52 protein-coding genes, 1 tRNA gene and 2 pseudogenes (2 of these 55 only partly in view) are annotated in these 56,080 nt (G+C 64.1%); 28 read left to right on the top strand and 27 right to left on the bottom strand.

All coding sequences use genetic code 11. The features are described from left to right. Together F6X40_RS05755 and F6X40_RS05750 are read right to left on the bottom strand one after the other, a co-directional pair. Window positions 1–180: the beginning of a hypothetical protein gene (locus F6X40_RS05755; protein WP_187627089.1), read on the bottom strand. The gene continues 1,776 nt to the left of window position 1, outside the view; 180 of the gene's 1,956 nt are visible here — the first part of the coding sequence; the start codon lies at window positions 178–180; its stop codon lies off the left edge, out of view. Window positions 181–360: 180 nt separating this feature from the next. Beyond that, window positions 361–627: pseudogene (locus F6X40_RS05750) on the bottom strand (peptidogalycan biosysnthesis protein); the annotation flags it as partial. A gap of 150 nt (window positions 628–777) precedes the next feature. Between F6X40_RS05750 and F6X40_RS05745 the strand changes: the two are divergent. Both F6X40_RS05745 and glnK read left to right on the top strand, forming a co-directional pair. Next, a complete protein-coding gene (locus F6X40_RS05745; RefSeq protein WP_187627087.1) occupies window positions 778–2,490 on the top strand; it encodes an NAD+ synthase in 1,713 nt (570 codons plus the stop codon). A gap of 102 nt (window positions 2,491–2,592) precedes the next feature. After that, window positions 2,593–2,931, top strand: a complete 339-nt coding sequence (glnK, locus tag F6X40_RS05740; RefSeq protein WP_013088783.1) for a P-II family nitrogen regulator — start codon at window positions 2,593–2,595, stop codon at window positions 2,929–2,931. 183 nt (window positions 2,932–3,114) lie between these two features. Here the strand turns inward: glnK and F6X40_RS05735 are convergent, their stop codons facing one another. From F6X40_RS05735 to F6X40_RS05715, 5 genes are all read right to left on the bottom strand, one after another. Further along, complete coding sequence (locus tag F6X40_RS05735; RefSeq protein ID WP_187627086.1) at window positions 3,115–4,272, bottom strand: porin; 1,158 nt, start codon at window positions 4,270–4,272, stop codon at window positions 3,115–3,117. Window positions 4,273–4,888: 616 nt separating this feature from the next. Continuing rightward, window positions 4,889–5,668, bottom strand: coding sequence for an ABC transporter ATP-binding protein (locus F6X40_RS05730; protein WP_184021339.1), 780 nt, complete (start codon window positions 5,666–5,668; stop codon window positions 4,889–4,891). Window positions 5,669–5,707: 39 nt separating this feature from the next. Beyond that, the gene (locus F6X40_RS05725) at window positions 5,708–6,421 is read right to left on the bottom strand and encodes an ABC transporter permease (RefSeq protein ID WP_018419774.1); all 714 of its coding nucleotides are present in this window, start codon (window positions 6,419–6,421) and stop codon (window positions 5,708–5,710) included. Further along, complete coding sequence (locus F6X40_RS05720) at window positions 6,418–7,107, bottom strand: ABC transporter permease (RefSeq protein ID WP_187627085.1); 690 nt, start codon at window positions 7,105–7,107, stop codon at window positions 6,418–6,420. The genes F6X40_RS05725 and F6X40_RS05720 overlap by 4 nt, the downstream gene beginning before the upstream one ends. A gap of 288 nt (window positions 7,108–7,395) precedes the next feature. Then, window positions 7,396–8,172 (bottom strand): ABC transporter substrate-binding protein, encoded by a 777-nt coding sequence (locus F6X40_RS05715; protein WP_187627084.1) that lies wholly within the window; start codon window positions 8,170–8,172, stop codon window positions 7,396–7,398. A gap of 579 nt (window positions 8,173–8,751) precedes the next feature. Here F6X40_RS05715 and F6X40_RS05710 point away from each other — a divergent pair. After that, a pseudogene (locus F6X40_RS05710) lies at window positions 8,752–9,460 on the top strand (pirin family protein). A 134-nt stretch (window positions 9,461–9,594) separates the two neighbouring features. On the opposite strand, the gene F6X40_RS05705 reads toward F6X40_RS05710, so the two are convergent. Next, the gene (locus F6X40_RS05705; protein WP_184045708.1) at window positions 9,595–10,128 is read right to left on the bottom strand and encodes a periplasmic heavy metal sensor; all 534 of its coding nucleotides are present in this window, start codon (window positions 10,126–10,128) and stop codon (window positions 9,595–9,597) included. Between the two features lie 218 nt (window positions 10,129–10,346). Between F6X40_RS05705 and F6X40_RS05700 the strand changes: the two genes are divergently transcribed. Then, window positions 10,347–11,072, top strand: coding sequence for a response regulator (locus tag F6X40_RS05700; RefSeq protein WP_184065514.1), 726 nt, complete (start codon window positions 10,347–10,349; stop codon window positions 11,070–11,072). Next, window positions 11,056–12,372, top strand: coding sequence for an ATP-binding protein (locus tag F6X40_RS05695; RefSeq protein WP_187627083.1), 1,317 nt, complete (start codon window positions 11,056–11,058; stop codon window positions 12,370–12,372). The genes F6X40_RS05700 and F6X40_RS05695 overlap by 17 nt, the downstream gene beginning before the upstream one ends. Before the next feature lie 61 nt (window positions 12,373–12,433). Here the strand turns inward: F6X40_RS05695 and F6X40_RS05690 are convergent, their stop codons facing one another. Beyond that, window positions 12,434–12,700, bottom strand: a complete 267-nt coding sequence (locus F6X40_RS05690) for a hypothetical protein (protein WP_018419782.1) — start codon at window positions 12,698–12,700, stop codon at window positions 12,434–12,436. Between the two features lie 172 nt (window positions 12,701–12,872). Next, window positions 12,873–14,564: a sensor domain-containing diguanylate cyclase gene (locus tag F6X40_RS05685; RefSeq protein ID WP_187627082.1), complete on the bottom strand. Its 1,692-nt coding sequence runs from the start codon at window positions 14,562–14,564 to the stop codon at window positions 12,873–12,875. Window positions 14,565–15,346: 782 nt separating this feature from the next. Here F6X40_RS05685 and F6X40_RS05680 point away from each other — a divergent pair. Next, entirely contained in the window at window positions 15,347–17,098 is a 1,752-nt protein-coding gene (locus F6X40_RS05680; protein WP_184065520.1) for an ABC transporter permease, read from the top strand. A gap of 19 nt (window positions 17,099–17,117) precedes the next feature. Further along, window positions 17,118–18,464 carry an AAA-associated domain-containing protein gene (locus F6X40_RS05675; protein WP_026225663.1) on the top strand — a complete coding sequence of 449 codons (1,347 nt, stop codon included), beginning with the start codon at window positions 17,118–17,120 and terminating at the stop codon, window positions 18,462–18,464. 67 nt (window positions 18,465–18,531) lie between these two features. Here the strand turns inward: F6X40_RS05675 and F6X40_RS05670 are convergent, their stop codons facing one another. The 3 genes from F6X40_RS05670 to F6X40_RS05660 form a co-directional block, all read right to left on the bottom strand. Then, complete coding sequence (locus F6X40_RS05670) at window positions 18,532–19,068, bottom strand: hypothetical protein (protein WP_187627081.1); 537 nt, start codon at window positions 19,066–19,068, stop codon at window positions 18,532–18,534. Further along, window positions 19,065–19,643 (bottom strand): hypothetical protein, encoded by a 579-nt coding sequence (locus F6X40_RS05665; protein ID WP_187627080.1) that lies wholly within the window; start codon window positions 19,641–19,643, stop codon window positions 19,065–19,067. The genes F6X40_RS05670 and F6X40_RS05665 overlap by 4 nt, the downstream gene beginning before the upstream one ends. Before the next feature lie 339 nt (window positions 19,644–19,982). Next, window positions 19,983–21,041 (bottom strand): sigma-54 interaction domain-containing protein, encoded by a 1,059-nt coding sequence (locus F6X40_RS05660; RefSeq protein ID WP_184065530.1) that lies wholly within the window; start codon window positions 21,039–21,041, stop codon window positions 19,983–19,985. A 397-nt stretch (window positions 21,042–21,438) separates the two neighbouring features. Between F6X40_RS05660 and F6X40_RS05655 the strand changes: the two genes are divergently transcribed. From F6X40_RS05655 to otsA, 6 genes are all read left to right on the top strand, one after another. Then, window positions 21,439–21,756, top strand: coding sequence for a YqjD family protein (locus F6X40_RS05655; RefSeq protein ID WP_187618190.1), 318 nt, complete (start codon window positions 21,439–21,441; stop codon window positions 21,754–21,756). 70 nt (window positions 21,757–21,826) lie between these two features. Beyond that, window positions 21,827–22,078: a hypothetical protein gene (locus F6X40_RS05650; RefSeq protein WP_187627116.1), complete on the top strand. Its 252-nt coding sequence runs from the start codon at window positions 21,827–21,829 to the stop codon at window positions 22,076–22,078. Window positions 22,079–22,347: 269 nt separating this feature from the next. After that, window positions 22,348–23,748, top strand: a complete 1,401-nt coding sequence (locus tag F6X40_RS05645) for a sigma-54-dependent transcriptional regulator (protein WP_184065533.1) — start codon at window positions 22,348–22,350, stop codon at window positions 23,746–23,748. A 121-nt stretch (window positions 23,749–23,869) separates the two neighbouring features. Beyond that, window positions 23,870–24,139, top strand: a complete 270-nt coding sequence (locus F6X40_RS05640; protein WP_187627079.1) for a hypothetical protein — start codon at window positions 23,870–23,872, stop codon at window positions 24,137–24,139. 200 nt (window positions 24,140–24,339) lie between these two features. Beyond that, window positions 24,340–24,552, top strand: a complete 213-nt coding sequence (locus F6X40_RS05635; protein ID WP_026225665.1) for a hypothetical protein — start codon at window positions 24,340–24,342, stop codon at window positions 24,550–24,552. A 233-nt stretch (window positions 24,553–24,785) separates the two neighbouring features. Then, window positions 24,786–26,213, top strand: coding sequence for an alpha,alpha-trehalose-phosphate synthase (UDP-forming) (gene otsA / locus F6X40_RS05630; RefSeq protein WP_184065538.1), 1,428 nt, complete (start codon window positions 24,786–24,788; stop codon window positions 26,211–26,213). A gap of 153 nt (window positions 26,214–26,366) precedes the next feature. Here otsA and F6X40_RS05625 read toward each other — a convergent pair whose 3' ends face one another. From F6X40_RS05625 to F6X40_RS05605, 5 genes are all read right to left on the bottom strand, one after another. Further along, window positions 26,367–27,785: an MFS transporter gene (locus tag F6X40_RS05625; protein WP_187627078.1), complete on the bottom strand. Its 1,419-nt coding sequence runs from the start codon at window positions 27,783–27,785 to the stop codon at window positions 26,367–26,369. 117 nt (window positions 27,786–27,902) lie between these two features. Beyond that, a complete protein-coding gene (locus F6X40_RS05620; RefSeq protein ID WP_018419796.1) occupies window positions 27,903–28,406 on the bottom strand; it encodes a YbhB/YbcL family Raf kinase inhibitor-like protein in 504 nt (167 codons plus the stop codon). 241 nt (window positions 28,407–28,647) lie between these two features. Then, window positions 28,648–29,094 (bottom strand): very short patch repair endonuclease, encoded by a 447-nt coding sequence (locus F6X40_RS05615; RefSeq protein ID WP_184045730.1) that lies wholly within the window; start codon window positions 29,092–29,094, stop codon window positions 28,648–28,650. A 30-nt stretch (window positions 29,095–29,124) separates the two neighbouring features. Then, complete coding sequence (dcm, locus tag F6X40_RS05610) at window positions 29,125–30,417, bottom strand: DNA (cytosine-5-)-methyltransferase (protein WP_187627077.1); 1,293 nt, start codon at window positions 30,415–30,417, stop codon at window positions 29,125–29,127. A 300-nt stretch (window positions 30,418–30,717) separates the two neighbouring features. Further along, window positions 30,718–31,044 (bottom strand): hypothetical protein, encoded by a 327-nt coding sequence (locus tag F6X40_RS05605; RefSeq protein WP_184065550.1) that lies wholly within the window; start codon window positions 31,042–31,044, stop codon window positions 30,718–30,720. 203 nt (window positions 31,045–31,247) lie between these two features. Here F6X40_RS05605 and F6X40_RS05600 point away from each other — a divergent pair, with 203 nt between their 5' ends. From F6X40_RS05600 to F6X40_RS05580, 5 genes are all read left to right on the top strand, one after another. Further along, window positions 31,248–31,439 (top strand): CsbD family protein, encoded by a 192-nt coding sequence (locus F6X40_RS05600; RefSeq protein ID WP_184065553.1) that lies wholly within the window; start codon window positions 31,248–31,250, stop codon window positions 31,437–31,439. A 229-nt stretch (window positions 31,440–31,668) separates the two neighbouring features. Continuing rightward, entirely contained in the window at window positions 31,669–31,890 is a 222-nt protein-coding gene (locus F6X40_RS05595; RefSeq protein ID WP_184045738.1) for a hypothetical protein, read from the top strand. Between the two features lie 129 nt (window positions 31,891–32,019). Continuing rightward, window positions 32,020–32,727, top strand: a complete 708-nt coding sequence (locus F6X40_RS05590) for a glutathione binding-like protein (RefSeq protein ID WP_187627076.1) — start codon at window positions 32,020–32,022, stop codon at window positions 32,725–32,727. Between the two features lie 7 nt (window positions 32,728–32,734). Continuing rightward, entirely contained in the window at window positions 32,735–33,139 is a 405-nt protein-coding gene (locus F6X40_RS05585) for an acyltransferase family protein (RefSeq protein WP_262421372.1), read from the top strand. Between the two features lie 80 nt (window positions 33,140–33,219). Continuing rightward, window positions 33,220–34,059 carry a hypothetical protein gene (locus tag F6X40_RS05580; protein WP_187627075.1) on the top strand — a complete coding sequence of 280 codons (840 nt, stop codon included), beginning with the start codon at window positions 33,220–33,222 and terminating at the stop codon, window positions 34,057–34,059. Window positions 34,060–34,084: 25 nt separating this feature from the next. Here the strand turns inward: F6X40_RS05580 and F6X40_RS05575 are convergent, their stop codons facing one another. Continuing rightward, window positions 34,085–35,023, bottom strand: a complete 939-nt coding sequence (locus F6X40_RS05575) for a methyltransferase domain-containing protein (protein ID WP_187627074.1) — start codon at window positions 35,021–35,023, stop codon at window positions 34,085–34,087. A 638-nt stretch (window positions 35,024–35,661) separates the two neighbouring features. On the opposite strand from F6X40_RS05575, the gene F6X40_RS05570 reads away from it, so the two are divergent. Genes F6X40_RS05570 through F6X40_RS05560 form a run of 3 tightly spaced genes read left to right on the top strand, consistent with a single transcriptional unit; the run spans window position 35,662 to window position 37,064 of the window. Continuing rightward, on the top strand, window positions 35,662–36,450 hold the full coding sequence (locus F6X40_RS05570; protein ID WP_187627073.1) for a hypothetical protein: 789 nt from the start codon (window positions 35,662–35,664) through the stop codon (window positions 36,448–36,450). A 6-nt stretch (window positions 36,451–36,456) separates the two neighbouring features. Beyond that, a complete protein-coding gene (locus F6X40_RS05565) occupies window positions 36,457–36,828 on the top strand; it encodes a hypothetical protein (protein WP_262421371.1) in 372 nt (123 codons plus the stop codon). Then, a complete protein-coding gene (locus tag F6X40_RS05560) occupies window positions 36,825–37,064 on the top strand; it encodes a hypothetical protein (RefSeq protein ID WP_187627072.1) in 240 nt (79 codons plus the stop codon). The genes F6X40_RS05565 and F6X40_RS05560 overlap by 4 nt, the downstream gene beginning before the upstream one ends. A 295-nt stretch (window positions 37,065–37,359) precedes the next feature. On the opposite strand, the gene F6X40_RS05555 is transcribed toward F6X40_RS05560, so the two are convergent. Next, a tRNA-Arg gene (locus F6X40_RS05555) sits at window positions 37,360–37,434 on the bottom strand. 235 nt (window positions 37,435–37,669) lie between these two features. Continuing rightward, window positions 37,670–37,861 (bottom strand): rubredoxin, encoded by a 192-nt coding sequence (locus F6X40_RS05550; RefSeq protein ID WP_184009557.1) that lies wholly within the window; start codon window positions 37,859–37,861, stop codon window positions 37,670–37,672. Between the two features lie 214 nt (window positions 37,862–38,075). Here F6X40_RS05550 and F6X40_RS43170 point away from each other — a divergent pair, with 214 nt between their 5' ends. From F6X40_RS43170 to F6X40_RS05525, 5 genes are all read left to right on the top strand, one after another. Further along, entirely contained in the window at window positions 38,076–38,423 is a 348-nt protein-coding gene (locus tag F6X40_RS43170; protein ID WP_311539624.1) for a DUF4399 domain-containing protein, read from the top strand. 156 nt (window positions 38,424–38,579) lie between these two features. Beyond that, a complete protein-coding gene (locus F6X40_RS05540) occupies window positions 38,580–40,514 on the top strand; it encodes an ATP-binding cassette domain-containing protein (protein WP_187627113.1) in 1,935 nt (644 codons plus the stop codon). 433 nt (window positions 40,515–40,947) lie between these two features. Next, window positions 40,948–42,933: a DNA topoisomerase IV subunit B gene (locus F6X40_RS05535; protein ID WP_184021455.1), complete on the top strand. Its 1,986-nt coding sequence runs from the start codon at window positions 40,948–40,950 to the stop codon at window positions 42,931–42,933. 60 nt (window positions 42,934–42,993) lie between these two features. After that, window positions 42,994–45,315, top strand: a complete 2,322-nt coding sequence (gene parC / locus F6X40_RS05530; RefSeq protein WP_184065579.1) for a DNA topoisomerase IV subunit A — start codon at window positions 42,994–42,996, stop codon at window positions 45,313–45,315. A 289-nt stretch (window positions 45,316–45,604) separates the two neighbouring features. Then, entirely contained in the window at window positions 45,605–46,063 is a 459-nt protein-coding gene (locus F6X40_RS05525; protein WP_184045759.1) for a CopD family protein, read from the top strand. A 72-nt stretch (window positions 46,064–46,135) separates the two neighbouring features. Here the strand turns inward: F6X40_RS05525 and F6X40_RS05520 are convergent, their stop codons facing one another. From F6X40_RS05520 to F6X40_RS05495, 6 genes are all read right to left on the bottom strand, one after another. Next, window positions 46,136–47,344, bottom strand: a complete 1,209-nt coding sequence (locus F6X40_RS05520; RefSeq protein ID WP_187627071.1) for a chromate transporter — start codon at window positions 47,342–47,344, stop codon at window positions 46,136–46,138. A 38-nt stretch (window positions 47,345–47,382) separates the two neighbouring features. Then, complete coding sequence (locus tag F6X40_RS05515; RefSeq protein WP_187627070.1) at window positions 47,383–49,743, bottom strand: EAL domain-containing protein; 2,361 nt, start codon at window positions 49,741–49,743, stop codon at window positions 47,383–47,385. Between the two features lie 472 nt (window positions 49,744–50,215). Further along, a complete protein-coding gene (locus F6X40_RS05510) occupies window positions 50,216–51,115 on the bottom strand; it encodes a PhzF family phenazine biosynthesis protein (protein WP_187627069.1) in 900 nt (299 codons plus the stop codon). A 195-nt stretch (window positions 51,116–51,310) separates the two neighbouring features. Then, window positions 51,311–51,775, bottom strand: coding sequence for a RidA family protein (locus F6X40_RS05505; protein WP_090803605.1), 465 nt, complete (start codon window positions 51,773–51,775; stop codon window positions 51,311–51,313). Between the two features lie 103 nt (window positions 51,776–51,878). Next, window positions 51,879–53,075, bottom strand: a complete 1,197-nt coding sequence (locus F6X40_RS05500) for a PLP-dependent aminotransferase family protein (protein WP_187627068.1) — start codon at window positions 53,073–53,075, stop codon at window positions 51,879–51,881. Window positions 53,076–53,202: 127 nt separating this feature from the next. Continuing rightward, a complete protein-coding gene (locus F6X40_RS05495) occupies window positions 53,203–53,904 on the bottom strand; it encodes a VOC family protein (protein WP_187627067.1) in 702 nt (233 codons plus the stop codon). Window positions 53,905–54,126: 222 nt separating this feature from the next. Between F6X40_RS05495 and F6X40_RS05490 the strand changes: the two genes are divergently transcribed. Both F6X40_RS05490 and htpG read left to right on the top strand, forming a co-directional pair. Continuing rightward, a complete protein-coding gene (locus F6X40_RS05490) occupies window positions 54,127–55,584 on the top strand; it encodes a PLP-dependent aminotransferase family protein (RefSeq protein WP_187627066.1) in 1,458 nt (485 codons plus the stop codon). Window positions 55,585–55,718: 134 nt separating this feature from the next. Beyond that, window positions 55,719–56,080, top strand: partial view of a molecular chaperone HtpG gene (htpG, locus tag F6X40_RS05485; RefSeq protein ID WP_187627065.1) — the beginning only. Its footprint extends 1,537 nt past the window's final position; only the first 362 of its 1,899 coding nucleotides appear in the window; the start codon lies at window positions 55,719–55,721; its stop codon lies beyond the right edge, outside the window.

Here is a 56,080-nt window from a genome sequence, read left to right as displayed (position 1 = left end):
TGAAATCAGGCACTCCGAACTCGCGAGCATCTCTTCAAGGAGTCCGCCTCGTCGATAACCGGTGCTCAACAAATCTAAAGTTTTGACTACTGGAGTCTCGACGTCGCCACGAGTCCGGATGCACGACAGCTTGAGGGTGCGTTTGGACCATACATGTGTGGTTTGTTCGACGGCTTCCACGACGCTTCCCTCCACCGGTTTGGGGTGTGGCGGGCGTGAGATGAGGCTTCACACGCGACAGACAGGTGCCTGCGGTGCCTTACCCGCTAGAAGTAGCATAGGAAGCTGAAAAGGCTTATCAAATAAGGGTTTACCGCTGGTCGGTCAGTCAGTCGAGCATCTGGCGCGATATAACAAACCGTACTCGCCGTACGAGTGTCCCTTCAGATAGACGGGCGCCGCCGCCGCGAGCATGCCCGTGCGCGCGTCGGTCAGCGTGACGAATTGCGGCGCCCAACCGGTGTCGGGAACCGCGCATTGCGTCGCGTTGAGCGCGCTCAGAAACTCGTGCCGCAAAAACGGCGTGGGCTGCGGCTGCGCGGCGAGGAGGGCGTTCCACTCGGCGGCGTCCACCTCGGAGGGCGAGGCCAGAATGCCCGTGCGATAATCGATACGTTGCTGGTTCAATCTGAGTGACTGTATGCAATGACCGGCGCGGCGCTCTGAAACTGAAGCTGCCACGTCGTTCGTTGAGTTCGTTTATCCGGTTTGTTCAATCCCGTCGAGCCATCGAGCCGCGGTACCGCGAGCCGTGAAGGCTTGCCTGTCGATCCTGCCATGAAGACCCGAATCGCTCTTGCTCAAATCAATGTCACCGTCGGCGACTTCGCCGGCAACGTCGCGAAGATCGTCGTCGCCGCGCGCGCCGCGCACAGCGATGGTGCGAAGCTGCTGGTCGCGCCTGAACTCGCGCTGTCGGGTTATCCGCCCGAAGACCTTCTGCTGCGCCCCGCGTTCTACACCGCGAGCGCGGCCGCGTTGGCCGATCTCGCCGCACAGTTGAAGCCGTTCACCGGTCTGCATGTGATCGTCGGCCATCCGCTGCGCGACGGGTCGGACAACCTCGCGCACCGCCCGGCGAACGGCCATGGTAATGCAAACGCGCCGATCGAGCGCGGCGTGCCGCCAGTCGATACGTTCAATGCGGCGTCGCTGATCGTCGACGGCGAAGTGAAGGGCACCTATCGCAAGCAGGATCTGCCGAACACCGAAGTGTTCGACGAGAAACGCTACTTCGCCTCCGACCCGCAGCCGTTCGTGTTCGAACTCGACGGCGTCAAGTACGGTGTCGTGATCTGCGAGGACGCGTGGCATGCGTCGGCCGCGCAGATGGCAAAGGCCGCGGGCGCGCAGGTGCTGCTGATTCCGAACGGCTCGCCGTACCACCTGAACAAGGAAGCGGTGCGCTTCGACATCCTGCGCGCGCGCATTCGCGAAACCGGTATTCCGATGGTCTACGTGAACATGGTCGGCGGCCAGGACGAACTCGTGTTCGATGGCGGTTCGTTCGTGCTCGACGCGCGGGGCGAACTCGTCGCGAAGCTCGCGCAGTTCGAGGAAGCCACGGCTGTCGTGGAGTTCGACGCTGGCACGCCGCTGCCGGCCGCGATCGCGCCGGAGCAGTCGATCGAAGCGCAGGTCTACGCGGCGCTCGTGATGGGCGTGCGCGACTACATCGGCAAGAACGGTTTTCCTGGTGCTTTGATCGGTCTGTCGGGCGGCGTCGATTCGGCGCTCGTGCTGGCCGTTGCATGCGATGCGCTCGGCGCCGACAAGGTACGCGCGGTGATGATGCCGTCGCGCTACACGGCCGATATCTCGACCAGCGACGCCGCCGAGATGGCGCGCCGCGTCGGCGTGCGCTACGACGAGATCGCGATCGCACCGATGTTCGATGCGTTCCGCGGCTCGCTCGCCGAGGAGTTCGCGGGCCGCGCCGAAGATGCGACCGAAGAGAACATTCAGGCGCGCATTCGCGGCACGCTGCTGATGGCGCTGTCGAACAAGTTCGGCTCGATCGTGCTGACCACCGGCAACAAGAGCGAGATGGCGGTCGGCTATTGCACGCTGTACGGCGACATGGCCGGCGGCTTCGCGGTGATCAAGGACATCGCGAAGACGCTCGTGTACCGGCTGTGCCGCTATCGGAACGCGGCCACCACGTTTGCGACGCGCGACGTGATTCCCGAGCGGATTCTGACGCGCGCGCCGTCCGCTGAGCTGCGCGAGAACCAGACCGACCAGGACAGCCTGCCCGAATACGAAGTACTCGACGCGATCATGCGCATGTATATGGAGGAGGACCGTTCGCTCGCGGAGATCATCGCGGCGGGTTATCGGGTCGACGACGTGAAGCGCGTCACGCGCCTGATCAAGATCAACGAGTACAAGCGCCGTCAGGCGCCGATCGGCATTCGCGTCACGCATCGCGCGTTCGGCCGCGACTGGCGTTATCCGATCACGTCGCGCTACACCGAACCGGTGGAGTGAAAGACGACACCCGCGCGCGGATGCCGCAATGCATCCGGCGCGGCGTAGAATAAAAATCATCCTTTTCCTTTCCACTCTTCCCATCAAGAGACGAGGTTCGCCATGAAGCGCATCACCGCAGTCATCAAACCGTTCAAACTCGACGAAGTGCGCGAGGCCCTCGCGGAAGTCGGCCTCACCGGCCTGACCGTTACCGAGGTCAAGGGGTTCGGCCGCCAGAAAGGGCATACCGAGCTCTATCGTGGTGCGGAATACGTGGTCGACTTTCTGCCGAAAGTGAAGATCGAAGTCGTGGTCGCGGACAGCCAGTGCGATCAGGTCATCGACGCGATCATCGGCGCGGCGCGTACCGGCAAGATCGGCGACGGCAAGATCTTCGTCGCGGACGTCGAGCGCGTCATCCGTATCCGTACCGGCGAAGAGAACGAAGCAGCGGTATAAGCCGACGCAATCACGCACCGGCCCGGTGCGCGCAACGGCAAAAACCGTGCGCCGAATAAAAAACGGCGCAATACCCTTGCGGATATTGCACCGATACGCGCCTCTCGCAGCAGCGTGAAAAAGATTCTCTCGAAGAAACTTGTATTACACCCCGAGGGATGACCCTCGGGGCGTACCGTTCGCTTAGAACGAGTGCTGGATACCTGCGTACACGCCGCTTTGCTGGCGGCCTTGCAGCGGGTTGTCCGTTGCAGCGGCGAAGCCCGCATTGTTCGCGTTCAGACCGAAGTTAGCATTGCGGCTGTTGCGCACCGTCGCTGCCTGCAGGTCGAGCAGCGTGCGCTTCGACAGGTTGTACGAACCGCCGATCGTGTAGATCGTCGCATTGCCCGCGCCGTTGTTGCCGTTCACGTGGTAGACCGCCGCGATCAGCGCTGCAGCCGGCGTTGCCTGCCACGTCACACCGCCCCATTCGTGATCGAGCGTGGTCGGCTGACCGGGCAGAACGCCCGTTGCGCCTGCCGAACGGACTGCCTGATAAGCGGCCTGAATCTTGAACTGGCCGAGGAACACGTTCAGCAGAGCCGAGTACTCGCGCGATGCAGCGAATACGCCGTTGGCCGTGTTAGCCGTATTGATACCGTTGTTGGCGACCGGGCCACCCCACAACTGGCCGTTCGCCGGGTTGCGGATTTCGTCGTACAGACCGCGGATCTGGAAGAGCGACGTCGTGTAGGTGACCTGCGCGCCAGCTTCGCGACCTTGCGGCGTCGAGCCGTTACCGTTCCAGCTCGTCGCGTTCGACAGCGCGTACTGACCGTAGAAGTCAAAGCCTGCGATCTTCGGCGACTGGTACGCGAAGTTGTTGCTCGACTGCGGCCAGTTGCGGCCACGTACCAGCGATGCCGACGACCAGTTCGACTGACCGAACGGGTCGAAGTCCCACACGCCGTTCGAGATGAAGAGCATGCGGCCCATCGTGAACGTACCATACTGGTTGTTCGAAATACCGACCGTTGCCCAGCGATTGAAGAGACCGCCGCCGCCGGGACCTGCACCCGTCATCGTGTTGAACGCGCCTTCCAACTGGAACAGGATCTTGTTGCCGGCGCCAATGTCCTCGACACCCTTCATGCCCCACAGGCTGGTGCCCCAGTCGCCGCTTTCCGCCTTGAAGCGGTTCGAGCTGGTGTTGGCCGCGCCGTTGGCGTTAGCGCCGGTCGGGACGCCGGACATGTACTCGAGACCTGCATCCAAACGGCCATACAGCGTGACGCTACTCTGAGCGTGTGCAACAACGCCGGCCGACATCAGCGCAGCGACGAGCAAAGCTTTCTTCATCTTCTCCTCCATACCCTGTCAAAAAAAAGAAACCCAGTACTGCGAGTGGTGTTCGGACGCGATAAGCACCGAACAGAAAGCGGTACCAGGGGAGAGTGGCGGGTGGATAGGGATTCTCCTGCCATGACATGTAGCGTCGAGCTATCTTTGCGTCATGCCGATCCCACGCCGACCGGTTCTCCTCTGTGTTTTGAAGTGAAACTACTTTTAATCAACTTTGTTTTGGTACTTTGGTTACCAATTTATCAAAAATAACTTTAACTGGGAGAAGAAATTAGTACCGCCAACAGGGGGTGTCGCCAAATTGCAATACGAATGTGGGCTGGGACCCGAAGGAGTTCCTCGGGAAAAGGCGCAGAGCCTTGTCCGGCAAGGGAATCGCGGCTTGGAAGGGGTCGTATTAAGGATTGTCACTATTGACGAGTCAAAAGCGGCAGGTTAGGGCGAAAACTCGGTCTGAATGGCCCGTTTTGTGGGATTTTCGGCGCTTTTTCGTCGTTCGAATGGCCGGGCGGAAGGACATGGTGAAAACGAAAAAGGCGCTCGTAAGCGCCTTGTAAAACTACATTGACTACATTTTCTATGCCATTCGCATCATAAGTCGCGGGTAATTTTATTACTTGAGACTGCCCGACAGGAATTGCTTCAGACGTTCGCTCTTCGTGTTCCTGAACACTTCGTCGGGATGGCCTTCTTCCTCGACGCGGCCCTGGTGCAGAAACATCACGTGGTTCGACACGTTGCGCGCGAAGCCCATTTCGTGCGTGACGACGATCATCGTGCGGCCCTCCTCGGCGAGCTTCTGCATTACCTTCAGCACTTCGCCGACGAGTTCCGGGTCGAGCGCGGAGGTCGGCTCGTCGAACAGCATCACGTCGGGGTGCATCGCCAGCGCCCGCGCAATCGCGACACGCTGCTGCTGGCCGCCCGACAGATGCGACGGATACTGCTTCTCGAGACGCGGCGCGAGACCGACCTTCTCCAGATATTCGCGCGCGCGGTCCTCGGCTTCCTTGCGCTTCAGACCGAGCACATGCACCGGCGCCTCGATGATGTTCTCGAGCACGTTCATGTGCGACCACAGGTTGAAGTGCTGGAACACCATCGAAAGCTTGGTGCGCACACGCTGCAACTGCTTCGGGTCCGACACGCGCAACGCGCCGTCCCTGGCGGTCTGCGTGCGCACTTCCTCGCCGTCGACGAAAATGCGCCCCGCGTTCGGCTGTTCGAGAAAGTTGATGCAGCGGAGCATCGTGCTCTTGCCCGAACCGGACGAACCGATCACGCTGATCACGTCGCCGGCATTGGCTTTCAGCGACACGCCCTTGAGGACTTCGTTGTCGCCGTACTTTTTGTGAAGCTCGTCGACGAAGAGCTTCTGCTTCTTGGAGTTCATCAGGATCCTTAACGAGCTTGCTTGTCCAGGGACGCGCAGTTACTTGCCTTGCGGCCGCAGGTAAGCGAGCCAGCGACGCTCGGCGCGGCGGAACAGCCACACGAGCGCGAAAGAAATACACAGATACAGCAGCGCGGCGATGCCGAACGCATTGAACGACTGGTACGTCGCGGAGTTCACGTCGCGCGCGATCTTCAGGATGTCCGGCACCGTGGCCGTGAACGCGACGGTGGTCGCGTGCAGCATCAGGATCACTTCGTTGCTGTAGTAGGGCAGTGCGCGGCGCAGCGCCGACGGCAGAATCACGCGCCGGTACAGCGTGAACGACGACATGCCGTACGCGCGCGCCGCTTCGATCTCGCCGTAGGGCGTCGCCTTGATCGCGCCCGCGAAGATTTCGGTCGTGTACGCGCAGGTATTCAGCGTGAACGCGAGCAGCGTGCAGTGCATGCCGTCGCGAAAGAACGCGTTGGTCAGCTCGTTGTTGCGGATGATCTCGAGGCTGTAGAGACCCGTGTAGCACAGCAGCAGCTGCACGTAGAGCGGCGTGCCGCGGAAGATATACGTATAGAGCCACACGAGGCCCGCGAGCCATTTCTTCTTCGACACGCGCGCGACCGCGAGCGGCACCGACAGGCAGAAGCCGAGGCCGATCGACACGACCAGCAGCCATAACGTGATCGCGACGCCGGTGAAGCGATAGCCGTCGGTGAACAGATAGTTGCGCCAGTATTGCTGAATGATCTCGATCATAGATCCGCCTTTCGCACGCCGGTCGAGTAACGCTTTTCGAGGTAAATCAGCACGAAGTTCGATACGGTGGTGATGACGAGATAGATCGCCCCCGCGAGCAGGGTAAAGAAGAAGAACCGCAAGGTACCCTTGCCGGCGTCCTGCGAGGCCTTGACGACGTCGGCGAGACCGATGATCGACACGAGCGCGGTCGCCTTGACCATCACCTGCCAGTTATTGCCGATGCCCGGAAGCGCGAAGCGCATCATTTGCGGGAACATCACGCGCGAGAACACCTGCCAGCTCGTCATGCCGTAGGCAACGCCCGCTTCGAGCTGGCCGCGCGGCACCGCGATAAACGCGCCGCGGAACGTCTCGGTGAAGTACGCGCCGTAGATGAAGCCGAGCACCGCGACGCCGGCCACGAACGGGTCGATGTCGATCTGCTCCCAGCCGAGCGCGTCGGTCAGGTTGTTCAGCCAGATCTGGATGCTATAGAACAGCAGCAGCATCAGCACGAGATCGGGCACGCCGCGCACGAGCGTCGTATACACCGTGCCGATGCCGTTCGACAGACGGTTCTTCGACAATTTCGCCGCCGCGCCGAGCAGGCCGAGCACGAACGCGAGCGCGAGCGAGAACACCGCCAGCTTGACGGTTTGCCAGGTGCCGCTGAGAAGCAGCGGGCCGTAGCCTTGAAGGAACATAGGTAGTCCACGACGATGCGCTACGCGCACCGCGAAAGACGCGGTCCGCGTAGCGCCGCGTCGGGGACGAGCGCCTGGCTCGCCGTGATCCGCAGCGCACAGCGTGCCGCTGTGCAAATCATGCTGCAGAAACGTTGGTGCTCCTGCAGCGCGCTTGTGGGACTTTCGTCTCGGATTGTTTTGAATCTACTGCCTGGTGAATCTACTGCCTGGTGTCGCCACCTTCGTTGCCGCTTTCACTGCCACCGGCACGAGCCGGCTTACCACGCAGTATCCTGCCTGTTTCGCTCAACGGCCGGGATAAATGTCGAAATCGAAGTACTGCTTTTCGAGCTTCTTGAACGTGCCGTCCTGATGAACCTCGGCGAGCGCCTGATTGAACTTCGCCTTCAGCTCGGCATCGCCCTTGCGCAGACCGATCGCGGTGCCTTCGCCGATCGTCTGCGGATCCTTCACTTCCGGACCGGCCCAGGAGAACCCTTTGCCGCGCGGCGTCTTCAGAAAACCGGCGTCGGCCTGCACTTCGTCCTGCAGCGCGGCGTCGAGGCGCCCCGACGCGAGATCCGCGTACACCTCGTCCTGATTCTGGTACGACACGACGAGCACGCCCTTCGGCTCCCACCAGGCCTTCGCGTACTGTTCCTGCGTCGAACCCTGCTCGACGCCGACGTGCTTGCCTTTCAGCGATTCAGGGGTGGGCCGAAGCGGCGAACCGGTTTTCGCAATCATGCGGGCGGGCGCGTCGAACATCCTGTCGGAGAAGTCGATCTGCTCGCGGCGCTTGTCGGTGACGCTCAGCGAGGAAACGATCGCGTCGAACTTGCGAGCTTTCAGCGCCGGGATGATGCCATCGAGATCCTGCGCGACCCACACGCACTTCACGTTCATCTTCGCGCACAGCGCGCGGGTCAGATCGGCATCGAAACCGACGATGTCGCCATCAGGCGCCTTCGATTCGAATGGCGGATAACTGGCGTCGACCCCGATGCGCACCGTTTTCCATTCTTTCGCCGTCGCGCCGGTGGCCATGACTGCCAGAGCCACGCACAGTGCGAACTTCTTCATGTTTCTCCTGAATCAAACTGATCGTCGTAATAACACGACTCGACGAGCACCGGCCGAGGGCCGACGGTCGCTATTCTAGGCGGTCAAAATTGCCGTGCCGCAGGGATTGTCGCCGCGCTCTGGTCGTCCTTGCGCGGGCGGTTCGTCCGACGTGGCGCGCCGGTCCGGCGCGTTCGGTGCTTATCGGGCGTGGCTCGCACGGTGTGGTGCCGAGTCGAAGCCCGTCGCGCACCGGTTGCGGCCGGCCCGCCGAGGCTTGCCGGCGCGGCCTGCACGTCCCGCGGGACGTCCACGCGGCTTGAAAAGCGCGGTATTTTACCCGAAGAGCGGCAAGCTGCCAGCGCAGCGCGGCATCGAGCGGCAAGACGCCGTGCAACGCGTTGTGCGTGCGCGACGCCGGCGCGGTTTTGCGGGCGCCGGGCATCCGGGCGCCGGGCTTTCCGCGCGATGGGCTCGCCGGTCGCGCGATTGCATGCAGCGATGGAACGCTGCGGTGCGGTTGCGTACGATTGTTATGGGGGGGCGCAACCCCTACATTCCCGGCATCGCTCTGATTGATTACTTACCGGGAGACTTTCCATGATTGAGATTCGCCGCTCCGCAGAACGCGGTCACGCGAACCACGGCTGGCTCGACTCGTATCACAGCTTCTCGTTTGCCGATTACCGCGACCCCGAGCACGTGCACTTCGGGCCGCTGCGCGTGATCAACGAAGACCGCATCGCCGGCGGTAAGGGTTTCGGCGCGCACGGGCATCGCGACATGGAGATCGTCACGTATGTGCTCGAAGGCGCGCTCGCGCATCGCGACAGCATGGGCAATGGCTCGACGATCCGTCCCGGCGACGTGCAGCGCATGAGCGCGGGCACCGGCGTGCAGCATAGCGAGTTCAACGCGTCGAGCGACGAACTCGTGCACTTGCTGCAGATCTGGATCATCCCGGGCCGCGCGGGCGACCAGCCCGGCTACGAGGAAAAGCGCTTCGACGCCGACAGCAAGCGCGGCCGCCTGCGTGATCGCGTCGCCCGACGGCCGTGACGGCTCGGTGACGATCCATGCGGACGCGTCGATCTACGCGGGACTGTTCGACGGCGCCGAACACGCGACGTTCGCGCTGCCGGCGGGGCGCCTCGGCTATCTGCACGTCGCGCGCGGCACGCTGAGCGTGAACGGCACGGTGCTCGAGGCGGGCGATGCCGCGAAGCTCAGCGACGTCGACACGGTGACGCTGGAAAAGGGCGACGACGCGGAAGTGCTGCTGTTCGATCTGGGTCAGTTGAACGGCTGATTCAAGCAGTTGATTCGCGCGGGCCGCCGATCGAGCGGCGAGCAGCGCCAAAGAGCAACGCCACGGAAAACCTCGTCCGTGGCGTTTTTCTATTAGCGAGGCGCCCTCCCTGGTCCGCCTCGCGAATGCGCCGCTTATTGATTGGCGGCCGGCGCCGACGCGGCGCCCTTGTGATGCTCCCAGCGCTCGCGCATCTTCTCGTGACGCTGCTCCATCCGCGCGAAGCGCTGCTTCAGCGCCGTGCTGACGGTGGTCTTCTGCTGGTCGTTCAGGCCGTTATAGAACTTCAGCCACGCGTCGGTGGTTTGCTGACGCAGTTGCGCGTCCTTCTGCTCGATCTGCTGATGCGTCGCGGCCATCGCGTTCAGATCGAGGATCGGCTGTTGCTGTGCGGCCTTGAACTGGTCTTGAACCTGCTTGTGGTTGGCGCGCATCGCTTCGTGGTTCTGCTTCATCGTATCGAGCGCGTTTTGCCACAGCTTTTCCTGATCCGCGTTCAGCTTTAGCCGGTCGTGGAGTTGGGTCAGTTCCTTCATGAAGTGGCCATGCCAGCCGCCGGGCCCGCCGTGCGCCTGCTCGGCGGGTTGGGCGGCGTAAGCGGCGCCCGCGCCGATGGCGAGAGCGGTGGCAGCAACGGCGAGAACGCGCGACATCTTTTTGGTGGACATATGAGGCTCCTTGTAATGGAATAGCCGACGAAGCAACCGGTCTTTGGACTGCCTGCACTCGGTAAGGCACAGCGTAGAGAACCGGGTGCACCGCTGTGTTACGCGCCCGGACGCCGCTATTACCAGCAATTACGTGCGGCTTTCACCGTAACACCCGGTAACCCTTCAGACCGTTTGGAAAACGAAATCCCTTTTGGCTGCGCGTTAAACTTCATTCCATGGCTACTCAAATCCTGGTCGTCGACGACGACGTCGAACTGCGCGATCTGTTGCGCGACTATCTCGCCCGTCAGGGCATCGAAGTTTCGGTGCTGCACGACGCGGGCTCGCTCGAACGGCGCCTCGAGCGCGAGCGCCCCGACCTCATCGTGCTGGACCTGATGATGCCCGGCGTGGACGGCCTCACCGCGCTGCGCAAGCTGCGTGCGTCGGGCGATGATATCCCCGTCATCATGCTGACCGCGCGTGCGGACGACGTCGATCGTATCGTCGGGCTCGAACTCGGCGCGGACGATTACCTCGGCAAACCGTTCAATCCGCGCGAACTGCTCGCGCGCGTGCAGGCGGTGCTGCGGCGGCGCCGCACGCTGCCGTCGGCGGCCGCGCCCGAGCAGCGCGAGCCGTTCAGCTTCGGCCGCTTCACGCTGGATTTCCAGTCGCGCACGCTGCATCTCGAAGACAAGCCGCTCCCGCTGTCGGGCAGCGAGTTCGCGCTGCTGAAGATTTTCGTCAATCACCCCATGCGCACGCTCACGCGCGAGCGCCTGCTGGAACTGCTGCACGGTCCCGAGTACGACGGCACCGACCGCGGCATCGACGTGCAGGTGTGGCGCCTGCGTCGCATTCTCGAAACCGATCCATCCACGCCGCGCTTCATCCAGACCGTGCGCGGCCGTGGTTACGTGTTTGTGCCGGACGGCGAGCAGCATGCGTCGGCCCATTGATTCGCTGTTCGGGCGGCTCGCGCTGCTCGTCGTCGCGGTGCTGTTGCTGTCGCATTTCGCGTGGTACGCGCTGATGCGACTCGAACGTTCGCAACTGCAAACGCGCTACGCGGTCGAGGAAGCGACCTTCCTCGTCGACGCGGTGCGTCAGCACGTCGCCCGCACACCGGATCAACCGCTGCCGTCGCGTGTGAAGCTGGTCGACCCGGCGAGTCCGGACGTGCCGGCGCCCAGCGCGAACATGCCGCCGCCGCTCGCGCGTTTCGTCGAGGACGTGCGCGACCGCATGCCGGCCGACACCCAGGTGCGCGTCGGTCCGCCCGGCGCTCCGCCCATGCTATGGGTGCGCGCCGTGACCGATCAGAACTGGATCGTCGTGCCGGTGCAGCCGCTGCGCATGCCGCGCTCGCTCGACCGCACGGTCTTGTGGCTCGTCATCATTTTCTCGTTTGCGGTGATGGCGGCGCTGTTCGCTGCTTGGGCGCTACAGCGGCCGCTGCGCTTGCTCGCGCAGGCGGTGGCGCGCTTCGGTCGCGGGCTGCCGGTGCCACCGGTGCCCGAGCGCGGGCCGCGCGAGTTGCGGCAACTCACCCATGGCTTCAATCAGATGGTGCAGGAAGTCGCGCGCACCGAGAACGATCGCGCGGTGATGCTTGCCGGTGTCGCGCATGACCTGAAGACGCCGCTCGCGCGTCTGCGGCTGCGCGCCGAAATGATGGACGACGCGAAGACGCGCGACGGCGTCGTGCGCGACGTCGATTCGATGACGCATATCGTCGAGCAGTTCCTGCTGTTCGCGCACGACGGCGCGGACCGCAGCGAACCCGTGGAAGTGGATGCGCAGTGCGAGCGTGTCGTGCGCAGCTATCGGGCGGTGGCCACCAGTGCGCCGACCGTGCACACGGAACTGAACGCCGGGCCGTCATTTCTGCTGCCGGCGGCCACGCTCGACCGGATTCTGTCGAATCTGATCGACAACGCGCATGCGTATGGCGCGCCGCCGGTGGTCGTCGCGACCGCGCGCACACCGCAGAGCTTTACGCTATCAATTAGCGACAGCGGCACGGGCATCGCCGCCCAGGACCTGATCAACGCGAGCCGGCCGTTCGTGCGGCTCGATCCGGCGCGAGGCGGCAACGGCCATAGCGGGCTGGGCCTTGCGATCGTCGAGCGGCTCGTGCGGCGCGCGGGCGGTGAATGGGAAATCGGCAATCATGGCGGCCGCGGTTTGCGGGTGTTGATGAGTTTTCCGTTCGACGTGCTGCCGCGGGTCGCGACCGCCTCGGAAAACGCCTGGTAGAAGCAGGGGTGTTGGAGTCGCGATGCGCGCGCGAGGCGTCGGCATCGCGAGCGGCGAGAGCTCAGTCCGAAAACAGCGTATTCAACGCGTTCGCCGTTTCGCTATCGACGGTATTCCACGTCACCGATTCCGCCTCGAAGATATAGTGCGTCGTATATTTGCCGAGGCGCGCGAGTATTTCCTCCTGAATCAGTTCCGGCGCGACCTCCAGTTTCAGATACCACGCGGTCGACGACAGACGCGTCTGGAACGCGCCGTATTCGGCGAGCAGATGGTCGAAAGCATCAGCGTCGTGATCGCGACAGACGATCACCAGATTTCCCTTCATGCGAATCTCCCGTTAGTGCGGTAGTGACAATCCGATATCAGGATTGATGATACCTGCTTCGTTGCGGGAGGCTCGGCGTCGTTTTCAGCGCGGGGCAGGGTGTCGGCGTGGGTTGGCTGAGCGGAGAGGGCGATACCGTCGCGCGCTGAATATTTCGGCGAGCGTCAGGCATTCACCAGGCATTCACCGCGGTGCGCGTGGGCGGCGCCGTATCGTCGGGCGGCAGTGCTTCGGTGCGGTCGCGCCCGCCGGTCTTCGCCGCATACAGCGCGGTATCGGCGCGGCTCATGAGACGCTCAGGCAGATCGTCGGGCGACAGTTCGGTGATGCCGATGCTCACGCTCAGCCCCGCCGCGGCCGGCAGCTTCGGCGAGGGCACCGCTTTCAACCGCAGCCGCAGACGCTCGACGACTTCGCGCCCGCCCGTCAGATCGGTGGCCGGCAGCAGCAGGCCGAACTCTTCGCCGCCGAGCCGGCCGACCGCGTCGGAGCCACGCAGCTCGGCGCGACACGTATCGACGAAATGTTCGAGCGCGCGGTCGCCGGCGGCGTGGCCGAAGCGGTCGTTGATCTGCTTGAAGTGGTCGAGATCGGCGATCGCCATGCACAGCGGCTCGCGCCCCGCGTGCGCGCGATCGATCTCGTGGCGCAGCAGGTCGAGGAAATAGCGCCGCGACAGCGCGCCGGTCAACGCATCGTGCCGCGCCTCCGCCGACAGCAGCGTATTGGCCGACTGCAACTGCTCGGCGAGATCGCGTGTCGCGCGATGGTGGCGCCGCTCGCGCACGTAGGACACGGTGATCACCCACGCGAGCGCGACGGTGCCGGCCAGCGTCAGGAACACCAGCAGGTGGTCGCGCTTGTGGTTGCGCAGCAGCTCCGGCCACGCGGCGAGCGGATCGACCAGGTGCGCGGAGAGCCCCGAGTTCAGGCCGCCGCGGTTCTGATAGAGAGCCGGGGCCGGCCGTTCGATCATGCCGAACAGCTGCGCGGCGACCGACGCCGGCACCCACGGCGCCTGCTCACGCACTTGCGTGTCTTCGCGGATCAGCATGTCGGGGAACGTCTCCCGGCGGTAGATGATGCGCCGCTCGGCGGGGCTCATCAGCGTGACGCGCGAGTTCGGCAACGCGTGGCCTTCGAGCGCGCTGTTGTGCGCCATGATGATGACGCCGTTGTCGTCGGACACGAAGGTGCCCGCGTGCGCGACCCAGTGGCGCAACCGCGCGATGCCGACCTTCGCGACCACCGCGCCGACCAGCAGCCCGTCCGCATACACCGGCGCGGCGATAAAGATGCCCGGCTCGCCGCTCGCGCGACCCACGCCGTAGGCTTCGGAGAATGCGCCGAGCAGCGCGTTGGTCAGATAGCCGCGCGCGCGCATGTCCACGCCGACGAACGATTGCTGCGCACCCTCGGGGTTCGACATCGTGCCGCTCGACGCGACGCAAATGCCGTTCGCGTTGACGATCCAGACCTGATCGAGCCCGGAGAAGCCCTGCGCTTCGTGCAGGAACCTGCTGACCCCGGCCATCTTCGGATCCTTGAGCAAGGCGGCTCGCAAGGCGGGTTCCGCCGCCTCGCTGTTCACGGCATAATTCTGCGATTGCACGAGGGCACGCTGGACCACGTCCATTTCGGCCATGGTTGCGGGGATGGCGCGGGACATCGCGAGGTCGCTGGCAATCACTTCAGCCATGTTGTCGACGATCGACGTGGACATTTGCCGCTGCGTGTGCAACGCCGCGTCCAGCTCTTGCTGTACCATCCGGTCCGCGACCATGCCAGCCACGAACCAGCAGACGAGTACGATCAGCACGAAGCTGACCGGCCCGGCTACCTGGCGCAAGGTTGTCCTGTTCATCGACCCTCTGATCCGTCTGGCTGTGACATGCAACTTGCTCGTTCGTGGGCAGCGCGCTCTCAACGCTGTGTCGTTATCTGCATCAGCTGCGGTTTCGTCCCGTCGCGAGCGACGTGCGCTTCGCCGTCGCCATGCCCGGGATGATCCGCTGATAAACAGGTACGTCGTTTCCCGATTTTAACCGTCGCGGGGCACGATGCCACCGTTATTGCTGGGATGCCGCCTGCATATGCCGCGCCGATCAGGTTCTTAACGGCAGCCGCGCCGCTTTCTTGATAGCTGTGCGGGCCAATGAAGCGATCGAGCGACGATGGCCGGGGGCGATGCGCCGATGTGGCTTGCGCGCCACGCCGCGAGACGGCCTCGCGACGTGTCACGCTGAAGCACGCGGCAGCAGGGTACAGTGCGGCGCGGCGACGCGTGCCGGGGCTTGCTGAAGCCTTACGCCACGGCCTCGCGAGGCCGTATCGCAATTTGCGGCGAAAGGTTGTGCCTGAAACATAGGATGGTGTAGTGTCGTGCCGTCCAAAACGAGAAAAACCCGCCAGCCCTCGGGCGGCGCCCGCGGCGACAGGAGTTCGGCGTGATGGTTGTGGTCGTGGGCGACGCGTTCACGAACCAGTCCATTGCCGGACCATGTGTCTCCAACGCTAACGATTTACCACGCACGCGCGTTTTGCCATGCCTGATTTCCGCTTTCCGGACCGACCCATAGACCGCCGCGGAGCAGCCGCGGCCTCCTTCGAGCGTTCGAATGCCTGTTTGAAGAGGGAGGGCATCTGATGGATTTCAGCTTCAACCTGAACCGCACCGCCAATGCGTCGGCATGGCGCGTGTTGCCCAACCGCTGGGACTTCGTCGCGTTCCCGCTGATCATCTGCCTGATCGCGATGGCGTCGATCGGCTTTCACGAGACGCTCGCGCCGATGTCGACGCTAAAGACGCAGGCGATCTCGCTCGATCCGGCCAACCTGCCCGAGTACGCGATGCGCACCACGCTGCGCATGCTCGCGGCGATGGTCGCGTCGCTGATCTTCACGCTGGTCTACGGGACGCTGGCCGCCAAGAGCCGCCGCGCCGGTCTCGTGCTGGTGCCGATCCTCGACATCCTGCAGTCGGTGCCGGTGCTCGGCTACATCTCGTTCACGGTCACGTTCTTCCTCGCGATGTTCCCGGGCCGCGTGCTCGGCGCCGAACTCGCCGCGATCTTCGCGATCTTCACGAGCCAGGCGTGGAACATGACTTTCAGCTTCTATCAGTCGCTGCGCACGGTGCCGCGCGATCTCGACGAAGTCTCGCGCGGCTTTCATCTGACTTCATGGCAGCGCTTCTGGAAACTCGAAGTGCCGTTCTCGATGCCCGGCCTGATCTGGAACATGATGATGTCGATGTCGGGCGGCTGGTTCTTCGTCGTGGCTTCCGAAGCGATCACGGTCGGCAATCATACGATTACGCTGCCGGGCATCGGCGCCTACCTGGCGCAGGCGATCAGCGACAAGAACCTGCACGCGATTGGCTGGGTCATCCTCGCGATGACGGTCGTGATTCTCGCCTACGACCAGTTGCTGTTCCGTCCGCTCGTCGCGTGGGCGGACAAATTCCGCATGGAGTTCACGAGTTCGGGCGATGCGCCGGAATCGTGGCTGCTCGACCTGATCCGCCGCACGCGGCTGATTCACCGGTTGCTCGTGCCGCTCGGCTGGATGTTCGCGCGCGCGGCTCGGGTGCGCTTCCAACTGCCGGCGTTCAGCGCGCCGCGCTTTCACATCCCGCAGCGCGAGAAGAACTCGAAGCTCGGCGACTTCATCTGGGCGGCGATCGTGCTGCTCGCCACGGTGTATGTGGTGTACCGCGTGTTCCTGTATGTGCGTACCGGCGTGACGCTCGACGAGATCGGCCACGTGTTCGTGCTGGGCCTGATCACGCTCCTGCGCGTGGTCGTGCTGATCGCGATCGCTTCCGTGATCTGGGTGCCCGTCGGCGTGCTGATTGGCCTGCGCCCCGCGCTCGCGGAAAAGATGCAGCCACTCGCGCAGTTCCTCGCGGCGTTCCCGGCGAATTTGCTGTTCCCGGTTTTCGTGATCGCGATCGTGCGCTTTCACCTGAATCCGGACATTTGGCTGTCGCCGCTGATCGTGCTCGGCACGCAGTGGTATATCCTGTTCAACGTGATTGCAGGTGCAAGCTCGTATCCGAACGACTACCGCGAGGCGGCCAAGAATTTCCACATTCGCGGCTGGCAGTGGTGGCGTCAGGCGATGCTGCCGGGCATTTTTCCGTACTACGTGACCGGTGCGATCACCGCGTCGGGCGGCGCGTGGAACGCGAGCATCGTTGCCGAGTTCGTGCAGTGGGGCGATACCAAGGTCGCCGCGCATGGCCTCGGCGCCTATATCGCGCAGACTACCGCGGCGGGCGACTATCCGAAGATCATCGTGGGCATCGCCGTGATGTCCCTGTTCGTGACCCTGTTCAACCGTCTGCTGTGGCGTCCGATGTACGCCTACGCCGAAGGCAAGCTCCGTCTAGATTGAGAAATGAAGGCTTAACGCGATGCAAAATCCTAAAGCTGCTATGACCGCCGCGCCGATCCAGACGCCGCCGAAGCCCCCGCGCCTCGGCGAGGAAATCCTGCGCGTGAAGGACGTGTGCCGCGGCTTCAACAAGACGCAGGGCGAACTGCTCGTCCTCGACGACGCGAATCTGTCGCTGCGCGAGGGCGAGATCGTCGGCCTGCTTGGCCGTTCGGGCTCGGGCAAGTCGACGCTGTTGCGCATCATCGCCGGTCTGATCGAGCCGACCGACGGCGAAGTCACGTACATGGGCAAGCCGCTCGCAGGCCCGGCCAAGGGTGTCGCGATGGTGTTCCAGACCTTCGCGCTGTTTCCGTGGCTGACCGTGCTGCAGAACGTGGAAGCGGGTCTCGAGGCGCAAGGCGTCGGCGCGTCTGAGCGGCGCACGCGCGCGCTCGCCGCGATCGACCTGATCGGCCTCGACGGCTTCGAAAACGCGTATCCGCGCGAGTTGTCGGGCGGCATGCGCCAGCGCGTCGGCTTTGCGCGCGCGCTCGTCGTCGATCCGACGCTGCTGCTGATGGACGAGCCGTTCTCCGCGCTCGACGTGCTGACCGCCGAAACGCTGCGTACCGACCTGCTCGATCTCTGGACGCAGGGGCGCATGCCGATCAAGGCGGTGCTGATCGTGACGCACAACATCGAGGAAGCGGTGTTCATGTGCGACCGCATTCTGGTGCTGTCGTCGAACCCGGGCCGCGTGATCGCCGAGATCAAGGTGCCGTTCAAGCATCCGCGCAACCGTCTGGACCCGGCATTCCGCCGCCTCGTCGACGAGATCTACGCGAAGATGACCGCGCGTCAGACCGACGAAAAGACCAAGAAGGGGCTGGAGCTCGGTAGCTGGCTGCCGCACGTGTCGACCAACCTGATGGCCGGTCTGATCGAAACGCTCGCCGCCGCGCCGTATCACGGCCGCGCGGACATGCCGGAAATCGCGCGCTCGCTGCATCTGGAGGTCGACGATCTGTTCCCGATCGCCGAAGTGCTGCAGCACCTCGGTTTCGCCGACGTGCGCGAGGGCGACATTTTCCTGACGCCGCCGGCGCGCGTGTTCTCCGAGTTCGGCACGCAGGAACGGAAGATGATGTTCGCCGAGCATCTGCTGCGGCACGTGCCGCTCGCGGCGCGGATCAAGAAGGTGTTGAACGAGCGGCCCGGACATCGCGCGCCGCGCGTGCGTTTCGAGCAGGAGCTCGAGGACTTCCTGTCGGACAGCGCGGCGGAAGAGACGCTCGACGCGGTCATCAACTGGGGCCGTTACGGCGAGATCTTTTCGTATAACGACCAGACCGAAATCTTCAGTCTGGAAGACGTGGAGTCTTAAGCCTGGGTTGCCGCGGAAACGACTGCGGTTCAGACAAAAAAGCGGCGAGGAAAACCTCGCCGCTTTTTTATTGCAGATTGCCCCAGCGTGCAACCGCCGGCTCGGCCGTCGCCCACTTCCAACCCTTGTCCTGCTGGCACGCGCTCGCCGTGAACCACCTCTCGGGCGCGTTCGGGCCGTCGCCGTCCTGCACCGAGAACACGAAATCCTTGCACAGCGCGAGCGCCGAGCTGAACGCGCGGGTCACGCGTACCTCGCCATGGCCGTTTTCGATCGGCAAGGTGTGCTTGACCGACCACGGTTTAGTTTCGCCGACCGGCATCGTGCCGACCAGCGCCGCCATCAGATCCTGCTGATCCTTGTGCATGCTGCGCATGTAGCGCGCGACCGCTTCGTCGGTCGCGGCCTGCACGGCCACGCCGACGCCGAGCGCGACGGCCGGATTGCTGGTCACGAGGCCCGACGCGACACCCGCCGCCGCGCCGCTCGCGGCGCCGATCGACGCGCAGCCGCTCGCCAGCAGGCTCGCGCCGACGCATAGCGCGGCGGCCGCGATGAGCCGCATCCGATCACCCATCGGACCGCCAAGCGAACGCAATTTCATTGCAGCGCACCCCAGCGCTCGGTGGCGGGTTCGGCCGATGCCCAACGCCAGTCCTTACCATCACGGCAAACCGATGCGATGTAGAACGCGCTGCTCGCGGGCTTGTCGCGCGTTGCGTTTTGATCGACGGAAAAGACGATTTCCTTGCAGTCGAGCGGGCCGGTGCTGATCAGACGGCTGACGGTCACGCGGCCGTGTTCGTCGTCTTCGATTGGGAAAGAGTGGGTGATGCTCCACGGGGCGACCGCGCCGACCTCGAGCGGACCGGCCGCCTGCGCGATGCTGTTCTGCGTATTCGTGTGAACTACGCGCTCCGAGTACTGCACACCGGCGCGCGCGGCGGCGACCGCGCCAAGACCGATACCGGTCGCGACCGCCGCATTGCTGGTGACCTTGTTGGCGACCGCGGCGCCCGCGATACCGGCGCCCGCGACCGCGCCTTCCGTGTACAACGAACTACAGCCGCTCAATGCCGACGAAACCGCCAGCGCCAGCGCGATCAGCGCTGTTACGTGGGGGCGTTTGCCAGCGACAACGGACTTCGCGTTGACAGCCCACACCATGTTCTTTTGCATTTCTCCCGTCCCTGCCCGTACAGGTGCCTGCGTTCACGCTTCGCGCGTGTAAACGAAGGACACGTCGTTCATTATGCAGCGGCATTGTGCAGGATGCGTTTTGTAATTGGCAGCGAAAAAATGCAAGAAATTGCAAAACATCGTGCGCTGCGATGTTTTCTGTCGCATGGGCGGGCTTACCTGGCTCTGCCAGGTATTGGGGACATCAGGTGAATTTGCCGTCGGCGTGAGACGTTGAGCAGGTGAATTCGGTGCCGCGAAACGCGCGGCGAAAGGATCATGACGAACAGCGCAACAGCTGGCCGCCGCCATCGGCGGATGGCTCGCGTTGCACCGTGCCTATGAGTCGGCTTCGTCTTCCCCGCTTTCGTCGCCGTATGCGCTCAGCCGGTTGTACAGCGTTTTGAGGCTCACGCCGAGCGCTTTGGCAGCGCGTCGCTTGTCGCCGCCGCAGTACTTGAGGGTGCCGAGAATGATCTGCTTCTGCGCGTCGGCGAGCGGCGTGCCGATCCACACGCTCATCGCGTCGCCTTGCGTGACCGCTTTCTTGACTCGCGACGCAAGATGCGGATGCGGCAATTCAACCGTCTTTTCCGCGAGAATGAACGCGCGATATACGGCGTTCTTCAACTCGCGCACGTTGCCCGGCCACGACCATGAACGCAGCGTTTCGATCGAGCGTTTGCTGAAGCTCTTGTTGGTGCCTTCCTGCTGATTCAATTGCGCGAGGAAGTGTTGCGCGAGCAGTTCGCGATCGTTTTCGCGCTCGCGCAGCGGCGGCGCGCGCAGCGGAAACACCGCGAGCCGGTACATCAGATCCTCGCGCAAGCCGTTTTCCTTGACGGCTACGGCGGGGTCGCGATTGGTCGCGGCGATCACGCGCACGTTGCCGCTGATCAACTCGTTGCCGCCGACGCGATAGAACGTGCCGGTTTCGAGCGCGCGCAGCAGCTTGACCTGGCGTACCGGCGCCATTTCGGTGATTTCGTCCAGAAACAGCGTGCCGCCGTTCGCATGTTCGAAGTAGCCGACGCGGCCCTGGACCGCACCGGTGAAGCTGCCTTTTTCGTGGCCGAACAGTTCGGCTTCGATCAGCTCGTCGGGAATCGCGCCGCAGTTCACGGCGACGAACGCGCCGTCCTTGCGGCCGCTGCGCTCGTGAATGGTGCGGGCGATCAGCTCCTTGCCGGTGCCCGATTCGCCGATGATCAGCGCGGTCGCGTCGGTATCGGCGACGCGTTCGATCTGTTCATACAGATCGAGCATTACCGGCGACGAGCCGTACAGCAGCCCGTACGATTTCAGTCCCGCGACGGCGTCCGCGACGCGCTGCTTCGCTTGTGGCGAAGCATTGCCACCGGCGGACACGGTGGGCGAGTCCAGATCGATTGACGCCATAAAAAGGGAAGTCCTGTGCAAATGGAGTTCGTGTTGCGGCGCGCAGGCCTTGAATGCGATAGACCGTACAGCCACTATCTCATAAAAGACGATTTAACCACTTCGACACTGATTCCGGCAATCGAACTGGCAGCCGCTGAAATAGCCGTGCGCGCAATCGGTCGAAAGTGCGCGAAATTGGCCTTATCAGCGCGCTGGAGCGGTAAATATACCGGGCACATGCATTGCATCATTGACCGTTTGATCGAGTCGTGCGAGGTTTGACGGCTACGTCGCGGCGCCGCCGGCCAGCGCAAACCGGCAACCCGCATCGTGCGCCCGAAGCCCGAACTGTTGCACCGTCGACGCACCGATTCCGCGGCAACGCACGAACGCCGAATCAGACGAGGAGTGAACGATGACTGACACCACACAACAACTTGCACTCGGCGGACAGAAGATCGTCGAGGATCTTCGGGTGCTGCTGAGGGACTCGGAGGAAATGCTGCGACTCGCCGCCAACGTGCCGGGCGAAGGCGTCGACGCCTTGCGCGGCCGGCTCGGCACGCACGTGGAAACGCTGCAATCGGCGCTCGGCGATGCGCAACGCAACGTGCATCGCCGGTATCGCGGGGCGGCGGTCAGCACCGAGCACTATGTGCGCCATAACCCGTGGCGCTCGCTCGCGCTCGCGGCGGGCACCGGTTTTCTGCTCGGCGTGCTGGTCGCGCGTTAGACGCGGCGCAGCGAGCGGCGCTCGCTTGGCGCGGCTGCATTCATCCGCATCACGATCCAAGGAGTTCATGATGACACGACCCACAATTGGTTTTTTTGGCGCATTGATGGCAATCGGCGGCTTCCTGGCGGTTCGCTACGTGCAACACAAGCGCACGGGCCAGGTCTCACCGGCGCGCGAGCTGTGCAGCTGGGAAAACGAGGGCGGCGCGGTGGCGGCGCCGGCGACTTTGTCGACCGAGCTGGCGCCCGCCTCGCACAGCGGCAACGGCTCGGAGCAGGTCAACGGCGAACACCGCGCATGGCCGTTTCCGCGCGGCTGACGCGGTTCGCTCGAATGCAACGGGGCCTGCTGCCGGCGCCTGGAACGGGATTGTTAAATGAATCTTATAAAGCCGTATAATAGGTAAATAGGCAACAATGACGCGGAAGTTGGCGCGAATTTGGCCGTCATTGTTGCAATTTTTCATCAAATGGTCGGCGGAACGGAACGCAGTCGATTCCGCGTCATGCAGCCGACCGGACCCAGCCGCATGCCCATTGGCATGTTCCGCATATTTTCTGACCCACGCTTGCAGGCTTTCGAAACGCGATGCCACATGTACTCATTGTCGATGACGACGCAGGTACCCGCGAGGCACTTTCCGCCGTCATCGGGGAAGACGGGCTGACCACCGCCACCGCGGGCGATCTGCGCGAAGCGCGTATTCAACTGATCCGGCAGATGCCGGACGTCGTTTTCACCGACCTGAAGCTGCCCGACGGCAGCGGGGTCGATCTGTTCGAAGATCTCGATCCGCGCTCCGGCGTCGAAGTGATCGTGATCACCGGCCACGCGACGGTCGAGTCGGCGGTCAGCGCACTGAAAATGGGCGCGGCCGACTACCTCGTGAAGCCGATCAACATGCAGCGCGTGAAGTCGATCCTGTCGCGCCTGCCGCGCGCCGGCGACCTGAAGGCGGAAATCGGCACGCTGCGCGGCGAGTTGCGCCGCATGGGCCGCTTCGGTCTGATGCTCGGCAATTCACCGGCGATGCAGGAGGTCTACGACCAGATCAGCCGCGTCGCGCCGACGGCGGCCTCGGTGATGCTCGTCGGCGAATCGGGCACCGGCAAGGAAGTTGCCGCGCAGACGCTGCACGAGCTGAGCCTGCGCCGCAAGCACGCGTTCCTCGCGGTCAACTGCGGCGCGATTTCGCCGAATCTGATCGAATCGGAAATGTTCGGCCACGAGCGCGGTTCGTTCACCGGCGCGGACCGGCAGCACAAGGGCTATTTCGAGCGCGCGAACGGCGGCACGCTGTTCCTCGACGAAATCACCGAGATGCCGATCGAGCTGCAGGTAAAGCTGCTGCGCGTGCTCGAGACCGGCATGTTCATGCGCGTCGGCACGACCAAGGAAATCGAAACCGACGTGCGTCTGATCGCGGCCACCAATCGCGATCCCGAGCAGGCGGTGCTCGAAGGCAAGCTGCGGCTCGATCTGTACCACCGGCTGAACGTGTTTCCGATCAGCCTGCCGCCGCTGCGCGAGCGCGGCAAGGACGTCGAGCTGCTCGCGCAATCGTTCCTCGATGAGCTCAACGAGCGTCACGGCACGAAGAAGCATTTCCCTGTCGCGGTGAAGGACATGCTGCTGTCGTATCCGTGGCCGGGCAATGTGCGCGAGCTGAAGAACTACGTGCAGCGCGCGCACATCATGTCGAGCGCGGATTCGGATAGCACGGCGACGGTGCCGTTGCAAATCACGCTGTCGAAGCCCGCGGCCGGTACCGCGATCACGATCCCGTTCGGCACCTCGCTCGCGGAAGCCGACCGTCAGCTGATTCTTGCGACGCTCGAGCAATGCGGCGGCGTGAAGACGCGCGCCGCGGAAATTCTCGGCATCAGCCTGAAGACGCTGTACAACCGGCTCGTCGAGTACGGCAACGATGCGCGCGACGACGGCGATCCCACCGACGAATCACGCGCACTGGGCGGCGCGGACGCCTGATCCGCGCCGCGTTCGCACGTCATCCGCGTCCCCCGTATCCGCCCGCCCGGGCTTCCGGGCGGGCACCCGAACGGCACAAGCCTTGCTGCGCTCCGGTGGAACGCAAAACGAGGTCACCGACATGCCGCACCTGCCGCCGCAACTGTCGTATTTCGCCGCCATTTCCGCGCCGTCCAGGCGGTTGCACGCTCATCGGCCCGAACCGGTCGAGCCGCCCACTGCACCTCCCATCGCGCCGCCGGACCCGGCCGAACCCGACACGATCCCCGGCCCGACACCCGATCCGATCGAACCCGTCGAACCGGTCACGCCGCCGATCGGCGATCCGCCGCCGCAGCCAACGCAAACGCCTCAGGCCGCCGACCGTCCGTCGCGACCGCGGCAATGTTGATACGACCGTCGATGTCGGCGCCCTGTCGCGCACTCGATGGAACCACATCCCGCACTGCAAGGCGTCATGCCCTGGGTCGGTGCAGAGCATTGCTGTAGTTGTTACAAAGCCGGCGCATGTTTTACCGGCAATTTACCGTTTCGCCCCCTAGACTGTAGGGATGCCGCGACAAGCGGCAGGCTTCCCCCGGAGGCACGATCATGAGACACCCCGCATTGCGACGTTCCGCGCGGCACTCCAAGCGCGGGCCACGGCCGGCCGAGGTCGAGACTGAGCCGGTGGTGTCGCCGGACCCGGCCGCGCAGAATCGGATCGCCCCGCATACGCCGCCGGACGGCGAGCACAACCAGGGCGGGGTGCGTCAGGAAGGCCTCGAATACCAGCGCGATCTGGGCTCGGAGCAGGATGCCTGAGGCAGCGTAGCACCCGGGCGGGGGTATCCCGGCGACCGGGATACCGGTAAGAAAGACCTCCGCATTCGTCGGATTTAACAGAAAAATTTTCTTCGCCATCTGTGATGATTGCGGGGATTTGCTCGTTTGTCACATTTCCATACAACTTTATTTCCGATATCTCATATATCGGCACGATGATTGCATGCACCGTTTTGGCGCAATTCCGCATACAACGAAACAATGGAGCACTAATGAGCAGATTGATCGTGGTATCGAATCGTGTCGCACCGATTCAGGAAGCGCGTCCGGCAGCGGGCGGGCTCGCGATCGGCGTGCTGGACGCACTGAAGGAGACCGGCGGCGTCTGGTTCGGCTGGAGCGGCGAAACGGTCAGCGAGCCATCCGCGCCCGTGATCGAGAAGCAGGGCAACGTCACCTACGCGACTGTGGGCCTCACCAAGCGCGATTACGACGAGTACTACCGCGGTTTTTCGAACACCACGTTGTGGCCGACCTTCCACTATCGCAACGACCTGTCCCGCTACGACCGCGAGGACTACGCGGGCTACCAGCGCGTCAACGCGACGCTCGCCAAGCAGCTCAAGGAACTGCTCAAGCCCAGCGACATCATCTGGGTGCACGACTACCATCTGCTGCCGTTCGCGCGCTGCCTGCGCGAGCTCGGCGTGAAGAACCCGATCGGCTTCTTCCTGCACATTCCGTTTCCGGTGCCCGAAGTGTTGCGCACGATTCCGCCGCATGAAGAACTCGTCAAGGCGATGTGCAGCTACGACGTGATCGGCTTTCAGACCGAGGCGGATCGCCAGTCGTTCGTCGACTATATCGAGCGCGGTCACCACGGAACGTCGAGTGAAGACGGCATGGTGCACGCGTACAACCGCTTCCTGAAGGTCGGCGCGTACCCGATCGGCATCTATCCCGACGCGATCGCGAAGGCCGCCGAGCAGTTCACCGACCGCAAGGCGGTGCGCAGCCTGCGCGACGGCATGCGCGGGCGCAAGCTGATCATGAGCGTCGACCGGCTCGATTATTCGAAGGGGCTGGTCGAGCGCTTCCAGGCATTCGAGCGGCTGTTGCAGAACGCGCCCGGCTGGCACGGCCGCGTGTCGCTCGTGCAGATCGCGCCGCCGACCCGCGCCGACGTGCAGACCTATCAGCGCATCCGGCAAACGCTCGAAGGCGAGGCGGGCCGCATCAACGGCCGGTTCGCGCAGCTCGACTGGACGCCGATCCAGTATCTGAACCGCAAGTACGAGCGCAATCTGCTGATGGCGCTCTTCCGCCAGTCGCAGGTCGGCTATGTGACGCCGCTGCGCGACGGCATGAATCTGGTGGCCAAGGAGTACGTCGCGTCGCAGGATCCGGCCGATCCGGGCGTGCTCGTGCTGTCGCAATTCGCGGGCGCGGCCGAGCAGCTGCCGGGCGCGCTCGTCGTCAATCCGTTCGATCTGTCGCAGATGGCCGAAGCGCTCGAGCGCGCATTAGCGATGCCGCTCGCCGAACGTCAGGCGCGTCATGCGGACATGATGGAGCCGATGCGCGAGAGCAACCTGTCGGTGTGGCGCGATACGTTGCTCGATGATCTGCGCCACGTCGCGACCGCGTCGTCGGTGACGGCCAAAGCGGTAAAGCTCGCTGACGTGACGGCATCGCCCTGAGCCGAAGGGCGCGGCCCGCGCAGGCGGGCGGCGCCTGTGCCGCTCACGTCGTGCATGGAGTGACAGGGAAGATCAAGGCAAAAAGGCGTGCATCGCCTCGTGCGATGCGCGCCTTTTATCGTGCATGTCTTGCGCGCGTAGCGGCCACAGCTCTCAGGCCGGCTGCGCCGCCTTCTGCATGACCCGCATCGTGCTGACGACCGCCGCGACCGCCGAGAACCCCGCGGCCACATACAGCGCGATGATCGTCCCGCTCTGCGGCGCGACGCCGAAGATCAGCGCGACCAGCGCCGCGCCGAGCGTTTGCCCGGTCAGGCGCGCGGTGCCGAGCATGCCGCTCGCGCCGCCGCTGCGTTCGCGCGGCGCGGACGACAGCATCGTGCGATTGTTCGGCGACTGGAAGATGCCGAAGCCCGCGCCGCACAGCGCCATGCGCCACGAAATCTGCAGCGCGTCCGGGTGAGGCCCGAGCGTCGCGAGCAGCAGCAGGCCGACCGTCATCGCGGCGAGCCCGACGCCGCCGAGCCAGCCGGCCGATATCCTGTCCGACAGCACGCCGGCAACGGGCGCCGCGATGATGATGATCGCGGGCCACGGCGTCATCAAAAGACCCGTTTCGACCTGCGACATGCCGAGCGTTTCCTGCAGCAGGAACGGCAGCGACACGAACGCGAGCATCTGCGCGCAGAACGAGCAGACCGACGTGCCGACCGACAGCGCGAACACCGGAATACGCAGCAGGTCGATCGGCAGCAGCGGGGCGGGCCGCGTCAGCTGGCGACGCACGAAGAAGTAGCCGATGACCAGCGCTCCGAGCGCCTCGAGCGTCACGTAGCCGAAACGCTCGCCGTGGCCGAGGCCATCGACCGCGAAAATCAGCAGGCCGAACACGAACGCGTTCATCACCGCGCTCAGATAGTCATATGGGGATTCGTGGCCGGGGTTCATCGGCAGCGCCTTGAAGCCGCCGACGATCGCCGCGATCCCGATCGGCACGTTGATCGCGAACAGCCACGGCCAGCTCGCGATCGCGAGCACGCCCGAGGCGACCGTCGGCCCGACCGCCGACGACACCGCCACCACCATCGCGTTGATCGAGACGCCGCGCCCGAGCTGGTTAGGCGGATAGATCATGCGCACGATCGCGGTGTTCACGCTCATGATGCCGGCCGCGCCGAAGCCCTGAACCACTCGCGCGAGCGCGAGCGTCGCCAGCGAGTTCGACAGCGCGCAACCGAACGACGCGACCGTGAACAGGATCAGGCCCGACAGATAAATGCGCCGGTAGCCGATGCGGTCGCCGAGCGACGCGAGCGGCAGCAGCGAGATCGTGATTGCGAGCTGATACGCGTTGACGACCCAGATCGACGCGGCGGCGCTCGCATTGAGGTTGCGCGCGATCGTCGGCAGCGCGACGTTGGCGATCGCGCTGTCGAGCACCGCGAGCGTCAGCGAGAGCGCGATGACGAGCATCGCCCAGTAGCGTTGTGGGACCGGTAGGCCCAGTTCCTTGCCTTCGAAGCGGGAAGTGGAGGGCGTCGAGCCGTCCGTGCGCGGGGAGGGTGCGTGCATCGATTGTTTGATTTGTCGGAGATGTTGGCGCGCCTGTGCGCGGCTCACGCGCTGGCCGCTGCGGGCGTATCGGTCGGCGCGGCGCCGGCGTTACCGGGCGCCGGCGCCGCGCGTGCGTTATTTGAGTTCGTAGAGGCCCGTGTGGGTCGTCGAATCGATTTCGTTCAGGTGCGTCATGAAGCGCGCGACCGCGTTGGTGGTTTCCGCGCTGACCGGCAGATGCGGCACTTTCAGCGCATGCAGCCGGAAGATATAGCGATGCGTGCGATCGCCGCGCGGCGGCGCGGCGCCGCCGAAGCCGACCGTCCCGTAGTCGTTGCGCACCTGCATCGCGCCCTGCGGCAGCAGCGAGCCGTCGGCCTTGCCGGCGTTGCGCGGCAGCGAGCGCGCGTCGGCCGGAATGTTCACGACGACCCAATGCCAGAAGCCGCTGCCGGTCGGCGCGTCGGGATCGTGAACGGTGAGCGCGAAGCTTTGCGTGTCCGCGGGCGGCGCTTCCCATTGCAGCGACGGCGAGATGTTTTCGCCGTCGCCGCCGAACGCCTTGTCGTTGTACTCGTGGGCTCTCGGCATGAAGCCGTTGGTGGGAAAATCGTCGGACCAGAGACGGAAGTCAGCCATGATGTGCCTCCCTTGTTGATTGGTTCTGGGATCGTCGGAGTTCGCGATGTCGCGGCGGGCGAGGCGCATCTCGCGGCATGCCGAAGCGCGTGAGGACGTGCCGCGAAAGCGCAGGAAAGCACCCGGAAAACGCCGCCGAAGCGTGCCTCGAAGGCATCTCGAAAGCGCGCCGGGTGAGCTTTTCGAGTGTAGCACCAGCGGCCGCGAGACTCGCGCGAGCCGGGCAGGTCGCGCGCGGTTTTCAGCCGCGTTCCTCCAACTCCGGCGCGTCGCTTCCGATCCACGCGACGAGCCGCTCGATCACGCCCGCGATATCGCGATTCGCGCCCCGCAAAGCGCATTCCCACACGACCGCGACGCGCCAGCCGCTCGCGAGCAGCGCGGCGCGCACCTTGTCGTCGTTGCTGCGATTGCGGCCGATCTTGTCGCGCCAGAAGTCGGGCCTCGTCTGGGGCCATTTGAACAGATGACAGTCGTGGCCATGCCAGAAGCAGCCATGCACGAGCACCACCGCGCGATAGCGCGGCAGCACGATGTCGGGGCGGCCGGGCAGATCGCGCGCGTCGAGCCGGAAGCGCAGGCCCCGCCGATGCAGCAGGCTGCGGATCAGGATCTCCGGCTTGGTGTTGCGGCCGCGGATGCCGGACATCATCCGGCTGCGCGTCGCGCTATCGACGATATCGACCATCGTCAGCGGGCCAACGGGTCGCGCGGCCGCTCACGCGTAGAGCGGCAGGGAGTGTTTCGACGCATCGCGGGTCGGGTGGGCAAGCAGGGTTTGCACATGCGGCAGCATGATACGCGCCACTTCGCGCATCACCGGCATCACGACGCTATTGCCGAACTGCCGGTAGGCCTGCGTATCGCTGACCGGAATCCTGAAGGTGTCGGGAAAGCCCATCAGTCGAGCGCATTCGCGCGGCGTCAGGCGACGCGGGCGCAGCGCCTCGCCCTGATAGACGAGAATTTCGGAGCCGTCCTTGTGATAGCGCGCCGACAGCGTGCGCGTCACGTTGTCCGGATAGGCCATGCCGAAACCGAAGCCGTTGCCCGCCGCACGATGCTTGGCCGCGTAGTTTTGCAGATACGCCCACAGCTTCGGGGTGAGCGTGTACTTCGGCTGCACGCGGCGCGCGGCGTGGTCGAAGAAGCGCTCGTGGTCCCACGGCAGCACCGGTTCCGTGCCGTCCGTGCGATGCAGGATCGCGCCGAGCCGCGGACCCTGTTCGGGCAGGCGCAGGTCGTCCCATGTGAACCCGGTCTTGCCGCGAAAGCCCACCACGATGATGCGCTCGCGATGCTGAGGCGCGAAATGCTGGCCATCGATCACGCGGTAGTGCACCTCGTAGCCGAGCTCGTCGCGCAGCGTTTGCAGGATCACGTCGAAGGTGCGGCCCTTGTCGTGCGACAGCAGGTTCTTTACGTTTTCGAGCAGGAACGCGGCGGGGCGCTTCGCGGCGATGATGCGCGCGACGTCGAAAAACAGCGTGCCCTGGGTCGTGCATTCGAAGCCGTGCGGCCGGCCAAGCGCGTTTTTCTTGCTGACGCCGGCGATCGAAAACGGCTGGCACGGAAAGCCGCCGAGCAGCACGTCGTGGCTCGGCACGTCCTCGGCGGGAAACGTGACGATGTCGCCGGTCAGCGCGTGCGCGCCGCCGCTCGCGGAGTTGTCGCCGTGGTTCTCGCGATAAGTCCGCGTCGAGAACTCGTTCCACTCGCTGGTGAACACGCATTCGCCGCCGTGCGCCTCGAAGCCCATGCGAATGCCGCCGATACCCGCGAACAGATCGATGAAGCGGAAGCGCGCCGCGTCGCCCGCGTGTTGCGCCTCACGCGCGCCTTGCCGCAGCAGATCGCGCAACGCGGGTTCCAGCATCGCGGGACAAGGCGTTTCACCTTTTTCCCAGCGACGCACCGTCTTGATGTCCTTGCCGACATGGGCTGCGATTTCGCGTTGGGTGAAACGGGCGCGCGCCTGCTTGAGCAGGTCGAACGGGGCGGCGAGGGTCACGTGGCGTCCTTGCTGGGAATTTTTGCGGACATTATGACCTAAGGTCGTCCCATTTCCCTATTGTTGGCGCCGATTGATCAGGAATTTTTCGCGATACGTCGCGCCGCTGCGTTTGTCTGCGGCGAAACATGCCTGTGACGAATGCGGATATACGCTCGTCCCGTGACGCTGGTTTCCGGCGTTGCGACGTGTGTTGGCGGCCGCGACCTCGTGCCCGGCCGCTTTTTTTGCGGCGCGCAAGACGAGCGGCGTGCCCGCTTGGCGCCACGCGTGCGGGTGCAGCGGGTGGGGCGGACGCGGTCAGGCCGACTTCACCTTCTTCACCGGGGCAGCCCGCTCGAATCGCGAGGTCGGCGCGGGCGCGAAGCGTTCCCATTCGGGCAGCGGCGTCGAGGCCAGCCGATCGAGTTGCAGCAGCAGGCTGTCGACTTTGTCCAATTGGGCGGTAGAAAGCTGGCCGCTGTCGACCAGCGCGGTCAGTCGTTTGCGCCAATAGGTGGCTGGCAGGATCGGACCGCCGAAATCGCCGCGCAGGGATACGTGCATCACCCGCGCGATGTGCGCGATGTCGTGGTCGATCAACGCAGCTTGCGATGATCCCGAAATCGTAGTCTCCGTGCGGTCCATGACTCCTCCCTGAGCGCATTTACGGCGGTGCGCGGCGAGACTTTAGGCCTTTTGATAAAAAATTTGCCCGATCGCGCGTCGGCGTTCGTCGGTGCCGCGGCCCCGCGCGCGGAGCAGCTCCCGGGAACGGCCGTTGCTGCTTCTCACACACCGGCGGAATACCGCGCCGGCATTTCCGTCGACTACGCATATGGGAGCCGAGCATGAACAAGGATCAAGTGAAGGGCGTTGGCCAGCAGGTCAAGGGCAAGGTCAACGAGGCCGTCGGCAAGGCCACGAACGACCCTGCGAAGGAACTCAAGGGCGACCTGCAGCAGGGCGCCGGCAAGGTGCAGAAGGCCTATGGCGATGCGAAGGAAAACGCCAAGGACGATGCAAAGCGCGGTCGTCACTGAACCCGTTCGGTGCAGGTTGCCGTAACGGCGGAGGCGTCGCGATCGTCGCGGCGCCTTTGTTTTTTGTACGGCGCAGGTCGGACATGACGCGTCCGATTTTACAAGTTGGGTCACGGCTGACGTTGGCGCGGCGGCCGGCCTGGGAGTAACCCGTGATCGCGATGATCGGCATTCCGCACGCGCTGCGAGCCCTTTAGACTTGGCGCAATCCCATCAGGAGGTCGCGCCAATGACACCCGAAAAGATACTTTCGATGTTCGAACGGCAGTATTTGGAAGGCAAGGCGCCGCCCGATCTCGAAGCGACCTGCGCGAACTTCGCGACGTGGCTCGCGGCCGCGTGGGAACTGCTCGACGGCACCGAAAAGACGCTGCTGCTGACGGTCGGCGCGGCGCTGTGGCGCGAGGGCTTCAACGTGCGCGCGGGTACGGCGACGAAGGACTTGTGGTGAACCGCCGATCGCGAACGGCGCTGTTGCCGCAGCGTTTGTAGGGTCTTCACGCGGCCTTGCACGCGTTGTGTCGAGGCGGTTTATATTGGGCGGTCTTGCAATTTCTGTCCCATAGGGCGACCCGAACCCATGACCGATTTATCCGCTTTCGCGATCACGAAGAAATGGCCGGCCGAGCATTCGGACCGGATTCAGCTCTATTCGCTGCCGACGCCCAATGGCGTAAAGATCTCGATCATGCTCGAGGAAACCGGCTTGCCGTACGAGCCACATCTGGTGCGCTTCGATACCAACGATCAGATGACGCCGGCGTTTCTGTCGTTGAACCCGAACAACAAGATTCCGGCGATTCTCGATCCGAACGGTCCCGACGGCAAACCGCTGCCGCTGTTCGAATCGGGCGCGATCCTGATTTATCTCGCCGACAAAAGCGGCCGGCTGATCCCGCAGAACGCCGCCGGGCGCTACGAGACGATCCAGTGGGTGATGTTCCAGATGGGCGGCATCGGTCCGATGTTCGGCCAGGTCGGCTTCTTCCACAAATTCGCCGGAAGGGAGTACGAGGACAAGCGTCCGCGCGATCGCTACATCGCCGAATCGAAGCGGCTGCTCGGCGTGCTGGAGCAGCGCCTGGAAGGACGCACATGGGTGATGGGCGATCAGTATTCGATCGCCGATATCGCGATCTTCCCGTGGGTGCGCAATCTGGTCGGCTTCTATGAGGCGGGAGAACTGGTCGGCATTCAGGACTTCCCGAACGTGCGGCGCGTGCTGGCGACGTTCGTCGAGCGTCCGGCGGTGGTGCGCGGCCTGAATATTCCGCAGCGGCCGGCTTGATGGCCTGTTGCGCGCGCCCGCCGCGCTGGGCGTCGTCGCGTCTCATACCGACGGCATCGTTGCCGCGCATGGCTGGCTCGTCCATGTTTTTCCGCGCGTGTCGCGCTATGGCGAAATCGGCGTCGACGTCTTCTCCGTGATCTCCGGCTTCGTGATGGCGCTGGCGACTCAGGGTTTGCCCCCGGGAATCCAGTCGGCGCGCTCGTTGATATGCGCCCGCATCGCGCGGGTCGTGCCGCTCTACTGGATTCTCACCGCGTTGTTTATCGCGCTCGTCGCGTTCGTGCCGGGCGTTTCCGAAGCGTTCGGTCATGCGCGCGTGAGCGCCTGGCATGCGCTGTCGTCGTTTCTGGTGCTTCGACGGTTTTTCGTGTCCTTGAAATTAATACCGCTGAGCGCGTATAACCTTTGAGGTGAGTAAAGTTCTTACCGGCTTATCGGGCGAGAATCGCGCGACAGCGCTGTGACGCGACCGGACGAAAAGGTGAAGCAATGAGCGCCGTTACATTGTTCGCGTGGTCCGTTCCGGCGTATTTCCAGGATTCCGTGGTCGACCATACATGGGTGACGACCTACGACAGCCGCGCGAAGATTTACCCAGCGCTGGCGGACGTCCTGATCGCGGGCGAGCACTATTGGTACAGCTGGGGCAGCTTCCACGCCCGAGGTGGGACGCCGGTCAGTGCGGATGGTTTTTTGGCTTCCGGCGCGGCAAATCTGCTTTATGCTAGTTGTCTATGTAAGCCCGATGTGGACTCGAACATCGATCCGGCCGCTCGTGGAACGATATTCAGCTATGGTCGCGATGGTGTATGCCATCAACTGTCAAACCAGATTCTTTGGGCGACCGGCAGCGGTGGAGCGGCTCCAGCTACCGTCCGCAAGTCCAGGGGCTACTGGTTGAGCATCGCGATCTTCGGACCATACGGCAAGCAGCATGCTGCATGGGCGAGCAAGAAGATTCAGTGCTCGACACCAAGCGGGAGTGACGCGATGAAGCCAGGAGATCAGGAATCCGATGTCGACGATTTTCAGGAGCATCTTCAGGCGACTTTGACGGGTCCCGACGCGGATGCGAAAATCAAGTCGTTGATGAATCATCGACGCGCATTTATGGTGCGGGTCGAGCGTTTGCAACATGCCCCGCAGGGCAGCGATGTTCCGTCCGCCTCGGAGCTGAACCAGGCCTATTCGTCTTTTCTCCACGACGCTGCTGACATTCTGGGTCCCGAGGACTTCGAGCGAGTTTTTGGTGAACGCCCAAAGGATCAGATGAACGTCGTCGATCCTTCGATATACGAGCAAAGTGTCCGTCGGCCGATGCAAAAATAATGGAGCCGCTGGACTGGGCGTCGTCTCAAACGCGTTTCGCGATCACCGTCGTCGAACTCGCAATGTCGAGATTCTTTTTTGCGCTTAGCTGCTTCACAAACGATCGATCCAGCAACGTCGGCGGTCCTTGCAGAATTTCTTCGACCGTGAGCGCCTTGAATTCCTTCAGCGCATTCTCGTCGAGACCATCGGCCCATTCGCTCATGATCCAGTAAATCGACCAGATGGCCGATGTCGATTCCGGTACGTACACACGTTCGACATTGATCGCAGATCCGAACAGGTTGAGAATCCCCTCGGCTGTCATGTTGTAGTAGTGATGCGGGTAGCCGTGAGTAGGTTGAGTCAGCGGAATCACCACGACCAGATCGCCTCCTGGCTTCAACACGCGAAGAATCTCTTTGGCGGCAGTGAATGGGTCCTTCACATGTTCGAGGACATTCAACGACAGAAGGCCATCGAACGATGCATCTTTGAATGGCAGAACTTCGCCGACACCTCGCACATCGGTGGATGGATAGTTGGTGATGTCGAAATTGATCACGTTTTCGTAGATCGCGGGACGGCTGCCGGCCCCACAATCCAGAATGATCCCCGACGGATGGCGCTCGATCATACTCAGTGCATCCTGATCGTACAGATTGCTTCCGGCCAGTTCCGAGTCGTAAATGTCGAACTGGGAGCGCAGATCGGGCGACAAAAAATCGAAAAATTTTCCGTCGTCACTAAATGGCATATCAGTGCGAAGGACAGACGCTATTATTTTTCTTCGTTCCTGCCTGGATTGGGCCGCCACCTGTGCATCTTGCCTGCGATGACTTTCGGCGCTTCCGAAAACTTCGAAATGCGATCTTCCCGATCGTAATGCGCCGAGCCTGACAGCCTCAGCGACGTCCGGATTTGCGGCGAGATAGGCCTGCTCACAAAAATTCAACGCGGTAACGCATTCAAGCGCTTGATCCATGTCGGTCCTCGGAAACGTTTCGAAGTCGGCTCGCAGATTATAGCGATCTGAGATTTCCGGGAGAGCCTGATTTTCCGGGGGTGTCGAACGGGTGGTTCGCCTGGAAGGCGGATCGGCAACAAAAAGCTTCGCAGCGCAAGGTGTGCGGGGCTGACAGAATTCATACGTCAAGGCTGGCGATGTTTGCGGGGAGTTTTCGATTTTTTGTGCCCCCACCTGTGCCCCTAAAATCGGTCTCCTGAGGAAAAACGGGTGCGATTTCTGTGTGACCTGGATGCGGCGCAATCGATCGCCGGGGCGATTGATTTGCTTGTATAGCCCCCTAAAGCGGGGCCGCTTCAGATCCGGCGTCACATAAGGGAGTAGTTTTTCGCCGCTTCACCGCCTCAGTGCTGCTCCGCATTCAGCAGCATCTAGACTCGTCTCCTCCTTGCAGGAATCCTTGCAAGTCCGGTTTTTCGTCCGGCCTTTTCGGCGCTTCGGCGCGCGCACGGCCGTGTGTGGTGACGCATGGCGGACCGGCGCAGGGACGAGTGTCAACGATTGTGTCGGATCTGTCGCTCCGTTCCCGGCTTTGTGCTACATAGCCTCTTCAAATCGCTTTTGGAGGAGGCACAAGTCGATGGGATTACAGACAGATGGCGATTGACTTCGACGTCGGAACGCATCGGCGCTGCACGCTCTACACGCGACATGAGTATCACGGTAATGCCCTGAGCAACGAGGCGCGCGCCGGCCGCCAGCTCATTACCTCGGCAGGATTGCGGGAACTCACGCGCGACAGACGTCAGCTAGCGCGGCTCGTCGAATTCATGCGTAACGCGCGCAGTGGCGCATACGCGAGTAGCGCTGCTCCAGAGCAGACCGCCCGGGTGCTACAGAACGCCGTCGAACGTGGAGATGTAATCGCAGTCGTGCCCACGCCGCGTACGTCGCGCGGAGGCGGTGCGCCTATTGAGCAGAAGATCCGGCCGTACTACGCGACCGTCACGCCGTCGCAGCTATTCAGGCGCTCGCTGCCTGTGGTGAGTGCCGGGCGTTCATTCCAGCGTCCTGTACTTCCGCGACTGGCCGCCGACGATGATCTCGCCATCTGGTTCGCCCGCCCCGGTGACGTGCTTCCGGATGGAACCATCGCTACGCCGGTATCAACGCCGCTTGGCGATGCGCAGGCGTTCGACTATCAGCCCGACATGCCGGGTGGCGCAGCAGATGAAGTTGCCGGGATGCCGTTCAAAGGCACGCCGGGGACGTGGATCTCCAGTATGCCTGGGACGATGCCGCAGTTGCGTCAGTTCGGGCCGAATGGCACGCCGCTAGCGGACTTTGACCTTGAAGCGCACCACGGCAATCCAAATCCGCACGCGCACAATTGGGACGGCTACAGCCGCGACGAGGGCGCGCCGGTCTCCTTGCTCCCTTGGTAAATCGATATGACGGATGAAATATTGAAGGCGTGGGGCTATTTCCACGATTGGTATCTGGACAGCGTGGTCATTGGCCCGAATACCGAGCCCCGGACGCTGACGCTAGGCCTGTACCTTGCCAACAGGCGCGCGTTGGTCACGTTCAACGGCGTGACGTGTGTTTCGGTTGAGCATCTTGGCTTGCTGAATATCGTCTACGGCATTCACATCGTTGCCCCGGACGACGCGAAGCACGCGCGGGGAGAGCGACTTACCGACAAGAAAGCCGCACTGCTTGCTTTCATCTATTCCACTCTGGGTGCCGAACTCGCGATTGAGTGTGACTCGCTTGAGGTCCGTGAGACCGACGGCGGAACATGTGGCCCTCGGCTCCCGTGATCGCAAAACGAAAGCGGGACCGCCTCGCTGGCGAGCGTGGTTGCTTCGTTCAGAAGTACGCGAGTAAGGCGCACGCCCGGCATGATCGGAACGACCGCCGATACGACAGGGAGATCGAGAAAGCGATGCGGGCGGTACGCGCAGACGAGCTTTCCGAACTGCTGTCCGGCGACGGCAACGAGGACGAACTGCCAGAAGCGCTGAGCGGCACGGTGGAGATTGACGAGTACCGCTAGAGCGGGCACGAATGGATGGGCTAGTGGCAATCGAAATCCAGGCGAGAGCCGGCAACCTTTGTGTGGTCTATGCTCGAACGGAATATTGCGGCGACGCCGGGAGTAGTGAGGTACGCGCTGGCCGCAAACGCATCGTCACTGCCGGCCCGACCACTTTGGCGAGGGACGAACCGCAACAGGTGAAGCTCGCTGAATTTCTGCGCGATGCCTCCGCACCGTCTCACGTTCGCGGCGACTCGTCAGTGCAGATTGGGCCCATGTTCAATATCTTTCTGGGCAACGCCGGGAAGCTATCTGGTCCCCCTGACAGGAATCGAACCTGTATCTAGCGCTTAGGAGGCACTTGTTCTATCCATTGAACTACAGGGAGAGGACCGGGCCGGACAGATCGGCGAGGACTCGGTGAGTCCAGACTGACCACCGAGCGCAGAGTATATCAAACCGGCGCGGGCAAAAGGAGAGCCAAGCCAGCAGCCGCCCGCGCCTCGCACAAATCCCGCAAAAACAAACGGCCCCGCAGACATCGCCTGCCGGGCCGCGCAAACCACCTGAGCATCTGGCGAAGCGCACGCAACCGCGCCTATCGCCCCAAGCTCATCTCACTGTCAAAACTCCACTACCGCGAACTCCGCCTTGCCCACGTCGCACAGCGGGCAGCGCCAGTCTTCCGGAATGTCGGCGAAACGCGTGCCCGGTGCGATGCCTTCTTCGGGCAGACCGTCTTCCTCGTTGTAGATCCAACCGCAAATCAGGCAGACCCAGCTCTTGAATTCCGTCACTTCGATTACTTCGCTCACGACACGCTCTCTCGTTCAATGCAATGGCCGGCTTGCTCTGCCCCTTTATGGGGCGGCGCGGCGACCCGCAATATTACCGGAATTTGTCAAATCAGCCGCAGACGACCGATGCGGCGCCGCCCCAACGCCTCTGCTGCGAGCCCGGGTTCGCGCGACGGGCCTCGTCACACAAGCCGTGTACGCTTTGACCTGCAAGCTATCTGATTGGACAGATGTGGCGCGCGCTTCGCACGTATTGCGACGATCGGTCTCGGGCGAGGCCGCTGGCGGCGCCGCATCGCATGGTTGGTCGGCGCCGCGGCGGCTGGGCTACTCGCCGGGTCAGGTGTGGCGCAGGCGGAGCGGCACCGGGCATCATCACCTGCTGATCGACGGCAAGCCGCTGCCGAAGGGCGAGGTCGTCCCCGCGACCGACAAGTCGCTGCACTTCGGCAAAGGCCAGACTGAAACCGATCTGACGCTGCCGCCGGGCGACCATACGCTGACGCTGCAATTCGGCGACGGCGCGCATCGCTCGTATGGGCCGGAGATGAGCAAGACGATCACGGTGCACGTCAAGTAAGCAACTGCTTGAAAGGCCGGGCCGGCCCGCGCCGATAGCGTTGCACACTGTGTCGCGCGCTTCATCGCGCGGATGTTCCCGCCCGGCATACCTGCGACCGGCCCTGCGCCCGGTACAATGAGCAGTTCCGACTCATCGCTGTCTTCTCCCATTCCCATGTCGCTTTACACCATTACCGGAGCGCAGCTCGCGTTCGGTCACGTCGCGCTGCTCGACCACGCGGATTTCTCGCTCGAAGCGGGCGAGCACGTCGGGCTGATCGGGCGCAACGGCGCGGGCAAGTCGTCGCTGTTGAAAATCGTCGCCGATCTGGCCAAACCCGACGACGGCCTCGTCACGCGTCAGCAGCATCTGAGCACGGTCTACGTGCCGCAGGAGCCCGAGTTCAACGCCGACGACACCGTGTTCGACGCGGTCGCCGCCGGACTCACCGAGGCGCGCGCGCTGCTCGACGAATACGACGCGGTCGCGCATCAGCTCGCCGACACGCCTGAGGGCGCCGAACACGACGCGCTGCTCGCGCGCATGAACACGCTGCAATCGGCGTTGGACGCCGCGGACGCATGGAATTGGAGCACGCGCGTCGCGACCACGCTGCAGCAGATCGGCCTGAACGGCGAAGCCCGTGTCGGCTCGCTGTCGGGCGGCATGCAGAAGCGCGCCGCGCTCGCGCGCGCGCTCGTCGTGCAGCCCGACGTGCTGCTGCTCGACGAGCCGACCAACCATCTCGACTTCGACGGCATCCGCTGGCTCGAAGATCTGCTGGTGTCGCTGCGCGCCGGGCTGCTGTTCATCACACACGATCGCGCGTTTCTCGACCGCGTCGCGACGCGCATCGTCGAGCTCGATCGCGGGCGGCTGCTGTCGTATCCGGGCAATTTCTCCGCGTACCAGACGCGCAAGGCGCAGCAGCTCGAAGTCGAGCGCATCGAGAGCGAGAAGTTCGACAAACTGCTCGCGCAGGAAGAAGTGTGGATTCGCAAGGGCGTCGAGGCACGCCGCACGCGCAGCGTCGGCCGCATCGCGCGCCTCGTGCAGATGCGCAACGAGCGCGCCGAGCGCCGCAACGTGCAGGGCAACGTGAAGCTCGACGTCGGTCAGGGCGAGAAGTCCGGCAAGATCGTGGCGGAACTGACGGACGTGACGAAGCGCTATGGCGAGCGCGAGGTGGTGGACCGCTTCACGGCCACGGTGATGCGCGGCGACAAGATCGGCTTCGTCGGTCCGAACGGCGCGGGCAAGACCACGCTGCTGAAGCTGATCCTCGGTGAACTCGCGCCGGACGAGGGCAACGTGCGCGTCGGCACGAATCCGCAGGTCGCGTATTTCGATCAGATGCGCGCGGCGCTCGATCTGGAAAAGAGTCTCGCGGACACGATCAGCCCCGGCAGCGAGTGGGTCGAAATCAACGGCCAGAAGAAGCACGTGATGAGCTATCTCGGCGACTTCCTGTTCGCGCCGGAGCGCGCGCGTTCGCCGGTCAAGTCGCTGTCGGGCGGCGAGCGCAACCGGCTGTTGCTCGCGCGCCTGTTCGCGCGCCCGGCCAACGTGCTGGTGCTCGATGAACCGACCAACGACCTCGACATTCCGACGCTCGAACTGCTCGAAGAACTGCTGATCGACTACGACGGCACGGTGCTGCTCGTCAGCCACGACCGCGCCTTTCTCGATAACGTCGTGACGTCGGTGATCGCATCGGAAGGCGGCGGCAAGTGGCGCGAATACGTCGGCGGCTTCACGGACTGGCAGACGCAGCGCGATCGCTCGGAGCAACTCGCGCTCGAAGCGCAGAAAGAATCGAGCAAGGAAGCGCCGAAAGAAGCGGCGCCGAAGGACAGCGCGTCGGGCCGCAATGCGCAGCGCAGCGCGAAGCTGTCGTTCAAGGAGCAGCGCGAACTGGAGGCGCTACCGAAAATGATTGCCGACCTCGAGGCCGAACAGAAGGCAATCGGCGCGCAGCTCGAAGACGGCTCGGTGTTCGCGAAAGATGCACGCGAAGGCGCGCGTCTGACCGAGCGCTATGCCGAGATCGACGAAGAGTTGATGCTCGCGCTCGAACGTTGGGACGAGCTGGAAAACCGCGTCAAGTAACGCGGCGTGCGCGGCCGGCACAAAAACAACAGAAAGCGCCGCCGCGCACGGCACCGAAATTCAGCCGGCGCGCGCCCGTGCATTTTCCGCCGATACCTATCGCGCCGCCGTCCTGCGAGCCGTCCATCCTCCATTGCATGTCCCCCAACGCCCGCCGCGCCTTATCCGGTCGGCCAATTCAGCGCGGGGTCAATTGCCGCCGTGATCGAAATCAGTACAATACCCCGCGAACAGGCTTCCCCGGCGGGCTGTGCGTCCATGTCCGGCATTCCAGCGCGCCAACGGAAGCCGCGCGACAAAACAGCTTGCCCGCATCGCGGGCGCTCCACCTAACCCCGTTGTTTCGTTTCGCTTTTTTTGAATACTCAACGCATTGTCCAGGCCCTGTCCACAGGACCTGTGGACAACGATGAACCGACGCACCGAGTCAATCATGTCTACGAAAAAGCCAAACGCCGCGTATAGCGAAGCGTCGATCAAGGTGTTGAAGGGTCTGGAGCCGGTCAAGCAACGACCCGGCATGTACACCCGCACCGAGAATCCGCTGCACATCATTCAGGAAGTCATCGACAACGCATCGGACGAGGCCCTCGGCGGCTACGGCCGGCAAATCACGGTCACGCTGCACGCGGACCATTCGGTCTCGGTCGACGACGACGGCCGCGGCATTCCATTCGGCCTGCACCCCGACGAAGGCGTACCGGTCGTCGAAATCGTTTTCACGCGCTTGCACGCGGGCGGCAAGTTCGACAAGGCCGCCGGCGGCGCCTATACGTTCTCGGGCGGTCTGCACGGCGTCGGCGTGTCGGTCACCAACGCGCTGTCCACGCGGCTCGACGTCACCGTGTGGCGCGACGGCAAGGTCGCCGAACTGAGCTTCGCGCACGGCGACGTCGCGAAGCCGCTCGAAGTGCGTGCCGCCACCAGGGCCGACAAGAAATCCGGCACGCGCGTGACCGCGTGGGCCGATCCGAAGTACTTCGATTCACCGAACCTGCCGCTCGGCGAATTGCAGCGTCTGTTGCGCTCAAAAGCGGTGCTGCTGCCGGGCGTCGAGGTCACGCTCGTCAACGAGAAAACCGGCGAGCGGCAAAGCTGGAAATACGAAGACGGCCTGCGCGGCTATCTGCTCGAAGGCATGAACGGCAGCGATCTGCTGATTCCGCTGTTCGAGGGCGAGCGCTACGCGGAAAGCTCGCGTTCGAGCGAAGAGACGTTCGCCGAAGGCGAGGGCGCGGCGTGGGTCGTCGCGTGGAGCGAGGAAGGGCCGCTCACGCGCGAGTCGTACGTGAACCTGATTCCTACGCCCGCGGGCGGCACGCATGAGTCGGGCTTGCGCGACGGTCTTTATCAGGCGGTCAAGAGCTTCGTCGAGTTGCACAACCTGCAGCCGAAGGGCGTGAAACTGCTCGCCGAAGACGTGTTCGCGCGGGTGTCGTTCGTGCTGTCGGCGAAGGTGCTCGATCCGCAGTTTCAAGGGCAGATCAAGGAGCGCCTGAATAGCCGCGATGCGGTCAAGCTCGTGTCGTCGTTCGCTCGGCCGGCGCTCGAACTGTGGTTGAACCAGCACGTCGAGCATGGCAAGAAACTCGCGGACCTCGTGATCAAGCAGGCGCAGGCGCGCACGCGCGCGGGGCAGAAGGTCGAGAAACGCAAGAGCTCGGGCGTCGCCGTGCTGCCCGGCAAGCTGACCGATTGCGAATCGACGGAAATCGGCCGCAACGAACTGTTCCTCGTCGAGGGCGACTCGGCGGGCGGCTCCGCGAAGATGGGCCGCGACAAGGAATACCAGGCGATCCTGCCGCTGCGCGGCAAGGTGCTGAACACATGGGAAACCGAACGTGATCGCCTGTTCGCGAACAACGAGGTGCACGACATTTCAGTGGCGATCGGCGTCGATCCGCATAATCCGGACGACAAGATCGATCTGTCGAATCTGCGCTACGGCAAGATCTGCATTCTGTCGGATGCGGACGTCGACGGCTCGCATATCCAGGTGCTGCTGCTCACGCTGTTCTTCAAGCATTTCCCGCAACTGATCGAGCGCGGTCATGTGTGCGTCGCGCGTCCGCCGTTGTTTCGCGTCGATGCGCCCGCGCGCGGCAAGAAGCCCGCGCAGAAGCTCTATGCGCTCGACGAAGGCGAGCTCGAGGCGATTCTCGACAAGCTGCGCAAGGACGGCGTGCGCGACAACCAGTGGTCGATCAGCCGCTTCAAGGGTCTCGGTGAAATGAGCGCCGAGCAGCTGTGGGACACGACGATGAATCCCGACACGCGCCGCCTGCAGCCGGTCGCGCTCGGCGAACTCGACTACGATGCGACCGTCGCGCGCATGACGATGCTGATGGGCAAGGGCGAAGCGGCGTCGCGCCGCAGCTGGCTCGAAGAGAAGGGCAACGAAGTGGAAGCGGACATCTGAGCGCATTGCGCCTCAATCCGGCATACGACACTGCAAGCCAAACACGGACACGGAATCTAGATGGACGACGATAACACTCTCGACCTTTTCAACGAGCCACCGTCGGACAGCGACGTGCTGACGCTCGGCAACTACGCGGAGCGCGCGTACCTCGAGTATGCGGTCAGCGTGGTCAAGGGCCGCGCGCTGCCCGATGTTTGCGATGGGCAGAAGCCGGTGCAGCGCCGCATCCTGTTCGCGATGAACGAGATGGGCCTTGGCGACAACGCGAAGCCGGTCAAATCGGCGCGCGTGGTCGGCGACGTGCTCGGTAAGTATCACCCGCACGGCGACCAGTCCGCGTACGACGCACTCGTGCGTCTCGCGCAAGACTTTTCGATGCGCTATCCGCTGATCGACGGCCAGGGCAACTTCGGCTCGCGCGACGGCGACGGCGCGGCGGCGATGCGTTACACCGAAGCGCGCCTGACGCCGATCGCAAAGCTGCTGCTCGCCGAAATCGACCAGGGCACGGTCGACTTCATGCCGAACTACGACGGCTCGTTCGAAGAGCCGAAGGTGCTGCCGGCGCGTCTGCCGTTCGTGCTGCTCAATGGCGCATCGGGCATCGCCGTCGGCCTCGCGACGGAAATTCCGTCGCACAACCTGCGCGAAGTCGCAGGAGCGGCGGTCGCGCTGATCCGCAATCCGAAGCTCTCGCATGCGGAGCTGATGCAGCACGTGCCCGGTCCGGACTTCCCCGGCGGCGGCCAGATCATTTCGAGCGAGGCGGAAATCGCCACCGCGTACGAAACCGGCCGCGGCAGCCTGAAGGTGCGCGCGCGCTGGAAGATCGAGGATCTCGCGCGCGGCCAGTGGCAACTCGTGATCACCGAACTGCCGCCGAATACGGCCGCGCAGAAGGTGCTCGAGGAAATCGAAGAACAGACCAACCCGAAAATCAAGCTCGGCAAGAAGACGCTGACACCCGAGCAGTTGCAGACGCGGCAGACGCTGCTCGGGCTCGTCGACGCGGTGCGCGACGAATCGGGCAAGGACGCGCCGGTGCGTCTCGTGTTCGAGCCGAAGTCGAGCCGCATCGATCAGACCGACTTCGTCAACACGCTGCTCGCGCATACGAGCCTCGAATCGAACGCACCGCTGAACATGGTGATGGTCGGCGGCGATGGCCGGCCGCGTCAGAAGGGCTTGAGCGAAATCCTGCACGAGTGGATCGCGTTCCGTTTCGCGACGGTGACGCGCCGCACGCGGCATCGTCTGTCGAAGGTCGACGACCGCATCCATATTCTCGAAGGCCGGATGATCGTCTTCCTGAATATCGACGAAGTCATCCGCATCATTCGCGAATCGGACGAGCCGAAGGTCGCGCTGATGGCCGCGTTCGGTCTCACGGATCGCCAGGCCGAGGACATCCTCGAAATCCGGCTGCGTCAGTTGGCGCGCCTCGAGAAGATCAAGATCGAGAAGGAACTGGCCGAGCTGCGCGACGAGAAGGCCAAGCTCGAAGAGCTGCTCGGCAGCGAACCGGCGATGAAGCGCCTGCTGATCAAGGAAATCGAAGCCGACGCGAAACAGTATGGCGACGAGCGCCGCACGCTGATCCAGCAGGAAAAGCGCGCGACGTTCGAAGCGCGCGTGGTCGACGAGCCGGTCACCGTCGTGGTGTCGCAGAAGGGCTGGGTGCGCGCGCTGAAGGGCCACGGGCTCGATACGGCCGGCTTCAGCTTCAAGGCCGGCGATGGCCTTTACGCGGCGTTCCAATGCCGCACGCCCGATACGCTGATCGCGTGGGGTAGCAACGGGCGCGTCTATTCGGTCGCGGTGGCTCAGCTGCCGGGCGGACGCGGCGACGGCGTGCCGGTCACGTCGCTGATCGAGCTCGAATCGGGCAGTCATTTGATGCACTACTACGCGGCGTCGGCGGAACAGGCGCTGCTGCTCGCGTCGAGCAACGGCTTCGGCTTCATCGCGAAGGTCGGCGATATGGTGAGCCGCGTGAAGGCCGGCAAGTCGTTCATGACGATCGACGCCGGCGCCGCGCCGCTCGCGCCGATGCCGATGCTGCCGGACGCGGCGCAGGTCGCGTGTCTGTCGTCGGGCGGACGTCTGCTCGTGTTCGGCCTCGACGAGATGAAGACGCTGTCGGGCGGCGGCCGTGGCGTCACGCTGATGGCGCTCGACGACAACGAAACGCTCGTGCAGGCGCTCGCGATCAATCAAGCAGGCGTGATGCTGATCGGCACGCGTCGTGGCGGCCGCGTCGACGAGGAGAAGCTGGCCGGCGCCGAGCTTGCGGCGCATGTCGGCAAGCGTGCACGCAAGGGACGCGCGCCCGCCAGCAAGCTGAAGCTCGACGGCATGCGTCCGGTGCTGCCGGCCTAGTGGAGTCGATTTAACGAAGTTTGACGCTGTAAAACCGTGAGCGCCTGCTAGCATGCGGGGCGCTCGCGGTCTGTCGCAGCAATGTCCGTCGCGCGAAGGGTGTGGAAGCAAACGGGGCGCGGCCGCGTCGCGGCCAGATGAACGGGCCGCGATCACAACGACAAAACACGACGCAATAGACGTCGATACCCGGAACTGCCTGCATCACGTATGGTCGAACGCGCTCAGTTGGTGCTGAGCGGGATCGCGTGTCCTAAACGGTGTGGCGTCGTCGGGAGAGGAAAACTACATGAACAAGGCTATCGAAGTCGCGCTTTTTCTGCATCTGCTCGGGGTGGCGGTGTGGGTCGGCGGTATGGTGTTCGCGCATTTCTGCCTGCGCCCTGCGCTCGGCGATCTGTCGCCGCAACTGCGCCTGCCGCTGTGGGAGTCGGTATTTGGCCGCTTCTTCAACTGGGTCGGGGTGTCGGTGCTCGTGATCCTGATCAGCGGCGGCTTCCTGCTGATGCAATTCGGCGGCGCTCATGCTAGCTGGCCGCTGCATGCGATGGCCGGTCTCGGCATCGTGATGATGCTGATCTTCGGGCATATCCGCTTCGCCGTATATCCGCGCATTCGCCGCGCGGTTCAGGCGCAGAAGTGGCCTGATGGCGCGCAGGCGGTCGGCACGGTCCGCCGTCTCGTGCTGATCAATCTCGTGCTGGGCGTCGTGACGATCGGCTTCGCTGTGCTGTCGCGCGGGTTCTGATCGCCGGATCGCCGGATCGCCGGACCGCCGGATCGCCAACGGCGCAGCAGGCTTCGTGCGGCCCGCGACGCATCACGTCGTGGCGCCGTACGCGAGCCACAAACCGCACGCCACCGCCACCGTTCCATACACGGCATACACCGGCACCTTCAGCTTCGCGAAGCACATCGCGGAGAACGTCGCGGTCAGCAGATAGATCGGCTCCAGCGGTACGTGCACGGCAATGCGCAGTACCGCGACCGCGAGAAACGCGGTCGTGACCGCGCGCAGAATCCTCATGCCGTGCTCGAAGCGTGGGTTCACCTTCAACTGATGCAGATGCCGCTGCGCGAGCACGACGAGGCAGGCTGACGGCACGAATAGCGCGAGCGTCGCGATCAGCGCGCCGAGCCAGCCATCGACGAGATAACCGAAGAACGGGACCACGTTCAGCAGGGGTCCCGGGGATAACGGCGACAGCGTAAACGCGAGCGTGAAGTCGTTATCGGATACGCCGACCACCGGCGTGACGAACAGCGTCTTCAGCACCGGCAACGCCGAGAAGCCGCCGCCGAACAGCGTCATGCCGGCGCCCGCGAGGCGCGGCCACAGCAGCGCGAGGTCATAGCGATGCGGCAGCGGCAGCGCAAACAGCACGAGCAGCACGCCGAGCGCGGCCAGCAGCCGATAGTCGCCGCACTGGAGCGACACGGCGAGTCGCGAGTCGCGCTCCCGACTCGCGAACCAGCCGGCGCCGAAGGCCGCGCCGAGCATCACCACATACGCCGCGGCGCTGTGCGCATAGAGCAGCGCGATGCTGCCGAGCAACGCCGCCGTCCATTCGAGCTTGCCGCGCACGAGCGCGCGGGTTTGCTTGTACCAGGTGAGCGCGATCAGCGTCGCGAGCACGACGCTGAAGTGATGCAGCAGGGTTTGCGACGCGATCGTGTGCGCGATGGGCGTGCGATAGAAGATCGCGAACAGCGTCATCAGCGTGAAGAAGGGCAGTACGCTCGCCACCCCGGCGACCCATGCGCCCGCGCGTCCGCGCAGCGCGTGCCCGAGCTGCACGGCGACGTTGCAGCCGACGGGTCCCGGCACCATCCACGCGAGCGCGATCAGGTCCGAGAACGCCACGCGCGAGAGCCGCCCCTCGCGTTCCACGTAATGATGCTCGAGCTGCGCCATCAACGCGAGACCGCCCCACGACAGCGCCGACAGGCCGCACACGACCCGGAACAGCGTCCATAGCGGTTCCCGTTGCCCGCGGCGGGCAGCCTCATCGCTCGTGATGGTCTGCATCGGCGCTGCGCGGGCCCCGCCGTGCGGGCGCCCGTTCTTTAATTGTTGCTGGATAGGCTGCTTGCGCTGTGGGCTTCGTGCGCGACGCGGCGGCCGCCGGCGCTGTTCATGCCGCATACCCCGAAGCGCTCGAGCAGTGCCGGGATCGCCTCCACTGGCACCGGCCGCGAGAACAGGAAGCCCTGTGCCTCGATATGGCCGAGCGCGGCCAGCCACGCAATCTGCTCTTCGGTCTCCGTGCCTTCGACCACCACCGTGAGCCCGAGCGAGCGCGCGAGGTTGACGATCGCGGTGACCATTACGCAGACGCTGCGGTCGCCCGGAATCGCCTGGACGAACGAGCGGTCCACCTTCAGCGTATCGACGGCAAAGCGGTTGAGATAGGACAGCGAAGAGTAGCCGGTGCCGAAATCGTCGAGCGCGATGCGTACGCCGAGACGCTTCAGCGCGAAGATTTTTTCGGAGACCACTTCCGGAAATTCCATCATCGTCGTTTCGGTGATTTCGAGTTCGAGGCGACGCGCGGAGATGCCGGTTTCCTCGATCGCGCGCGAGACCGTTTCGAGCAGGTCGCCGCGCCAGAACTGCACCGCCGAAATGTTCACCGCGAGCGATAGCGTGTCGTAGCCCTGCTGCTGCCATTGCGCGAGCTGACGGCATGCGGTCTCGATCACGAAGTCGCCGATCGGCACGATCAGGCCGGTCGACTCGGCCACGGGGATGAACTCGTTGGCCGGGATCAGTCCGTGCTGCGGATGGTTCCAGCGCACGAGCGCTTCGAAGCCGGTGATGCAGCGGCGCTTCAGATCGATCTTCGGCTGATAGGCGAGGAACAGTTGCCCCTCGGCCAGCGCGACGCGCAACTGCTGTTCCCACTTCATCAGATGGTCCGCGCGATGCGACAGATGCGGCGAATAGAACTGGTAGCAGTTCTTGCCGGCGTCCTTCGCGCTGTACATCGCGAGGTCGGCTTTCTTCAGCAGGTCGATCTCGCTTTCGTTGGCGACCGAGTACAGCGCGATGCCGATGCTCGCATGCAGCACGAACGCGCTGCCGCGCACCTCGAACGGCTTCGAGAACGCTTCGCCGGCGGCCTCGGCGAGCGCAACCGCGCGCTTTTCGACATCGTCGCCCTTGATCACGACGACGAACTCGTCCCCGCCGATGCGGCTCAGCGCGCCGTCGTCGCCGACCGCGGTGGCGAGGCGCGAGGCTGTCATCTGCAGCACGATGTCGCCGGCGTTGTGGCCGAGCGTGTCGTTGACGGTCTTGAAGTTGTCGAGGTCGATAAAAAGAATCGCGAGGCGACCCAGGTTGAACGGCTGCGCGACGTCATGGCGCAGCGCCTGCAGCGTCGCGTAGCGATTGCGCAGGCCGGTCAACAGATCGTATTCGACGAGTTCCGTCATCTCGCGCTCGCGGCCGAGCAGTTTGCCTATCAGGCCGGTCGCGACCGCGAAGAAGCTGAGCATCGCGAGCGAGATGAAGCCCGCCATCAACAGATAGACGTTGCGCGTGTGGTTGTAATCGGCGAATTCTTCGCCCTGCGAAAGACCGACGAGCACGCCGAGCGGATAGCCGTCGATGTGCCGGTACGACACGATGCGCGTGACGTTGTCGATCGAATCGACGTAGGTGCCCGACACATGCTCCGAGGTCGGATACGTGCCGCTCGCGGTGAACGTGCTGCTCGTCCTGCTGGCGTTGCCGGTGCGGCGCGCGAGCACGGTGCCGCTGTCCGAGATCACCGCGATCACGCCTTCGCGGCCGATCGCCGCGTTGTTGTAGAAGTCCGAGGTAAAGTAGCTCGGGTCTTCGGAGACCACGATGACGCCCGCGAACGAGCCGTCCGGATGATTGAGACGCCGCGTCATCTGCAGCGTCCAGTGACCCGACACGCGGCCGAGCACGGGCTTGCTGATGTACAGCTGGTCGTCGTTTTCGTGCTCGTGGACCTTGAAGTGCTCGCGGTCCGACAAGTCGATGTGAGCGGGGTTGAGTTCGGCCGTATTGGCGATCAGTCTGCCGTGCTCGTCGATTATCGACACCTGCACGAGCGTTTCGCTTTGCACGACGCCTTTTTCGACCGTGCTCGCGAGATCGAAATGATTGGGCGTCTTTTCGAACTCGTACTTGACGAAGCGCGTGATCTGATCGACCTGGTGAATCGCCTTGATGGTGTGCTGCTCGAGCGCCGCGGAAAGTATGGCGGAAGACGCCATCGCTTCGCGGTACGTCGCGTCCCTTTCTACCGACAGCCGCGCGAAGATCACGGTCCACAGCAGGATCAGTACGAGTACCCCGAGGGCGGGAATGACGAGCAATGCGCGCCGGCGCGTGACCAATGGATCGCGTCGCGGCCTGGCTTCGCGCGGCTCGGAGAAGCGGGACTGAGTCATCGCGCGGGCCTTGGCTGGGTGCGGGCCACTTGCAAACGCATGGGCATCGACTGCGCGAAATAGATGGATGGCTGCATGGTGACCAAGATGCCAAAGCTGCTGCGCAGGAGGAGAGGGCGTGGCGCCGCGCCGGACCGTCCACAGGTCATCGGATACGGTTCGATATTACTGAATGCCACTGGATTAAGGAAGCTTCCGGGCATGGGGTATACGCTCGCGCGGCGGGCGCCCAGGTGCGGCTGTTTACGTGGCCTGCATCGCCGGTCTTATGACGCGGCCGGTCCGTGATTTGTCGAAGACTTCATCGGCAACGGTGCCTGCCACTCGGCAGTTTCTGGCAGGGCTTTTGCAATCCGGCCACGATGAATTCGGAGAACCAGGTATGGCGACGCCATCGCGCTGCGGCTTTTTGTGGTGTGAAGCGGCGGCATGTGGCGTGTCGCCGTGGCGTGCGCGCGAAGCCGCAGCTCGCTTACGCGAGCCGGCACGTGCCGTCGACGATCGTCACCGAAGGCCCGCCGATCCAGATCTTGCCGCGCGCATCGTCGTAGTGGACCGACACGTCGCCCGCGCGCCCGAGCGCGGTGCCCTGACGCGCCGTGTAGCGCGCGGCGGGACGACGGTGCTGCAGGTTCAGCAGACCCGCGAGCGCGGCATTGGCGCTGCCCGTCACCGGGTCTTCGCCGACACCGAAGCCGCCGCCCGCCATCAGGCAACGGACCTCGAACGTCGCGGGGCCGTCGGCGTCGTGCGGTCCATACACGGCGACGCCGTGCGTGTCGACCGAATGCACGAGCTCGGCGAGCGCCGCCGCGTCGGGTTCGAGCGCGAGGCAGGCGCGTGCCGAATCGACCCGCACGACGAGCCACGGCGCACCGTTGTCGACCGCGCATGGCGGCGCGCTGAAGTCGATCGCCTGACTACGTAAAGCCGTAGACAGCGCTTCGTAACGATGCTCGGCGAGTGGTGTCACGCGCGCGGGCGGCGCGGCGAACGCCCATGCGCCGTGCATGTTGTCGCCGCCGTCGAGCGCTTCGAGTTCGACGAGACCCACGCCGCATTGCTGGATCAGCTTGCCGGCCTGCTTCGGCTGGTAGCCGCTTTCGCGCAAAGCATGCGCGGTGCCCAAGGTCGGATGACCCGCGAACGGCAACTCGCCCCCCGGCGTGAAGATGCGCACGCGATAGTCGGCGGCCGCGTCGGTCGGCTTTAGCAGAAACGTGGTTTCGGACAGATTGGTCCAGCGCGCAATGGCCTGCATTTGCGCGGTATCGAGCGCGTCGGCATCGAACACGACGGCAAGCGGATTGCCCTTGAACGGTGTCGACGTAAACACGTCGACCTGTTTGAAACGAACGGTGTGAGCGGACATCGACAGGCCCCGGCGCAATGGACGTTGAGGGAGTTCGCGGATTCTATCCGCCTGCGCGGCGGCGATCCACCGTCGCCATAAAACAAAAACGCGCCGCCGGTGCGTAACACCGGTCGGCGCGTTTGAATCGCAATGCGGCGTGAATCAGGTGCCGATCTCGCGCGACACCGCACGCATTGTCACATCGCGTCGATGCTATTGGACCTCGGCGATCAGCTCGATCTCCACGCACGCGCCGAGCGGAATCTGCGCGACGCCGAACGCCGAGCGCGCGTGCTTGCCGCGTTCGCCGAACACGTCGGCGATCAGCTCGGACGCACCGTTGGTGACCAGATGCTGCTCGGTGAACTCGAGCGTCGAGTTGACGAGGCTCATCAGCTTGACGACGCGCGTGACGCGGTTCAGGTCGCCGACGTGCGCATGCAAGGTGGCGAGCAGATCGATCGCGATCGAGCGCGCGGCGGCCTTACCTTCCTCGGTGGAGAGCGTCGCGCCGAGCTTGCCGACCCACACCTTGCCGTCCTTCTTGGCGATGTGGCCCGACAGGTACACCGTGTTGCCGCTTTGCGCGCTCATCACATAGGCCGCTGCCGGCGCACCCGCCGCCGGCAATTCGATGCCGAGTTCCTTGAGCTTGTCGTACACATTCGATTGAGCCATGTCGTGTCCTCGTTTCGGTGAGATTGCATGAATGCAGGCGGGGCGAAGTCTGCACGCAACGCGCGTGCAAGCTTCGCCCCGATGGCAGTGCGGCTAACGCCGTTCAGATTTTCGCGCGCACGAGTGCGGCGAGACGCGCCACGCCTTCGTCGATTTTAGCCGGTGGCACCGTGACGAACGACAGACGCAGCGTGTTGTGCTGGGCTTCGCTCGCGAAGAAAGGAGCGCCCGGCACGAACGCGACATTCTGCGCGACCGCTTCCTCGAGCAGCTTCATGGTGTCGATGCCCGCCGGCAGATTGACCCAGATGAACATGCCGCCTTCCGGACGGTTCCAGCTGACGCCTTCGGGCATATAGCGCTCGAGCGCGGTGAGCATCGCGTCGCACTGGTTGCGGTATAGCTCGCGGATCGTCGGCACGTGCGTGTCGAGAAAGCCGTCCTTGACCACTTCGTGCACGATGCGCTGCGTGAAGCTCGGCGTGTGCAGGTCGGTGGCCTGCTTGGCCTGCACGAGTTTGAAGATCAGCTCCTCGGGCGCGATGATGAAACCGACCCGCAGACCCGGCGCGAGCACCTTCGAGAACGAGCCGAGATAGACGATGTGATCGGGCGCCATCGACAACATCGTCGGCAGCGGTTCGCCCGCGTAGTCGAGCGCGCCATAGGGATCGTCCTCGATCACCGGGAACGGCGCAGTCTTCGCGAACCCGGCGAGCGCGCGGCGGCGTTCGACCGGCAGACGGCGGCCCGTCGGATTCTGGAAATTCGGCTGCGCGTACAGCAGACGCGCGCCATTGGTCAGTTCCGGCTTCAGGCCCTCGGGGATCAGGCCCTGCTCGTCGGTTGGCACCTGCACGTAGTGCGGCTCGTACATCGAGAACGATTGCAGCGCGCCGAGGTAGGTCGGCGTTTCGACCAGCACCGGGCTATCGACGCAGATCAGCACCTTGCCGAGCAGGTCGAGCGCCTGTTGCGAGCCGGTCGTGATCAGCACCTGCGACGCACGGATCTGCGCGCCGTTGGTCGAGTAGCGTTGCGCGATCCATTCGCGCAGCGGCAGATAACCTTCGGTCGCGCTGTACTGCAGCGCCGCGGCGGGCGTGTCGCGCAGGATGCGGTCGGACGCCTCGCGCATGCGCTCGGCCGGGAAGGTGGCAGGCGAGGGGAGGCCGCCGGCGAAGGAGATGACTTCGGGCCGTTCCGTGACCTTCAGGATCTCGCGGATCGCGGAGCTCGTGAGCTTGCGCGCGCGTTCGGACAATTGCCACGTCGGGGCTTTCAGGTCGCTTTGGTCCATGATCTCCTCTGGTATTTCTGGAACCGGTCAAAATTTCAATTATCGCGCGACTGGCCAACCATTGCCGCTGGGGTGCCACCGGGGTTGCCACCGGGGTTGCCACGGGGGTTGCACAATCACGCGCTGTTTATCCGAGGGTTCGAGAACCCTCGGGTGTTTCGAATTCGGCGACGAGCGCCGCCGCGCCGTCGGTCGGCTGTACGTCGAGCAGGTGCGCGGCGCCGAGCCAGCGCAGTTGCTCGCCAATCAGCTCTGGCCGCGGATGCACGGCTTTCAACGCTTTCAGCGCGAGGTTCGTCGGCGCCAGCGACTGCGACGGATGCCGCGTCGAGTCCCACTGGATCAGCGAGGGCAGCACGCCGTCGCCGGCGCCTTGCCACGCCGGGAACGACCCGTCGTCGGGCACAGTCAGGCCCCACGTGAAATCGCCGCGCGTCATCGGCACGACCGGCGCGATGCGCTGCGGATACTGCGCTTGCCATGTCGCCAGATGCTTCGGCCGCTCGACGCGCGCGACCCAATGCGACAGATACGGCCCGTTTTCCAGTCGCGCCTGCGTCGCCGGGTCGTCGAGCGCGAACAGGCGCGGGCGCGGCGCGGTGCCATCGGTTGCGTCGGCCGCGGCGTGCGGATCGATGGCGATCACTTCCAGGTAGACGCCGCCCCACAGGCCGAGCAGGCGATTGTGGGTCCGCATCAGCGGATGCGCGCCACCGCCGGCCGGCGCGACGCCGAGCGTATCGGCGACGTACTGGACGCCTTCGTCCAGGGTGCGCGCGGAGACGACGAGGTGATCGAGACTGAGCGATTGGGCTGTCTGGGTGGTCATGGCGGATCGACGGAAAACGCTGTTCTTCGCAAGGGCCAGTTGCGCGCCACGCCTGAAGGCTGCGCTGCCGGGGCCGTAAGCATAACCGTTTGCCGGATCGGCGGGCCATACGGATGGATTTACATGGTGTCACCAGCCTCGCTGGATTCAAATGTAACGGCCGTGACCTGCACAGTAACGGTACAATCGACGCGATACTATTCGGTACAGTTGGAGTCCGTCATGTCCGTCCCGCTTACCCAGATTCCTGCCCCGCACGACACCGCCTCGTTGACGCTGGTCGAACAGCTGGTCCAATGGGCGCGGCGCCGCATCGAGGAGCGCGTGTTCCGCCCCGGCATGCGCATGCCGTCGATCCGCAAGCTCGCGCTCGACAAGGGCGTGTCGCGCTTCACGGTGGTCGAAGCGTACGAGCGGCTCGTCGCGCAGGGTTTTCTGGAGTCGCGGCGCGGCTCCGGCTTCTATGTGCGCGAGCGCCAGGGCGGCGCGGCGACGGTCTCCGAGCTGCACCCGCGCGCCGAGACGCTGCCCGCGCCGGCCAATATCGACGTCGTCTGGCTGCTGCGCAACATGCTGCACACCGGCGCGCGGCCCGAGCGCAGCCCGGGCCTCGGCTATCTGCCGGCCCGCTGGCTCGACGGCGACCTGATCACCAACGCGCTGCGCACGCTCGGCCGGCAAAGCGGCATGCAGATGCTCGGCATCGGCACCGCGCAAGGTTTCCTGCCGCTGCGTCAGCAGTTGCAGACGCGGCTCGAGGAGCTGGAGATCGGCGCGTCGCCCGAGCAGATCGTGATGGTGTCGGGCATCACCCAGGCGATCGACCTCATTTCGCGCATCTACGTGAAGCCGGGCGATGCGGTGATCGTCGGCGATCCGGCGTGGTTCCAGATGTTCGGCTGCTTCGCGTCGCAGGGCGCGCGGCTCGTCGGCATGCCGTACACGCCGGGCGGCCCCGATCTCGACGCGCTCGAAGCGCTGGTCCAGGAATGGCGCCCCAAAATGCTGGTGATCAACTCGGTGCTGCAGAACCCGACCGGCACCTCGCTGAGCGCCGCGCAGGCGTTCCGCATCCTGCGGCTTGCCGAGGCGTACGACTTCATCGTCGTCGAGGACGACATCTACGGCGACCTGTGCCCGCCCAGCTACGCGGGTACGCGCCTCGCGAGCCTCGATCAGCTAAAGCGCGTGATCTACCTCGGCAGTTTCTCGAAGACGCTTGCGCCGAATCTGCGCGTCGGTTTCATCGCATGCGCGGCAGAGGTCGCGACGGTGGTCGCCAATCAGAAGATGCTGGTCGGCATGACGAGCCCGGAGTTGAACGAGCGCGTGATCTACAAGATCCTGACCGAGGGCCACTACCGGCGGCACGTCGAGCGCATTCGCGCACGGCTCGACGGCGTGCGCGAGAAGGCCGTGCGGATGATCGAGAAGACCGGCATGACGCTGTTTCTGACGCCGACGGCCGGGATGTTCCTGTGGGCCGATACCGGCGTCGACGCAGGCGCGCTCGCCGCGGCCGGGCACGAAGCCGGCTATCTGCTGACGCCGGGCGGGCTGTTTTCGCCGCAGCAGTCGCCGAGCACGTGGATGCGCTTCAACATCGCCAATTGCGGCGATCCTGAATTACCGGCGTTCCTAAGCCGTTATCTCGACGGCGTCGCGCGCCGCGCCTCTTGAAACCGCGCCGGAGCGTCCCCATTTGCGCGGACGATCCGGCGGTCCGGCGCTCCGGCACGGCGGGCCCGAACCGCGGTTGGAATCCGCTTCGGCCGCCGCTCATCCCCCATTCGCAACCGAGAGGAAGTCCGACCATGGCACAAGAAACCATGAGCTTTCAGGCAGAAGTGAAGCAACTTCTGCAACTGATGATCCATTCGCTGTACAGCAACAAGGAAATCTTTCTGCGCGAGCTGATTTCGAACGCGTCCGACGCGGCCGACAAGCTGCGCTTCGAGGCGATCGAAAACAGCGCGCTGTACGAGAACGATCCGAACCTGCGGATTCGCGTGTCGTTCGACAAGGCCGCGCGCACCGTCACGATCGACGACAACGGCATCGGCATGAGCCGCGACGAGACGATCGCGCACCTCGGCACGATCGCGCGTTCGGGCACCAGGGAATTCTTCGGCAAGCTGTCGGGCGACCAGCAGAAGGACGCGGCGCTGATCGGCCA

Source organism: Paraburkholderia sp. UCT31, from assembly GCF_014397655.1.
In the GTDB taxonomy this organism is placed as follows: Bacteria; Pseudomonadota; Gammaproteobacteria; order Burkholderiales; family Burkholderiaceae; genus Paraburkholderia; species Paraburkholderia tuberum.
This window is presented reverse-complemented; position numbering and strand designations above follow the sequence as displayed.

What these genes read in the sequence shown, in the direction of transcription:
- F6X40_RS05690 (WP_018419782.1), bottom strand. Translation starts at nt 12,700, where the DNA reads ATGAAGGGAAATCTGGTGATCGTCTGTCGCGATCACGACGCTGATGCT.
- F6X40_RS05670 (WP_187627081.1), bottom strand. Translation starts at nt 19,068, where the DNA reads ATGAAATTGCGTTCGCTTGGCGGTCCGATGGGTGATCGGATGCGGCTC.
- F6X40_RS05700 (WP_184065514.1), top strand. Translation starts at nt 10,347, where the DNA reads ATGGCTACTCAAATCCTGGTCGTCGACGACGACGTCGAACTGCGCGAT.
- otsA (WP_184065538.1), top strand. Translation starts at nt 24,786, where the DNA reads ATGAGCAGATTGATCGTGGTATCGAATCGTGTCGCACCGATTCAGGAA.
- F6X40_RS05590 (WP_187627076.1), top strand. Translation starts at nt 32,020, where the DNA reads ATGACCGATTTATCCGCTTTCGCGATCACGAAGAAATGGCCGGCCGAG.
- F6X40_RS05625 (WP_187627078.1), bottom strand. Translation starts at nt 27,785, where the DNA reads ATGCACGCACCCTCCCCGCGCACGGACGGCTCGACGCCCTCCACTTCC.
- F6X40_RS05735 (WP_187627086.1), bottom strand. Translation starts at nt 4,272, where the DNA reads ATGAAGAAAGCTTTGCTCGTCGCTGCGCTGATGTCGGCCGGCGTTGTT.
- F6X40_RS05515 (WP_187627070.1), bottom strand. Translation starts at nt 49,743, where the DNA reads ATGACTCAGTCCCGCTTCTCCGAGCCGCGCGAAGCCAGGCCGCGACGC.
- F6X40_RS05575 (WP_187627074.1), bottom strand. Translation starts at nt 35,023, where the DNA reads ATGGATCAAGCGCTTGAATGCGTTACCGCGTTGAATTTTTGTGAGCAG.
- F6X40_RS05720 (WP_187627085.1), bottom strand. Translation starts at nt 7,107, where the DNA reads ATGTTCCTTCAAGGCTACGGCCCGCTGCTTCTCAGCGGCACCTGGCAA.
- F6X40_RS05665 (WP_187627080.1), bottom strand. Translation starts at nt 19,643, where the DNA reads ATGCAAAAGAACATGGTGTGGGCTGTCAACGCGAAGTCCGTTGTCGCT.
- F6X40_RS05525 (WP_184045759.1), top strand. Translation starts at nt 45,605, where the DNA reads ATGAACAAGGCTATCGAAGTCGCGCTTTTTCTGCATCTGCTCGGGGTG.
- glnK (WP_013088783.1), top strand. Translation starts at nt 2,593, where the DNA reads ATGAAGCGCATCACCGCAGTCATCAAACCGTTCAAACTCGACGAAGTG.
- F6X40_RS05675 (WP_026225663.1), top strand. Translation starts at nt 17,118, where the DNA reads ATGCAAAATCCTAAAGCTGCTATGACCGCCGCGCCGATCCAGACGCCG.
- F6X40_RS05715 (WP_187627084.1), bottom strand. Translation starts at nt 8,172, where the DNA reads ATGAAGAAGTTCGCACTGTGCGTGGCTCTGGCAGTCATGGCCACCGGC.
- F6X40_RS05730 (WP_184021339.1), bottom strand. Translation starts at nt 5,668, where the DNA reads ATGAACTCCAAGAAGCAGAAGCTCTTCGTCGACGAGCTTCACAAAAAG.
- F6X40_RS05745 (WP_187627087.1), top strand. Translation starts at nt 778, where the DNA reads ATGAAGACCCGAATCGCTCTTGCTCAAATCAATGTCACCGTCGGCGAC.
- F6X40_RS05640 (WP_187627079.1), top strand. Translation starts at nt 23,870, where the DNA reads ATGCCGCACCTGCCGCCGCAACTGTCGTATTTCGCCGCCATTTCCGCG.
- parC (WP_184065579.1), top strand. Translation starts at nt 42,994, where the DNA reads ATGGACGACGATAACACTCTCGACCTTTTCAACGAGCCACCGTCGGAC.
- F6X40_RS05680 (WP_184065520.1), top strand. Translation starts at nt 15,347, where the DNA reads ATGGATTTCAGCTTCAACCTGAACCGCACCGCCAATGCGTCGGCATGG.
- F6X40_RS05705 (WP_184045708.1), bottom strand. Translation starts at nt 10,128, where the DNA reads ATGTCCACCAAAAAGATGTCGCGCGTTCTCGCCGTTGCTGCCACCGCT.
- F6X40_RS05650 (WP_187627116.1), top strand. Translation starts at nt 21,827, where the DNA reads ATGACACGACCCACAATTGGTTTTTTTGGCGCATTGATGGCAATCGGC.
- F6X40_RS05660 (WP_184065530.1), bottom strand. Translation starts at nt 21,041, where the DNA reads ATGGCGTCAATCGATCTGGACTCGCCCACCGTGTCCGCCGGTGGCAAT.
- F6X40_RS05495 (WP_187627067.1), bottom strand. Translation starts at nt 53,904, where the DNA reads ATGACCACCCAGACAGCCCAATCGCTCAGTCTCGATCACCTCGTCGTC.
- F6X40_RS05580 (WP_187627075.1), top strand. Translation starts at nt 33,220, where the DNA reads ATGAGCGCCGTTACATTGTTCGCGTGGTCCGTTCCGGCGTATTTCCAG.
- F6X40_RS05570 (WP_187627073.1), top strand. Translation starts at nt 35,662, where the DNA reads ATGGCGATTGACTTCGACGTCGGAACGCATCGGCGCTGCACGCTCTAC.
- F6X40_RS05655 (WP_187618190.1), top strand. Translation starts at nt 21,439, where the DNA reads ATGACTGACACCACACAACAACTTGCACTCGGCGGACAGAAGATCGTC.
- F6X40_RS05505 (WP_090803605.1), bottom strand. Translation starts at nt 51,775, where the DNA reads ATGGCTCAATCGAATGTGTACGACAAGCTCAAGGAACTCGGCATCGAA.
- F6X40_RS05685 (WP_187627082.1), bottom strand. Translation starts at nt 14,564, where the DNA reads ATGAACAGGACAACCTTGCGCCAGGTAGCCGGGCCGGTCAGCTTCGTG.
- F6X40_RS05510 (WP_187627069.1), bottom strand. Translation starts at nt 51,115, where the DNA reads ATGTCCGCTCACACCGTTCGTTTCAAACAGGTCGACGTGTTTACGTCG.
- F6X40_RS05645 (WP_184065533.1), top strand. Translation starts at nt 22,348, where the DNA reads ATGCCACATGTACTCATTGTCGATGACGACGCAGGTACCCGCGAGGCA.
- F6X40_RS05615 (WP_184045730.1), bottom strand. Translation starts at nt 29,094, where the DNA reads ATGGTCGATATCGTCGATAGCGCGACGCGCAGCCGGATGATGTCCGGC.
- F6X40_RS05535 (WP_184021455.1), top strand. Translation starts at nt 40,948, where the DNA reads ATGTCTACGAAAAAGCCAAACGCCGCGTATAGCGAAGCGTCGATCAAG.
- F6X40_RS05595 (WP_184045738.1), top strand. Translation starts at nt 31,669, where the DNA reads ATGACACCCGAAAAGATACTTTCGATGTTCGAACGGCAGTATTTGGAA.
- F6X40_RS05490 (WP_187627066.1), top strand. Translation starts at nt 54,127, where the DNA reads ATGTCCGTCCCGCTTACCCAGATTCCTGCCCCGCACGACACCGCCTCG.
- F6X40_RS05725 (WP_018419774.1), bottom strand. Translation starts at nt 6,421, where the DNA reads ATGATCGAGATCATTCAGCAATACTGGCGCAACTATCTGTTCACCGAC.
- F6X40_RS05600 (WP_184065553.1), top strand. Translation starts at nt 31,248, where the DNA reads ATGAACAAGGATCAAGTGAAGGGCGTTGGCCAGCAGGTCAAGGGCAAG.
- F6X40_RS05605 (WP_184065550.1), bottom strand. Translation starts at nt 31,044, where the DNA reads ATGGACCGCACGGAGACTACGATTTCGGGATCATCGCAAGCTGCGTTG.
- F6X40_RS05540 (WP_187627113.1), top strand. Translation starts at nt 38,580, where the DNA reads ATGTCGCTTTACACCATTACCGGAGCGCAGCTCGCGTTCGGTCACGTC.
- F6X40_RS05520 (WP_187627071.1), bottom strand. Translation starts at nt 47,344, where the DNA reads ATGCAGACCATCACGAGCGATGAGGCTGCCCGCCGCGGGCAACGGGAA.
- F6X40_RS05620 (WP_018419796.1), bottom strand. Translation starts at nt 28,406, where the DNA reads ATGGCTGACTTCCGTCTCTGGTCCGACGATTTTCCCACCAACGGCTTC.
- F6X40_RS05635 (WP_026225665.1), top strand. Translation starts at nt 24,340, where the DNA reads ATGAGACACCCCGCATTGCGACGTTCCGCGCGGCACTCCAAGCGCGGG.
- F6X40_RS05695 (WP_187627083.1), top strand. Translation starts at nt 11,056, where the DNA reads ATGCGTCGGCCCATTGATTCGCTGTTCGGGCGGCTCGCGCTGCTCGTC.
- F6X40_RS05565 (WP_262421371.1), top strand. Translation starts at nt 36,457, where the DNA reads ATGACGGATGAAATATTGAAGGCGTGGGGCTATTTCCACGATTGGTAT.
- F6X40_RS05500 (WP_187627068.1), bottom strand. Translation starts at nt 53,075, where the DNA reads ATGGACCAAAGCGACCTGAAAGCCCCGACGTGGCAATTGTCCGAACGC.